Annotated in this window: 50 protein-coding genes (2 of these 50 running past the window's edge); 24 read left to right on the top strand and 26 right to left on the bottom strand. The window is 61.1% G+C overall.

Features of this window, described 5'->3' with window-relative positions; translation table 11 throughout:
* Positions 1 to 123 carry the end of a glycoside hydrolase family 2 protein gene (locus tag GGD46_RS13485; RefSeq protein ID WP_184704586.1) on the top strand. 2,346 nt of this gene lie to the left of the window's left edge, so the window shows 123 of its 2,469 coding nt (coding positions 2,347-2,469); the start codon falls outside the window, past its left edge; it ends in the stop codon at positions 121 to 123.
* Positions 124 to 394: 271 nt separating this feature from the next.
* On the opposite strand, the gene GGD46_RS13480 is transcribed toward GGD46_RS13485, so the two are convergent.
* The 6 genes from GGD46_RS13480 to GGD46_RS13455 form a co-directional block, all read right to left on the bottom strand.
* Entirely contained in the window at positions 395 to 1,474 is a 1,080-nt protein-coding gene (locus GGD46_RS13480; RefSeq protein ID WP_184705027.1) for an ABC transporter ATP-binding protein, read from the bottom strand.
* A 44-nt stretch (positions 1,475 to 1,518) separates the two neighbouring features.
* Complete coding sequence (locus tag GGD46_RS13475) at positions 1,519 to 2,589, bottom strand: Gfo/Idh/MocA family protein (protein WP_184704584.1); 1,071 nt, start codon at positions 2,587 to 2,589, stop codon at positions 1,519 to 1,521.
* Positions 2,590 to 2,596: 7 nt separating this feature from the next.
* Positions 2,597 to 3,622: a Gfo/Idh/MocA family protein gene (locus GGD46_RS13470; protein WP_184704583.1), complete on the bottom strand. Its 1,026-nt coding sequence runs from the start codon at positions 3,620 to 3,622 to the stop codon at positions 2,597 to 2,599.
* Positions 3,623 to 3,696: 74 nt separating this feature from the next.
* Complete coding sequence (locus tag GGD46_RS13465) at positions 3,697 to 4,545, bottom strand: carbohydrate ABC transporter permease (RefSeq protein ID WP_246806305.1); 849 nt, start codon at positions 4,543 to 4,545, stop codon at positions 3,697 to 3,699.
* A 28-nt stretch (positions 4,546 to 4,573) separates the two neighbouring features.
* Positions 4,574 to 5,509, bottom strand: coding sequence for a carbohydrate ABC transporter permease (locus GGD46_RS13460; protein ID WP_210325566.1), 936 nt, complete (start codon positions 5,507 to 5,509; stop codon positions 4,574 to 4,576).
* A gap of 37 nt (positions 5,510 to 5,546) precedes the next feature.
* Positions 5,547 to 6,833: an ABC transporter substrate-binding protein gene (locus tag GGD46_RS13455; RefSeq protein WP_184704577.1), complete on the bottom strand. Its 1,287-nt coding sequence runs from the start codon at positions 6,831 to 6,833 to the stop codon at positions 5,547 to 5,549.
* A gap of 192 nt (positions 6,834 to 7,025) precedes the next feature.
* Between GGD46_RS13455 and GGD46_RS13450 the strand changes: the two genes are divergently transcribed.
* The 3 genes from GGD46_RS13450 (at position 7,026) to GGD46_RS13440 (ending at position 11,015) form a co-directional block, all read left to right on the top strand.
* Entirely contained in the window at positions 7,026 to 7,721 is a 696-nt protein-coding gene (locus GGD46_RS13450) for a TetR/AcrR family transcriptional regulator (RefSeq protein WP_184704575.1), read from the top strand.
* 434 nt (positions 7,722 to 8,155) lie between these two features.
* Positions 8,156 to 9,577, top strand: coding sequence for a mandelate racemase (locus tag GGD46_RS13445; RefSeq protein WP_184704573.1), 1,422 nt, complete (start codon positions 8,156 to 8,158; stop codon positions 9,575 to 9,577).
* Positions 9,578 to 9,749: 172 nt separating this feature from the next.
* Positions 9,750 to 11,015, top strand: a complete 1,266-nt coding sequence (locus GGD46_RS13440) for a Gfo/Idh/MocA family protein (protein WP_184704571.1) — start codon at positions 9,750 to 9,752, stop codon at positions 11,013 to 11,015.
* 49 nt (positions 11,016 to 11,064) lie between these two features.
* On the opposite strand, the gene GGD46_RS13435 is transcribed toward GGD46_RS13440, so the two are convergent.
* From GGD46_RS13435 to GGD46_RS13420, 4 genes are all read right to left on the bottom strand, one after another.
* Positions 11,065 to 11,652 (bottom strand): transglycosylase SLT domain-containing protein, encoded by a 588-nt coding sequence (locus GGD46_RS13435; protein WP_184704569.1) that lies wholly within the window; start codon positions 11,650 to 11,652, stop codon positions 11,065 to 11,067.
* 114 nt (positions 11,653 to 11,766) lie between these two features.
* Complete coding sequence (locus GGD46_RS13430; RefSeq protein WP_184704567.1) at positions 11,767 to 12,792, bottom strand: hydroxyacid dehydrogenase; 1,026 nt, start codon at positions 12,790 to 12,792, stop codon at positions 11,767 to 11,769.
* Positions 12,789 to 14,645: a DUF2264 domain-containing protein gene (locus GGD46_RS13425; protein WP_184704565.1), complete on the bottom strand. Its 1,857-nt coding sequence runs from the start codon at positions 14,643 to 14,645 to the stop codon at positions 12,789 to 12,791. The genes GGD46_RS13430 and GGD46_RS13425 overlap by 4 nt, the downstream gene beginning before the upstream one ends.
* A 41-nt stretch (positions 14,646 to 14,686) precedes the next feature.
* Positions 14,687 to 15,709 (bottom strand): LacI family DNA-binding transcriptional regulator, encoded by a 1,023-nt coding sequence (locus tag GGD46_RS13420; protein ID WP_184704563.1) that lies wholly within the window; start codon positions 15,707 to 15,709, stop codon positions 14,687 to 14,689.
* A 149-nt stretch (positions 15,710 to 15,858) separates the two neighbouring features.
* Here GGD46_RS13420 and GGD46_RS13415 point away from each other — a divergent pair, with 149 nt between their 5' ends.
* Positions 15,859 to 17,157, top strand: coding sequence for an ABC transporter substrate-binding protein (locus tag GGD46_RS13415; RefSeq protein WP_184704561.1), 1,299 nt, complete (start codon positions 15,859 to 15,861; stop codon positions 17,155 to 17,157).
* Positions 17,158 to 17,235: 78 nt separating this feature from the next.
* On the opposite strand, the gene GGD46_RS13410 is transcribed toward GGD46_RS13415, so the two are convergent.
* The 3 genes from GGD46_RS13410 to GGD46_RS13400 all read right to left on the bottom strand — a co-directional run bounded on the left by GGD46_RS13410 (position 17,236) and on the right by GGD46_RS13400 (position 20,346).
* A complete protein-coding gene (locus GGD46_RS13410; RefSeq protein ID WP_184704559.1) occupies positions 17,236 to 17,877 on the bottom strand; it encodes a ThuA domain-containing protein in 642 nt (213 codons plus the stop codon).
* Positions 17,878 to 17,901: 24 nt separating this feature from the next.
* Positions 17,902 to 19,002, bottom strand: a complete 1,101-nt coding sequence (locus GGD46_RS13405; RefSeq protein ID WP_184704557.1) for a Gfo/Idh/MocA family protein — start codon at positions 19,000 to 19,002, stop codon at positions 17,902 to 17,904.
* Between the two features lie 141 nt (positions 19,003 to 19,143).
* Positions 19,144 to 20,346 carry an ROK family transcriptional regulator gene (locus GGD46_RS13400; RefSeq protein WP_184704555.1) on the bottom strand — a complete coding sequence of 401 codons (1,203 nt, stop codon included), beginning with the start codon at positions 20,344 to 20,346 and terminating at the stop codon, positions 19,144 to 19,146.
* 220 nt (positions 20,347 to 20,566) lie between these two features.
* Between GGD46_RS13400 and GGD46_RS13395 the strand changes: the two genes are divergently transcribed.
* From GGD46_RS13395 to GGD46_RS13380, 4 genes are all read left to right on the top strand, one after another.
* Complete coding sequence (locus GGD46_RS13395; RefSeq protein ID WP_184704553.1) at positions 20,567 to 21,868, top strand: ABC transporter substrate-binding protein; 1,302 nt, start codon at positions 20,567 to 20,569, stop codon at positions 21,866 to 21,868.
* A 72-nt stretch (positions 21,869 to 21,940) separates the two neighbouring features.
* A complete protein-coding gene (locus GGD46_RS13390) occupies positions 21,941 to 22,879 on the top strand; it encodes a carbohydrate ABC transporter permease (protein WP_184704551.1) in 939 nt (312 codons plus the stop codon).
* Positions 22,872 to 23,720 (top strand): carbohydrate ABC transporter permease, encoded by an 849-nt coding sequence (locus GGD46_RS13385; protein WP_112412959.1) that lies wholly within the window; start codon positions 22,872 to 22,874, stop codon positions 23,718 to 23,720. Before GGD46_RS13390 ends, GGD46_RS13385 begins: the two co-directional genes overlap by 8 nt.
* A gap of 22 nt (positions 23,721 to 23,742) precedes the next feature.
* Positions 23,743 to 24,813 carry an ABC transporter ATP-binding protein gene (locus GGD46_RS13380; RefSeq protein ID WP_184704549.1) on the top strand — a complete coding sequence of 357 codons (1,071 nt, stop codon included), beginning with the start codon at positions 23,743 to 23,745 and terminating at the stop codon, positions 24,811 to 24,813.
* Here GGD46_RS13380 and GGD46_RS13375 read toward each other — a convergent pair.
* The 5 genes from GGD46_RS13375 to GGD46_RS13355 all read right to left on the bottom strand — a co-directional run bounded on the left by GGD46_RS13375 (position 24,810) and on the right by GGD46_RS13355 (position 30,599).
* A complete protein-coding gene (locus GGD46_RS13375) occupies positions 24,810 to 25,187 on the bottom strand; it encodes a DUF427 domain-containing protein (protein ID WP_184704547.1) in 378 nt (125 codons plus the stop codon). The genes GGD46_RS13380 and GGD46_RS13375 overlap by 4 nt on opposite strands.
* Positions 25,188 to 25,297: 110 nt before the next feature.
* Complete coding sequence (locus GGD46_RS13370; RefSeq protein ID WP_246806294.1) at positions 25,298 to 25,921, bottom strand: TetR/AcrR family transcriptional regulator; 624 nt, start codon at positions 25,919 to 25,921, stop codon at positions 25,298 to 25,300.
* A gap of 174 nt (positions 25,922 to 26,095) precedes the next feature.
* A complete protein-coding gene (locus GGD46_RS13365) occupies positions 26,096 to 27,931 on the bottom strand; it encodes a M23 family metallopeptidase (RefSeq protein ID WP_184704545.1) in 1,836 nt (611 codons plus the stop codon).
* A 132-nt stretch (positions 27,932 to 28,063) separates the two neighbouring features.
* The gene (locus tag GGD46_RS13360; protein ID WP_409527682.1) at positions 28,064 to 29,413 is read right to left on the bottom strand and encodes an Nramp family divalent metal transporter; all 1,350 of its coding nucleotides are present in this window, start codon (positions 29,411 to 29,413) and stop codon (positions 28,064 to 28,066) included.
* A 436-nt stretch (positions 29,414 to 29,849) separates the two neighbouring features.
* A complete protein-coding gene (locus GGD46_RS13355; RefSeq protein ID WP_184704540.1) occupies positions 29,850 to 30,599 on the bottom strand; it encodes a tryptophan 2,3-dioxygenase family protein in 750 nt (249 codons plus the stop codon).
* Between the two features lie 148 nt (positions 30,600 to 30,747).
* Here GGD46_RS13355 and GGD46_RS13350 point away from each other — a divergent pair, with 148 nt between their 5' ends.
* Entirely contained in the window at positions 30,748 to 31,218 is a 471-nt protein-coding gene (locus tag GGD46_RS13350) for an Lrp/AsnC family transcriptional regulator (protein ID WP_184704538.1), read from the top strand.
* 8 nt (positions 31,219 to 31,226) lie between these two features.
* Here the strand turns inward: GGD46_RS13350 and GGD46_RS13345 are convergent, their stop codons facing one another.
* Positions 31,227 to 31,841 carry a TetR family transcriptional regulator gene (locus GGD46_RS13345; RefSeq protein ID WP_184704536.1) on the bottom strand — a complete coding sequence of 205 codons (615 nt, stop codon included), beginning with the start codon at positions 31,839 to 31,841 and terminating at the stop codon, positions 31,227 to 31,229.
* A gap of 197 nt (positions 31,842 to 32,038) precedes the next feature.
* On the opposite strand from GGD46_RS13345, the gene GGD46_RS13340 reads away from it, so the two are divergent.
* Together GGD46_RS13340 and GGD46_RS13335 are read left to right on the top strand one after the other, a co-directional pair.
* Complete coding sequence (locus GGD46_RS13340) at positions 32,039 to 33,208, top strand: efflux RND transporter periplasmic adaptor subunit (protein WP_184704534.1); 1,170 nt, start codon at positions 32,039 to 32,041, stop codon at positions 33,206 to 33,208.
* Positions 33,208 to 36,366 (top strand): efflux RND transporter permease subunit, encoded by a 3,159-nt coding sequence (locus GGD46_RS13335; RefSeq protein WP_184704532.1) that lies wholly within the window; start codon positions 33,208 to 33,210, stop codon positions 36,364 to 36,366. The genes GGD46_RS13340 and GGD46_RS13335 overlap by 1 nt, the downstream gene beginning before the upstream one ends.
* A gap of 111 nt (positions 36,367 to 36,477) precedes the next feature.
* Here GGD46_RS13335 and GGD46_RS13330 read toward each other — a convergent pair whose 3' ends face one another.
* A complete protein-coding gene (locus GGD46_RS13330; protein ID WP_184704530.1) occupies positions 36,478 to 37,095 on the bottom strand; it encodes a hypothetical protein in 618 nt (205 codons plus the stop codon).
* A 56-nt stretch (positions 37,096 to 37,151) separates the two neighbouring features.
* Between GGD46_RS13330 and GGD46_RS13325 the strand changes: the two genes are divergently transcribed.
* Together GGD46_RS13325 and GGD46_RS13320 are read left to right on the top strand one after the other, a co-directional pair.
* The gene (locus GGD46_RS13325; protein WP_184704528.1) at positions 37,152 to 37,346 is read left to right on the top strand and encodes a hypothetical protein; all 195 of its coding nucleotides are present in this window, start codon (positions 37,152 to 37,154) and stop codon (positions 37,344 to 37,346) included.
* Between the two features lie 67 nt (positions 37,347 to 37,413).
* A complete protein-coding gene (locus GGD46_RS13320) occupies positions 37,414 to 37,569 on the top strand; it encodes a hypothetical protein (RefSeq protein WP_184705049.1) in 156 nt (51 codons plus the stop codon).
* Between the two features lie 130 nt (positions 37,570 to 37,699).
* Here GGD46_RS13320 and hutC read toward each other — a convergent pair whose 3' ends face one another.
* Together hutC and GGD46_RS13310 are read right to left on the bottom strand one after the other, a co-directional pair.
* Positions 37,700 to 38,419 (bottom strand): histidine utilization repressor, encoded by a 720-nt coding sequence (hutC, locus tag GGD46_RS13315; RefSeq protein WP_184705023.1) that lies wholly within the window; start codon positions 38,417 to 38,419, stop codon positions 37,700 to 37,702.
* A gap of 79 nt (positions 38,420 to 38,498) precedes the next feature.
* A complete protein-coding gene (locus GGD46_RS13310) occupies positions 38,499 to 39,842 on the bottom strand; it encodes a formimidoylglutamate deiminase (RefSeq protein ID WP_184704526.1) in 1,344 nt (447 codons plus the stop codon).
* 101 nt (positions 39,843 to 39,943) lie between these two features.
* Here GGD46_RS13310 and hutI point away from each other — a divergent pair, with 101 nt between their 5' ends.
* The 7 genes from hutI (at position 39,944) to GGD46_RS13275 (ending at position 47,774) form a co-directional block, all read left to right on the top strand.
* Entirely contained in the window at positions 39,944 to 41,212 is a 1,269-nt protein-coding gene (gene hutI / locus GGD46_RS13305) for an imidazolonepropionase (protein WP_184704524.1), read from the top strand.
* Positions 41,209 to 42,744 carry a histidine ammonia-lyase gene (gene hutH, locus GGD46_RS13300; RefSeq protein ID WP_184704522.1) on the top strand — a complete coding sequence of 512 codons (1,536 nt, stop codon included), beginning with the start codon at positions 41,209 to 41,211 and terminating at the stop codon, positions 42,742 to 42,744. The genes hutI and hutH overlap by 4 nt, the downstream gene beginning before the upstream one ends.
* A gap of 1 nt (position 42,745) precedes the next feature.
* Positions 42,746 to 44,431, top strand: coding sequence for a urocanate hydratase (gene hutU / locus GGD46_RS13295; RefSeq protein ID WP_184704521.1), 1,686 nt, complete (start codon positions 42,746 to 42,748; stop codon positions 44,429 to 44,431).
* Position 44,432: 1 nt separating this feature from the next.
* Positions 44,433 to 44,996 carry a HutD family protein gene (locus GGD46_RS13290; RefSeq protein ID WP_184704519.1) on the top strand — a complete coding sequence of 188 codons (564 nt, stop codon included), beginning with the start codon at positions 44,433 to 44,435 and terminating at the stop codon, positions 44,994 to 44,996.
* 77 nt (positions 44,997 to 45,073) lie between these two features.
* Positions 45,074 to 45,736, top strand: coding sequence for a sulfite oxidase-like oxidoreductase (locus GGD46_RS13285; RefSeq protein ID WP_184704517.1), 663 nt, complete (start codon positions 45,074 to 45,076; stop codon positions 45,734 to 45,736).
* Between the two features lie 192 nt (positions 45,737 to 45,928).
* A complete protein-coding gene (locus GGD46_RS13280) occupies positions 45,929 to 47,380 on the top strand; it encodes an MFS transporter (RefSeq protein WP_184704514.1) in 1,452 nt (483 codons plus the stop codon).
* A gap of 91 nt (positions 47,381 to 47,471) precedes the next feature.
* Positions 47,472 to 47,774, top strand: a complete 303-nt coding sequence (locus GGD46_RS13275) for a hypothetical protein (protein ID WP_184704512.1) — start codon at positions 47,472 to 47,474, stop codon at positions 47,772 to 47,774.
* A gap of 22 nt (positions 47,775 to 47,796) precedes the next feature.
* Here the strand turns inward: GGD46_RS13275 and GGD46_RS13270 are convergent, their stop codons facing one another.
* The 4 genes from GGD46_RS13270 to GGD46_RS13255 form a co-directional block, all read right to left on the bottom strand.
* Positions 47,797 to 48,192 carry a type II toxin-antitoxin system VapC family toxin gene (locus GGD46_RS13270; protein ID WP_184704510.1) on the bottom strand — a complete coding sequence of 132 codons (396 nt, stop codon included), beginning with the start codon at positions 48,190 to 48,192 and terminating at the stop codon, positions 47,797 to 47,799.
* On the bottom strand, positions 48,192 to 48,419 hold the full coding sequence (locus GGD46_RS13265) for a type II toxin-antitoxin system VapB family antitoxin (protein WP_184704508.1): 228 nt from the start codon (positions 48,417 to 48,419) through the stop codon (positions 48,192 to 48,194). Before GGD46_RS13265 ends, GGD46_RS13270 begins: the two co-directional genes overlap by 1 nt.
* Before the next feature lie 172 nt (positions 48,420 to 48,591).
* Positions 48,592 to 48,978 (bottom strand): Cu(I)-responsive transcriptional regulator, encoded by a 387-nt coding sequence (cueR, locus tag GGD46_RS13260; RefSeq protein ID WP_184704507.1) that lies wholly within the window; start codon positions 48,976 to 48,978, stop codon positions 48,592 to 48,594.
* 106 nt (positions 48,979 to 49,084) lie between these two features.
* Positions 49,085 to 51,598: a heavy metal translocating P-type ATPase gene (locus GGD46_RS13255; protein WP_184704505.1), complete on the bottom strand. Its 2,514-nt coding sequence runs from the start codon at positions 51,596 to 51,598 to the stop codon at positions 49,085 to 49,087.
* A 174-nt stretch (positions 51,599 to 51,772) separates the two neighbouring features.
* On the opposite strand from GGD46_RS13255, the gene GGD46_RS13250 reads away from it, so the two are divergent.
* From GGD46_RS13250 to GGD46_RS13240, 3 genes are all read left to right on the top strand, one after another.
* Entirely contained in the window at positions 51,773 to 52,879 is a 1,107-nt protein-coding gene (locus tag GGD46_RS13250) for an RHE_PE00001 family protein (RefSeq protein WP_184704503.1), read from the top strand.
* A 216-nt stretch (positions 52,880 to 53,095) separates the two neighbouring features.
* A complete protein-coding gene (locus GGD46_RS13245) occupies positions 53,096 to 54,586 on the top strand; it encodes an efflux RND transporter periplasmic adaptor subunit (RefSeq protein WP_184704501.1) in 1,491 nt (496 codons plus the stop codon).
* Positions 54,583 to 57,195, top strand: the 5' portion of a protein-coding gene (locus GGD46_RS13240) for a multidrug efflux RND transporter permease subunit (protein WP_184704499.1). The gene runs 507 nt beyond the window's last position; only the first 2,613 of its 3,120 coding nucleotides appear in the window; it begins with the start codon at positions 54,583 to 54,585; its stop codon lies off the right edge, out of view. The genes GGD46_RS13245 and GGD46_RS13240 overlap by 4 nt, the downstream gene beginning before the upstream one ends.

Genomic DNA, 57,195 nt, shown 5'->3' with positions numbered 1-57,195 from the left:
TGGTTCCATCTTGCGCCCGGCAACAGACGGCTTCGCCTGTATCGGCGGGAAGGCGTTCCGGCCGATGTCAATCCATCCGGCCAGATCCGTTCCATCGGCAGCCGGCGGATCGTCGAGGTGTGAGAAGGTGTGGAGGTCTATCTCGCCCCTGGCGGGCGAGAAAGTAAAAACTTAGGATTTGGCGGGGCTTGTCCCTGGTCTAATTCTTAGTTTTACAAGAGCGGGGGTAGGCAGGGGCGCAAGAAAGCGCCCCCTCTCTTGCAATTTCAATGGCTTAGAAATTGCGCCAGACTTTTGAATGTGAAGCGAATCCGGTGACGCAATTCCTAAACCAGTGAAATTGCTTTCTCGCCCGCCAGGGGCGAGATAACCCCAAAATCACCGCCAACTCCGATTACAAAGTCACCCCATCCGGGCCAAACAGATGGCAGCGTTCGGGATCGATGTGGATGCTGACGGTTTCGCCGGCGCGGATGCTTTGCTGATCTTCCAGCGCGACCGTCAGTGCCTGGCCGCCATGTAGCGTGACATAGAGGATCGTCTGGCCGCCGAGGTGCTCGACGAGGTCGACGTTGGCATTGCCGAGCCCTACGCCACGGTCACCGACATTCAGATGTTCCGGGCGCGCACCGAGGGTGACGGGCTGCCCGGGCTGGAGACCGCCCAGCCGGCGCGGCAGGCGCACCGTCTGGCCGGCGAGATCGATGACGGCGGAACCGTCATCGGAAGCGACGATCTTTGCGTCGAGGAAGTTCATTTTCGGCGAGCCGATGAAGCCGGCGACGAACTTGTTCTTCGGCTTGTTGTAGAGGTCGAGGGGAGCGCCGACCTGCTCGATCTTGCCGCCATTCAGCACGACGATCTTGTCGGCCATGGTCATGGCCTCGGTCTGGTCGTGGGTGACGTAGATCATGGTATTGCCGAGTCGCTGGTGCAGGCGGGCGATCTCGACGCGCATCTGCACGCGCAGTTCTGCATCGAGGTTCGAGAGTGGCTCGTCGAACAGAAAGATGTTGGGCTCGCGCACGATGGCGCGGCCGATGGCGACGCGCTGGCGCTGGCCGCCGGAAAGCTGCTTCGGCTTGCGCTGCAGCAACTGCGTGATCTGCAGAACCTCGGCCGCCTTTTCGACACGCGGCTGGATCTCATGCTTCTTCATGCCGGCGGTTTCGAGTCCGAAGGCGAGGTTCTTGTAGACGGTCATATGCGGGTAGAGCGCATAGGACTGGAAGACCATGGCGATGCCGCGCTTGGAGGCAGGGACATCGTTCATACGGCTGCCGTCGAGATAGAGCCCGCCGCCGGAAATCGGCTCGAGACCTGCGATCATGCGTAGCAGCGTGGACTTGCCGCAGCCGGATGGGCCGACGAAAACGGTGAATTCTCCCGGCTCGATCTCAAGGTCGATCCCGTGAACCACCTGAAGCTCGCCATAGCGCTTGATAACCTTCTGCAGCGATACGCTTGTCGCCATGGGCGCTTCCTCCTTGTTGGTTCTAGTGGCTCGCGGGGCAACGCTCATGCCGGCCTCCAGCTCTTGTATTTCTTCGCTTCCGGCCCGACGGGGAAGCGGACTTCGGTGCGTGTTTCCGAGGATTCATAGAATGCGGTGACCAGTTCCAGCGCCTGGCGGGCATCGGCAGAAGTTACCGGTAACGGGCCACCGGAGACCAGCGCTTCGTGAAACAGCTTCATCTGCGTGTTGAAGCGGATCGGGATCGGCGTCCAGTCGGCGAGCAGCGCATCGATCTTGGCGGCAACCTCGTCATTGGCAGGAACGATCTTCCAGGGATCCTGGCCCGGGCTGTAGGGCTCGTGATTGCTCTCGATCAGGACGTTTTCGAAGCAGAGGCGCAGGCGGCTGATCTGCTCCTGCGAGCCGAGTGTGGCGCTGATGGTGGCGAGCGCGCCGTTTTCCATCAGTAGGCTGGCGCTGGCGCAATCCTCCACCTCTATATCGTTGACCCGGGTGGTGACGCGGCCGAAGAGCCCTGCGATCGGCCCCATCAGATAGGTCAGCATGTCGTGCAGGTGGATGGAGTGCGTCATGAGAACACCGCCGAGCTCGGTCTCCCACTTGCCGCGCCAGGGCACCGCGTAATAGTCGGCGCCGCGCACCCAATGCGTTTCCGACGTCGCGACATAGGGCTTGCCGGCGATGCCTGAAGCGATGATGCGCTTGGCCTTCTGGATGCCGTCGCCATAGCGATACTGGAAGATCGGCATCAGCCGGCCCTTGGCCGTCTTTTCGGCGGCGATGACGGCATCGACATCGGCGAGCGATCCCACAAGTGGCTTTTCGCAGACTACATGCTTGCCGGCCGCAAGCGCCTGCATGATGAGCTGGAAATGCGAACCGGGCGGCGTGCAGATATCGATGATGTCGATATCGGGCATGTTCAGGACTTCGGAGAAATCCTTAAGGCGCTTGCCGACACCGAATTCGTCGCCGACCGCGTTCAGGCGCTCCTCGTTTAGATCGCAGAGAGCGGCAACTTCGAAACGATCAGAGTGAGGCAGATAGCCTTCGACGATGTGGGAGCGGCCGATGCCGAGACCGATGATCGCGACTTTCTTGATGTCGGACATAACGCAATTACCTCTGCATGTTCTTGAGCGACGTTGCTTCGGCGAGAGCCTGCGCCTTCAGCGCCAGCTCCATGGCCTTGAAGCAATGTTCCTGGCCCATCGCCGTTTCGGTGCGGTCGCGGATGTCGGCGGCCAATTGCCGGCCATAGGGCAGGTCGAAGCCGGTGCAGTCGACATGCTGCATGCCCTTGCGGTCGGTGAGGAAGAGATGATCGGCGCCGGGCCGGCCGGCGACGTCGATGTATTTGCGCAGCTCGATCGTGCCTTCGGTGCCGACGATAAAGAGGCGGCCGTCGCCCCAGGTGGAAAGGCCATCCGGCGTGAACCAGTCGACACGGACATAGCCTGTCACGTCAGGCGTGCGCAGGTGAAAATCGCCATAGTCCTGCAGGCCGGGCGTATCGGGGTTGGCGCGGTTGGACACCGTCGCCGACAGCACCTCGGCTTCGAGCGAGCCGGCAAAGAACAGGAACTGCTCGCATTGATGCGAGGCGATGTCGGTGATGATACCGCCATAGCGCTTGCGGTCGAAGAACCAGTCCGGCCGGGTCGGCTTGCGCAGCCGGTGCGGGCCAAGGCCGGTCGTGTGGATGACCTTGCCGATGGCGCCGGCCTTGACCAGTTCGCCGGCCTTGACCGTCGAAGCCGTCTCGAAATGTTCGGAATAGAGAATGGAGACGATGCGCTTGGTCTCGGCCTGTACGTTTCGGACTTCGGCGAGCTGATCCAGCGTCACCATGCCAGGCTTGTCGAGCATCACGTCCTTGCCGTGGCGCATGGCCTCGATGGCAAGGCCTGACCGTTCGCTGGAAATCGCGGCGCTGACGATCAGCGCGATGGAGCTGTCCTCCAGGATTTCCCGCTTGTCGGCGACGCGTTTCGCTTGCGGAAAGCGCCCGGCGAAGATAGCGGCGAGGTCGTCCTCCACGGCATGGAAGGCGACGAGTTCGGCGCCGGCCCGCAGCATAACGTTGACCTGGCCGTAGATATGATCGTGATTGAGGCCGATGGCGGCAAAGCGCGGCGCGCTCATGCGACATTTCCTTTCAGTGAGTTTCCTTGATTGCAATCCCAAATCTCGGGTGTTCGGGACTGCAGAGTTTATAATCAGCGTTTGAGGCCGGCGGTCGCGATGCCGTCGATCAGCAACCTCTGGAAGAAGAGGAAGATCAGGAAGACCGGGATCAGCGACAGGCTCGACATGGCGAAGAGGCTGCTCCAGTCGGAGCTTCCGGTGGAGTCGACGAAGGAGCGCAAGCCGAGCTGCACCGTGTAGGTATTGATATCGGAGAGATAGATCAGCGGTCCGAAGAAGTCGTCCCAGGTCCAGATGAAGGAGAAGATGGCGGCGGTTGCCAAAACCGGCAGCGACAGGGGCAGCATGATGCGCCAGTAGATGCGCCATGCGCTGCAGCCGTCCATCATGGCCGCCTCGTCCAGCTCGCGCGGGATGCCGCGGAAGAACTGCACCATCAGGAAGATGAAGAAAGCGTCAACCGCAAGGAATTTCGGCACGACGAGCGGCAGCATCGTCTTCACCCAGCCGAGCTTCAGGAAGAGGATATATTGCGGGATCAGCGTGACGTGATAGGGCAGCATCAGCGTGCCGAGCATCAGCGCGAACCAGAAATTCTTGCCCCAGAAATTCAGCCGGGCGAAGGCATAGGCCGCCAGCGAGCAGGAAATCACGTTGCCGATGACCGAAAGCACGGCGATGACAGCGGAGTTCCAGACGAATTTGCCGAAGGTGACCTGGCCGCCGAACCAGCCGCGGGCATAGGCGCTGAAATCGAATTGCGACGGGATCAGCGATGCCGTGCCGAAGATTTCGTTCTGGTCCTTGATCGAACCGGAAAGCATCCACAACAGCGGATAGAGCATCACGATCGACGCTGCGATCAGAGCGACGTGGATGAGGACGGAGAGGAACCACGGGCGCTCGCGCGGCGGCTTCATGTCCTCGGCAAAATGGGTGAGCTTCGCGTCAGTCATCGTAGTGGACCCAATAACGAGCGGAGAGGAAGGAGAAGGTGGTGAAGATGGCGATGATGATCACCAAGACCCAGGCGAGTGCTGCGGCATAGCCCATGCGGAAATAGCCGAAGGCTTCCTGATAGAGATAGAGCGTATAGAACAGCGTCGAGTCGATCGGTCCGCCGGTGCCGGAGGAAATCACGTAAGCCGGCGTGAAGGCCTTGAAGGCGTCGATCGTCTGCACCACGGCGTTGAAGAAGATCACCGGCGTCAGAAGCGGCAGGGTGATCTTGAAGAAGATCCGCACTTTCGAGGCTCCGTCGAGGCTGGCTGCCTCATAGAGATCGGTCGGGATCTGGCGCAGGCCGGCGAGGAAGATGATCATCGGCGAGCCGAACTGCCAGATGGCGAGGATCACCAGTGTGTAGAGCGAATAATCCGGGTTGGAGATCCAGCTCGGTCCGTTGATGCCGAAGACATACCAGAGCAGGGTGTTGACGATGCCGTCGGCATCGAAGATCTGCCGCCACAGCACCGCGATCGCGACGCTGGAGCCGAGCAGAGACGGCAGGTAGAAAATGGCGCGGTAGACCGGCAGGCCCTTGATGCCACGATTGAGCAGCAGCGCCACCAGCAGCGCGAATGTGAGCTTCAGCGGTACGGAGCAGACGACGTAGAACAGCGTCACCTTCATCGACGACAGGAACTTGTCGTCCGCCGTCGCGATCCGCACATAGTTGTCGATGCCGACAAGGTTTGGCGACTGCAGCAGATTATAGTCGGTAAAGGAAAGATAGAGAGAGGCAATCGCCGGCCCCAGCGTCAAACCGAAGAAGCCGATAAACCAAGGCAGAAGGAAGAGATAGCCGGGTGCGTTGCGCGCGAAGGCGCCCGGCGCCTTGTAGGCGGTTTCCACGCGCAGCGGCGCGCGCGCGCCGACAGCCATGCCGCCGGCAACGCTCTTGCTGTTTGTACCCACGGTATCAGCCTCGCGTAATGTTTGCTGCTGCCTGTTCGGCGAACTTCGTTCCAGCGTCCTGCGCGCTGGTTTTGCCGAAAGCCACTTCCTCGGCGATCTTCTTCAGCAGGAATGAGTTCTCGCCGGCGCCGTTCGGCGGCGATGGCGGCAGTGGTCCGACATGCGGCGTCAGCCGGCCGATATAATCGACGACCTGCTTGCTGACAGCATCCAGACCCGGGGTCAGGAGATCGCGGATTTTCGGGGAGGCGGGGACGCCGCGCTCAAGACCAAGCGTCTTGGTGCCTTCCGGATCCTCCACCAGATAATTGACGAAGGCGACTGCGGCATCCTTGTTCGGCGAGGTTGCCGAAACAGACATCAGCATCGAAGGTTTCAGATACTGGCCGGGTTTGCTGTCCGGGCCTGCGACCGGATAGGAGACGATCTCGAGCTTTTCCTTGACCAGGCCCTGAATGGCAACGAACTGGTTTGAATGGGCGTAGCTGATCGCGGCTTTCTTGGTCACGAGCATGTCGGTCTCAAGGGTCAGCTGGTCGAGCGCCTGGACATCAGCCGGCACGCAGGCGCCGCTTTTGCGCATATGGCCCCACAAATCGAACCAGTCGGTTGCGTCCTTGGCTTCGAAGGCGAGCTTGCCGTCTGCGGTATAGAGTGCCTTGCCGCGCTGGCGCAGCCAGCATTCGAAAGCCGGTTCATTGCCGCTCGCATCGCCAGTGCCGTAGAATCCGCGCCGCTTCTTGGCTGCTGTTACCTTGGCGCAGGCGTCGCCGATCTGCTCCCACGTCATGGCATCATGCGGTGGCTCAACGCCGGCTTCGGTCCACGCGGCCGAGTTGACGACGACCATGAAGGAATTCACGCCGAGGCTGACACCGTAGATCTTGTTGTCGACCTTGCCGGAATCGATGTTGGCGGCGCCGAAATCCTCAATCGCCAGGCTCTTGCCGAGATAGGGCGTCATGTCGAGCAGCGCGCCGCGGCGGGCATATTCGAAGATGTAGCGATAATCCATCTGGATGAGATCGGGCGCATTGCCGCCGCCAGTCTGTGTGGCGAGGCGCGTCCAGTAGCTGTCCCACCCGAAGGATTCGCCGGCGATGGTGATGTCAGGGTTCTTGGCCTGATAGGCCTTCACCGCTGCAAAAGTCCGGTCGGCACGCTCCTTTGAACCCCACCAAAGAAGGCGCATCGCTGTTGCCGCATTGGCGCGGGAAAGTCCCAAACTGCTGAAGGCAAGCGTCGCTGCCATACTGGCAAGCAACTGCCGGCGGTCGATCGTCAACGTCATCCTGGTCTCCTCCCCAGCGAACCGATGATTTACGAACTGCTTTGCATGATATAACTATTTGGTTACAAGTTGGATAGAAACGCGACCGCTGTCAAGCGCCAATCGCATTGCAGTCAAAACGGGGCCGTAACGGGACCTGTCGAAACCGGCAGGGTTCATCGCTGAAGGCACCAGCCTGGAAGGAGATCGTCCATGGCGGCCAGGGCGAGACAACAGACTGAAAATAAAGCGCAAATGGATGCCGACAAGGGTGCAGAAAAGCGGCCGAAGAAGGTTTCTCGCAATCCGCAGCGCACGCATGCGACGATCCTCGATGCGGCCACGGAAGAGTTTGCAGCGCATGGCTTCGGCGGTGCTCGCGTGGATGCGATCGCAGCGCGCGCGCAGACCAACAAGCGCATGCTCTACCACTATTTCGGCGACAAGGAGGGGCTCTATCTCGCCGTGCTGGAGGCGACCTACGCGACGATCCGCAACGCCGAAAAACAGCTCGATCTTGCGCGTCGTCATCCGGAAGAAGGGATGCGCGAGCTTGCCCTGTTCACCTGGCGGCACTTTCTCGCGCATCCGGAGTTTCTGAGCCTGCTCGCCACCGAAAACCTGCATCAGGCGCACTATCTGCGGCGTTCCGAAAAAGTTTCGGTCATGCATTCCCATCTCATCGACGAACTTTCGGATGTGCTGCGCCGAGGCGAAGCGCTCGGCATTTTCCGGCCGGCCGTCGACCCGATTTCCGTCTATCTCACCATTGCAGCACTCGGCTTCTTCTATCTGTCGAACCGTCATACGCTGTCGACGATTTTTGCGCGCAAGCTGACTGCGCCGGACGCGCTCAATGCCTGGGGCGAGCACATCGTCGCGGTCACGCTGGCCTCGATCCGGGTGTAGTGCCCGGCAGTGTGGGCTTTTGGCAGTATCGAGAAATTTTTAAAAGGTGATTGACAAAGCTGGAGTTATCGCGCGATCTTGTAACTATATGGTTACATTTCTTAGGCGGGCAAGCATTTGCTTTTCCTGATTCCGGAGGGAAAAGGGAGCGGAGGAAATTGCGTGAAGCGTATTGGCTGCAATGCGAAGCGGCTGGAGATTTGAAGAACCACTTCTGCAACGAACGAATGGCCCCTCACCCTAACCCTCTCCCCGTTGGGACGGGGAGAGGGGACGACAGAGTAACCCAGCTCGCTGTCGCCGGTTTCGAACTGGTCATGGACTTGAAGACTCCCTCTCCTCGCTTGCGGGGAGAGGGCTGGGGTGAGGGGCCATGCACGCCAGTAGCCCAGGTACACAGACCTGCCTGACAATCACGGGAGCCACCTGCCATCATGACCGAACTATTGAACATCAGGCTTGTCGAGGCCGAGACATTTGAGCGCCCGGTCAAGCTGCGGCTGCCCTTCCGTTTCGGAGCGGCGACCTTGCGCGAGGCGCGGCAGATTTTTCTGCGCGTGCGCATCGAAGACGCGCGGGGACGCTCTGCCGAGGGGATGGCGGCCGAGCTGATGGTGCCGAAGTGGTTCGACAAATCGCCCGAGCTTTCCAATGCCGACAATGAAAACCAGCTGCGCCGTTCGTTGGCGCTGGCACTCGATGCGCTAAGCGGTGCGGGGACGGGAACGGCTTTCGGCCTGCACTCGGCCGTCGAAGTCTCGCATCATGCGCGGGCGGCGGCTGAGAAGCTGAACGGCCTGGTCGCCTCTTTCGGCCTGGCGCTTGCAAACCGGGCCATCCTCGATGCGCTCTGCCGGCTGGAAGGCTTGGCGGTTGCGCAGGCGATCAAGGCCAACCGCCCCGGCATCGATGCGTCCACGACACGTGACCTCGCAGGCTTCGACCTCTCTGGCTTTCTGGCGGGTTTGGAGCCGGCTGCGAGCCTTGCTGCCCGCCATACGGTTGGACTTGTCGATGCCATCGTGTCCGGCGATATTCCGGCAAGCGAGCGCCTGAATGACGGGTTGCCGGAGAGCTTCGAGGAGGCGATCGATGCCTATGGCCTGACGTTCTTCAAGGTCAAGGTTTCCGGCGTTGCCGATGCCGATATCGACCGCCTCTGCCGCGTCGCTGCCGTCATGGATGCCAAGGTTCCGGCCTACTCCGTGACGCTTGACGGCAATGAGCAGTTTTCATCCGCCGAGGCGGTTGCCGATCTGCTGGCCCGGGTGAAGGAGGAGCCGAGACTGGCACGCTTTGCCGGTTCTATCCTCTTCGTCGAGCAGCCGATTGCCCGCGCCCATGCCTTTGGGATGCCGGTCAAGGCGCTTGCCGGTTTCAAGCCGGTAGAAATCGACGAATCCGACGCCGATATCGATGCGTTCGTCACGGCGAGGGCGCTCGGCTATACCGGGATCTCCTCGAAATCGTGCAAAGGGTTCTATCGCTCGCTATTGAACCGGGCGCGCGTTGCCAAGTGGAGTGCTGAGGATGGCATTCCCTATTTCATGTCGGCGGAGGACCTGACCACGCAGGGTGGCCTTGCCGTGCAGCAGGATCTGGCGCTCGCCTCGCTAATCGGCATGACGCATATCGAGCGCAACGGGCATCACTATGTCGACGGCATGGCCGGCGCGCCTGAAGCCGAGCAGGAGGCTTTTGCTAAGGCTCATTCCGATCTCTATCGCGTCAGCAATGGCCGCACGCGGCTGCGGATCGAGGCCGGGCAGCTTGCCATCGGCTCTGTTATTCACGCCATTGGTCTTGGTTCTTCGGTTGCACCGGATTGGACCGCGATGGAGAGGTCATCGGCGTAGGATTTCGGTCACAGCCATAGGGGCTTTGACCAAATATCTGATCGTGCCCAGCCCCTCACCCCAACCCTCTCCCCCGCGAGCGGGGAGAGGGTTGGGGTGAGGGGCATGTCGCCGAGATAAATTCAGGCCGGGAGGCCTCATATTGCCATTTGCAGACTCTGGAGGAAGAGATATGCGGTCGTCATCGAAGAAACGTTATGCTCTGGTCGGCACGGGAAACCGTGGTGCGACCATGTGGGGCAAGGAGTTGGTCGAGGGCTGGAGTGATGAGGTCGAGCTTGTCGCCGTCTGCGATCTCAATGCCATGCGCGCGAAGCGGGCGCTGGAATATATCGGCGCATCGGTGCCTGTTTATACCGACTTCGACGCGCTGCTGCGGACGGAAAAGCCGGATCTCGTCATCGTCTGCACCCGCGATTCCACCCATGACGATCTGATCGTCAAGGCGATGGAGGCGGGGGCCAATGTCATCAGCGAAAAGCCGATGACGACGACCGTCGACAAGATCAAGCGCATCCTCGATGTCGAGGCGCGTACCGGCAAGCGGCTGGATATTTCCTTCAATTACCGTTTTGCGCCGACCTCGGCGAAGATCAAGGAGTTGATCAATTCCGGCGTCATCGGCGACGTCACGTCCGTCGATTTCCATTGGTATCTCGACACCAGCCATGGCGCCGACTATTTCCGCCGCTGGCATGCCTTCACGGAAAATTCAGGCAGCCTCTTCGTTCACAAGGCGACACACCATTTTGATCTTCTGAACTGGTATCTGGATTCCGACCCGGAAACGGTCGCCGCCTTTGCCGATCTCAAGCATTACGGCCGCAAGGGACCGTTCCGCGGCGAGCGCTGTCGTACCTGTCGGTATAAGGACGAGTGCAACTATTATCTCGACATCAGCGCCACGCCGCTGCTCGAAAGCCTCTACGAGGATCCGTCGACCGTCGACGGCTATGTGCGCGACGCCTGCGTCTTCCGCGAGGATATCGATATCCCCGATACGATGGTCGCCTCGATCCGCTATCGCAACGGCGTCAACGTCTCCTATTCCCTCAATACCTATATGCCGATCGAGGGACATCATATCGCCTTCAATGGCCATAAGGGGCGCATCGAGCTGCGCCAATACGAGAAGCAGAAGTGGACGACGCCACCTGCCGACGAGATCGTCGTCATGAAGAACTTCGGCGATGTCGAGCGCATCTGGGTGCCGCATTCGTCCGGCGGACATTATGGCGGCGACGACCGGCTGCGCGACATGCTGCTACGCTCGGGGCCGAACGATGAGCTCAAGCAGCGTGCGGGATCGCGCGCGGGGGCAATGTCGGTCTTGTGTGGCATCGCTGCCTTGCAGAGCAGCCGCACGGGCCAGCAAGTATCCGTCGCCGATATATGGGGCGCGGATGGTGGCCTCAATCTGCTGGAGCTGCGGCCTTAAGGTCGCGGCTCATCGATCTCAGGGGAGCTTTGTCCTGAAGGCGTCGGGATCAGCTGCAGCGGGGAAGCTGCTGCGCATAGATTCTCGTCATGCCGTTGAAGCGCTTGGCGCCGGCCAGCGCGGTCGAATTGCCGCGCCATGATCCCTGCAGATAGCCCTTCGCGCCTGAATAATAGGCGAGATACAGACTGTAGGAATCGTTCAGCGGAATACCGGTCTGCAGGTGCGTCTGGTAGTGATACCAGCCGACGAAATCGATGGCATCGGCGAAATCGGTGCGGCTTGCGCCCCAGTTGCCCGTTTCGCGCTTGTATTTGTCCCAGGTGCCGTCGAGCGCCTGCGAATAGCCATAGGCCGTCGTCGGGCGCTTCCAGGGAATGAAGCCGAGCAGGTAGCGCCTCGGCGGGCGGGCGCGCGGCCGGAAGCCGGATTCGGTGTAGATGGTTGCCATCAGGATGGGTACGGGCACGCCGTATTTGCGCTGCGTGCGGTCGGCGGCTCGCTGCCAGTTGTTGAACCAGCCGTCGCGCTGATCGAAGATCGCGCAGATGTTGCGGGTATGATGGGGTGCGGTCGCACAGCCCGCGAGCACGCCGAGCAGCATTACGGCCAGAATGGAAATGACGCGGGTACGCATTACTAGAACCTCTTTACTCAAGAGATTGCTAGCGCGGAATGATTAAAAACGGGTTGTTCGCCTGTGCCGAAATGGGGCGATTTCAGGGAGTTTTCGTGGATCTGCTGCGGCGCGTCATGCCATGCGCGCCATATCCTCGCGGCGGATTTCGTAGAGCAACGGTTTGCCTTCGATGAAGCGAATGGCTTCGTCGACCGCCATCTCGCCGAGGCGGGTCCGTTCCAACCCGACGGCGCCGGCAATATGCGGCGTCAGGAAGACATTCGGCAGGTCATAGAAGGCCGAAGCGGCCTCCGGAATTTCCGGATCGGTAACGTCGATGATCGCGTCGATACGGCCGGTCTTAAGTACAGCGATCAAAGCCGCTTCATCGACCAAGGCGCCGCGCGCCGTGTTGATGAAGGTCGCTCCTTCCTTCATTAGCGAAAGGCGGTGCGCGTCGATCATGTGTCGCGTTGCGGGCAAGGACGGCGCATGCAGCGAAACGATGTCGGCCGATGCCATCAAGCCGTCCAGTTCAGTCTTGTCGACACCCATTTGGGCGGCTTCTGCGTCGCTGACCATGGGGTCGTAAAGCAGGACGCGATAGTTGAAGGGCGACAGAAGCTCGATCACCCGGCGACCGATCCGCGAGGCGCCGATGATGCCCACCGTGCGGCGATAGTTGCCGATGGCGTCCGCCTGCATCGCCAATGTCCGCGCGCGATTGCGGTCGGCAACGTAAAAGTAACGGAATTGAAAGACTTTCTTGCCGGCGAAGATGATGGCGGCAAGCGTAAATTCGGCAACCGGCAGTGCATTGGCTTGCGCCGCGTGGCTGACCGATATGCCCCGATCGAACAGGCTTTTCCCGAGCAGACCCTTCACCGTGCCGGCGGCATGGACGACTAGCTTCAGATGCGGTGCGCGCGCCAGTGCGGCAACATCTATCGTCGGAGCGCCCCAGCCGGTGATCAGGATCTCGGTTTCTGCCAGAAGCTTCGCCGCGCGCTCGTCGTCGAAGCGTTGCATCGGCGCTGCATCGAGCACGCGACCCATAGTATCGAGGCGTTGAATAAGCGTATCCGGAAGGACGTGCTGCGTGCGCGATGGCTGCATGGCAAGGGTGATGGCCGGACGGCGGGAGGCAAGTTGCGTCATGGCAAGCGACCGGGCGCTTCGATGACGCTGACTGTGATGCCCTTATTCTGAACAAAGGCGCGCAGGGCATCGATGTCGGGTTTGGCCGGTGGTCTGGTCCAGGCGTGATCGACAGTTGCGGGATCCTTCTCCGCAAGCACTGCGGAGACGAGAATGGTCTCTCCTGCCGGAATAGTGCCGCGCAGCTGCGGCACAAGCGTCTTGGAAGCGATGAGATTGGTGTTCGGCGGCGCCTTCTGCGCCAAGCCCTCGCGCCTGATCGTCGAGCCGAGGTCGATAATGCCGGTGAAGTCCTTTTCGCCGATGGCGTAAGCAGAGCCGGTTACGCATGAGAGCGTATCGGCTTCGAGATCGCGTCGCGCAATGGCAAAGCCACCTTCCGCCGTCTGCAGCGGTCGCGGCGTGCCGATTCGATGCAGGCGGATATGCCACGGAGCGGCAGGGACGAGCCATGTCTCCACGGTCACATCCGGATAGGGCGACCACTTGGCGTAGAGCGTATCGCCTGCAAGCTTGGCTTCCTCGTTGGTTTCGCGCACACGGTAATGCAGGCCGTCATCGCTGAAGGCGAGGATGCTGTCGAAGGCGCCGCCGGCAAAGATGCGTTCATCGCTTTCGACACTGAAGCCGTAGCGGGCGGAATAGGCGAATTTCGAGTACTTCTCGGCGCCGAAGCGCATCTGCTGGTTTTCCTGGCCGGAAGAGAGCGCTACGACATCGGCCTTGCTGCGCATCAGCACCATGCCGGGGTGCTTTTGCGGGATGATAGCTGGCTCATTCTCCAGCGGTTTTTCTTGTACCGTCCAGAATGGATGCGTTTCGGGGATCGCCAGGGGCAGGAACGCCTTGAAGGCCCAATAGGGCGAGCCGGCGGAATTGTAGTTCTCCGACATCAGCAGATTCGGATAGGCAAAGCCGATCGGCAGCGTGCCGTCGCGATGGGCTATCGGCTTGTCTGCCCACCAGCGTAGGTGCCGGAGGCAAAGGCCCTTGACCTCGCCCCAAGGCAGCGCCTCGACATCGGCAAAGGCGAGCGCCGACCAGAAGCCGGCGCAGGCGAAGCGGTAGGTCAGGCTGCGGCCGAAGGGGATCGTCGCGCCATCGGGCGCGAACCAATGGCGGAAATCCCTTGCGAACAACATTGCACGCTCGCGGTATCGCTCCGAGCGATCGTCGTTGACGAGCTTGGAGTAGATCAGCCCGTAAAAATGCATGGCAAAGGGAATGTAGTGATCGATGCGCCGGACATCGCCGTCGCGATACCAGCCGTCGGCGATGTAGAAGCCGTCGAGTTCGTTCAGGTATCTTTCCGTCAGGCCGCGGTCGAAGGAGGCGCCGAGCCGGTCGAGCGCGATATCGACGAAGATGCGGAAGAATTTCCAATTATTGTCGGCGTAATCGAAAGTGCGGGCGTGCTTGAGATAGGTGATGAGATTGTCGCGCGCGCGCTGATCGAGCGGCTCCCAGATCTTTTCCGGTACGAGGGCGAGCGCGAAGCCGAGGGCTGCGAGTTCGACCATGCGCTGGTCGCGGCCGTTCACCGTTCCCCAATATTCCGGATGTTTGGGGTCGACGCCATTGGCGAGGCCTTCGGCATAGCGGTTCCAATGCCGGAAGTCGCCGCCGCCGGCTCCGAGCGGCGCAAGGCCCCATAGCGGGCGGGCGAAGCCTTCGAGGTCGGCCGCCGCCCGATCGAAATGCGCCCCGGCGCCATCGATGCGGACGCGGGCATTGCCTTCGGAAAAATAGGGCAGCAGCGGATCGAAAAGGTCGGTCAGCGCGCGGCGCATGTCAGCGCGGTTGGCAAGCGGGTTGCCGGCGAGCGGATTGGAGCTGGCGGGGTCGTAGATCATCGGTTCGGCTTTCTCGATCGTTTCCGCGGCGGGATTGGGCTTCAGGTTTCGGGTGGCAGCGTGCCGCCGGCGATGGGTGGAACGCCGTGGCAGACCTGGCGGGCCGGCGCCTCACGATCGCGGAAGCGGGCGATCATCAGGCCGATGGCTTCGCGGCCGAGGGCGGCGCGATCGACGCGCATCGTCGCCAGCCGGGGATTGGTCATCAGGGCACAGGGCAGGTCGTCGAAGCCGACGATGGCGAAATCTTCGGGCACATGCAGGCCCGCCTCGATCGCCGCGTCAAGCACGCCGACGGCGATGAAATCGTTCATGCAGAAGGCAGCGCTATAGCCTTCGCCGGCGGCCAGGATCGCCGCGGTCGTGTCATGGGCTTCCTGGCTGGAGCTGCCGCGGAAATTCATCGGCACGATGCGGCCTTCTGCGCCGTCGACCGAAGCGATCGCTGCCTCGAAACCGCGGATGCGTTCGCGGATCGTCTGGCGATGTGAGCCGGTCAAATGCAGGATACGGCGGTGGCCGGCATCGAGCAGGCGTCGGGTCGCGTTATAAGCGCCGAAGAAATTCGAGGGCGAAACACCATCGAAACGTAGCTTCGGGTCTGTGCCGTTGACGAGCACGGTTGGTGTGCCGCTTGCATCGAGCCACCGGCATAAGTCTTCAGAAGGGTCTATGCCTACGAGAAAGAGGCCTTCGGCGCCGGCGGTTTGCAGATATTCCTTCACCAGCTGCGGCTCCGTCCTCGCCTCACGGACGAGGCGGATATCGAAGCGCATGCCGCGCTCGGTTGCTCCGGCCCGCAAGCCTTCCAGAATGCCCTCGTAGAAGACGCTCAAGCCGCCGGTGACGCTGTCGCTGGCGATCAGCGCCAGGCTGCCGGTTGTTGTCTCCGCCGCCGTTTTCAACGGGTAGCCGAGGTCGCTCGCCACCTTGAAGATATGCTGGCGGATCGTCTCGCTGATGCCGGGCTCATTGGTGAGAACCCGCGACACTGTCGAAACGGAGACGCCGGCCGCGGTGGCAATATCGGCCTGTCTGATGCGTTTGGTGCGAAAATCACTCATATGCAAATGTTATGCAAAATAACGCAAATTTGCAATAGAAAGATTCTTTATTGCACAATGCAATGAAGTTGCATATCTTTGCTGCACTTCATCCGCAGAGGCGTCGAGGAGATCGCCGTGGATGACAACGCAAGAGAAGGAGGAATCTCATGCGCATGAATCGCCGTTCATTCATGATTGGAGCTGCGGGAGCCGCGGCTGGCCTCGCCTTCGGGGGAGGAGCGATGCCGGCTTTCGCCGATGCTACGCAGCTGCGCGCGATGTGGTGGGGCTCGCCCGATCGCGGCAAGCGCACTGTCGCGGTTGCCGAACTGTTTCACAGCAAGAATCCCGATCTTTCCGTTGTCGGCGAAAGTCTCGGCGGCGACGGCTATTGGGCCAAGCTCGCGACAAGCATGGCAAGCCAGAACATTGCCGATATCTTCCAGCTCGAGCCGAGCACCATTTCGGACTATTCGCAGCGTGGCGCCTGCCTTCCGCTCGATCAGTTCGTGCCCTCGACGCTGAAGGTCGATACATTCGGCAAGGACATGCTGAAGCTGACGACTGTCAACGACAAGCTCTATGGCGTCGGCCTCGGCCTCAACTCATTCACGCTTCTCTATGACGAGGAGATCTTCAAGAAAACGGGGCTGACGCCACCCGGTCCGACAACGACCTGGGCTGAATATGCCGATCTCGCCGTCGAGATGACCAAGGCTGCCGGCAAGCGGGCCTATTGGGGCGGTCCCTACGGCGCGCGTTATAACTATGTGCTCGACGCGTGGATGCGCCAGCGTGGCAAAAGCCTCTTCACCAAGGAAGGTGAGCTCGGCTTCAGCGTTGATGACGCCAAGGAATGGTATTCCTACTGGGAAGAGCTGCGCAAGCGCGGTGGCACGGTGCCGCCGGATGTGCAGACGCTCGATCAGAATGTAATCGAAAGCAACTGCCTGGCGCTGGGCAAGTCCGCCATGGGCATGGCCTATTCCAACCAGCTCGTTGGCTATCAGCTCGTGGTCAAGAGCAAGCTGGCGATCACCATGTTGCCGCGTGAAAAGAAGGATGGCCCTTCCGGTCACTATTATCGCCCGGCGTTGATCTGGAGCGTCGGCGCCACGAGCAAGAATGGCGAAGCGTCGGCGAAGTTCATCGATTTCTTCGTCAATGATATCGAGGCCGGCAAGATTCTCGGCGTCGAGCGTGGAGTGCCGATGTCTCCGAGCGTGCGCGCAGCAATCCTGCCGCAGCTCAATCCCACGGAGCAATTGACAGTGAAATATGTCGAGCTGCTGAAAGACCAGGTGGGCGATTATCCACCGCCTGCCCCGATGGGGTCTCAGGAATTCGACGGCAATGTGATGCGCCCCGTTGCCGATCAGCTTGCCTTCGGCAAGATCACAGTCGCGGAAGCCGCGCAGAAGCTGGTGGATGAAGGTAAGGCGAAGCTGAAGCTCAAGAAGAGCTAAGCGGGGTCGATCTAGGTTCTTTGATTTGAGGGGGCGTTAGCGCCCCCTTTTTGAATTCCACCGTCAACTTCTCAATCTTTACCGCGCAGCCCAGTTGGCGCCGCGGCGGAAGATGGTCTTCATCTGCGGCACGGCGAATTCCTTGGCCTGGTGGCCGAGCGATGAATAGAAGACGCGGCCCTTGCCGTATTTGCGCTTCCAGGCAACCGGCATGACGACGCCGTCGATCCAGTAGGCATGGTCGCCGGTGAAGGTCGTGGTGGCCAGCACCTCGTTCGACGGGTCGACATGCATGTAATATTGCTCCGACGTGTAGGGGAAATCGGTGATCCCCTCCATGATCGGGTCGTCCGGCCGCGTGATATTGACCGTGTAGTCGATGATATTGCCGGGATGGGCGACCCATTGGCCGCCGATGATGAACTGATATTCGACGCTTTCGCGGAACGAGTCGCCCGCGCCGCCGTGATAGCCGGCGATGCCGACGCCGCTTTCGATCGCATCGGCAAGGTTCTTCACCTCTTCCTTCTCGATCTTCGACATGGTGACGATCGGCACGATCAGGCTGAGGTCGTGGATCGAAGGATCGGCGAAGGCCTCGGTGCTGTTTTCGAGGTAGACCTTGAAGCCGTCCTCCTCCAGCATGTCCCGGATGATATGGGCGCATTCCTGCGGCTCGTGGCCGCTCCAGCCGCCCCAGACGATAAGTGCTTCACGCATGATGATCCTCCTGAAATTACTTTGTTAGCGGCCGATCTGCCCATCCACCAGGGATTCGGACAGAGGGGCGGGACGCTCGGTTTGCGTCGTGATGGTGACCGTGCGCCCGCTGTCGGAGGCCGTCTGGAAGGCTTCCATGACTTCGAGCACATGCAGCGCGAGGCTGCCATTGGCGCGGTGCGGACGGTTCGAACGGATGGCATGCGCCATGTCTGCGACGCCGAGCGAGCGGTAATTGCCATCGGCATAGGGGGCGGTGATCTCACGCTCGGCAAATTCGCCACCCTTCTTGAGGAACTCCACCGGGCCGCCGAACCGGTTGGGGTCGGGCACGATCAGCGTGCCTTCAGTGCCGTAGACTTCGAGCGGCACATGCTTGTGGCCGGCGACGTCGAAGCTCATGCCGATCTGGACGACCGCGCCACTCACAAAGGCCATGACGCCGGCAACATGCGTCGGTACATGCACGGGGATGCGCTCGCCATTACGGGGTTCGCTGGTGATGATGCGTTCCTTGCGCGGCGTCACCGCAAAGCCGGCGACCTGCGAAACGGGGCCGAGCAAGTTGACGAGATCGGTGATGTAGTAGGGACCCATATCGAGCATCGGGCCGCCGCCGACTTCATAATAGAAAGCCGGATTCGGATGCCAGCGCTCGTGGCCGGGGCACATAAAGGTAGCTGTGCCGCCGACCGGGATGCCAATCGCGCCTTCGTCGATGAGGGCGCGGGCTGTCTGGTGGCCGCCGCCGAGGAAGGTATCGGGTGCTGCGCCGATGCGCAGGCCCTTGGCGGCTGCCGCATCGGCAAGCTTCTTGCCTTCGGCGAAATTGATGCCGAGCGGCTTTTCCGAATAGGTGTGTTTGCCGGCGTCCAGTGCCTGAAGACCGACGGCGACGTGCGCCTTCGGAATGGTGAGGTTGACGATGATCTCGATCGAGGGATCGGCCAACAGGGAGACTATATCAACCGCTTCCAGGCCGAATTCGGCGGCTTTCGCCTCAGCGAGTTCGCGATTGAGGTCGGCGACACCTTTGATGTCGAGAATGGGAAAGGATTTCATGGCGGTGAGATAGGCGCCGGAAATGTTTCCGCAGCCGATAATGCCGATGCCGACCTTGTTCATAGATTTCCTCCGAATGCATTGTCTTTGCTGTACCGGAGCGGTTCAGTGCCTCACGGAAACGCTGAGCTGCTCCATCCTGTTGTTTCGACGCAATTCCGAACGGAAAACCGCTGCGCAGTTTTCCTGGCATTGCTCCGGGGATCAAAGGGCCGGCGCCGGCCCCGTCGTTCCCCAGGGCGATTCATAGAGTTCGCGCAGCGCGACGACTGCGGCGCCCTGCGCCCAGGTCTCGTCGGTCGACTGGTCGAACACCAGCTCCGTCACGCCCTTGATCGATGGCGGGATGGCCAGCGAATAGGCCTCGCGCAAGCTGTCGAGGAAGGGCTGGCCAAGCGCCAGGCTCGATCCCACCAGAATGACGCGCGGCGGAGCAAACAGCGTGACGATATTGGCGAGTGCCATGCCGCAGGCTTCGCCGGCGCGAATGGCCGCGCCGATGAGCGCATTATCCTCGGCGTCGATCAGCGTCTTGGCGTGAGCCATTCCCCGACCGAGGCGAATGGCTTCGGCAAATCGGCCGCTTGGCTGATCGCCGAGAATGGCGCTTTCGCCGGCAAGGCTTGCCAGTCTGATCGTGCCCTGCGGCCCGATGCCGAGTACGAGATCGCCGAGATTGTGGCTGAGGCCGCCGGCGCCGCGAAAGAGTTGACCGCCATGCAGCACGCCCAATCCTAGTGTCTGTTCCAGCGAGACCAGCACCATGTCATCCAGGTCTCTCGCCTTGCCGAACCAGTGATGCGCGAGCGTGATGGCGTGCGCATCGCTTTCGACGATGGTGGTGACGCCCAGCCGCCCGGACATTTCCTTGGCGAAATCGACGCCTGTCTCGCGGAAGATAGGGCTGGTGCGGACATGACCGGTGCGATGTTCGATGACGCCGGGCAGGCCGAGGCAGACGGAATCGATCTCGTCCAGCGCCAGATTGGCGTCTACGACGCAGCGACGCACGCCATCCTCGATGAGATCGGCAATAACGCCGATCGGCTGCCGGTCGACGCGCAGTGCAAGAGTCAGCGTCGAGAGAACCTCGCCGCAGAAGTCCGACACGACGAAGACCATGCGGTTGGCGGCGATTTTTGCGCCGACAACGCGTGCGGCATCGGGGTTAAGCTCCAGCATGACACGGGGCCGACCGCGTGTGGCTGCCTCGCGCAGGTCGCCTTCGGTGCGGGCCAGGATCAGTCCGTCATCCAGCAGCGAGGCGGTGATTGCCGAGACCGTCGTGGTCGAAAGCTGGGTGCGGTCACTGATTTCGATACGTGCGATGGAGCCCGCCCGCCGGATGGTATCCAGCACATTGAAGCGGTTTATCGCCCGCATAAGCTCGGGATCTGCTGTTTTCATGAGATTGGTGCCGAATGATGAACCCGCACGGCTGCGGCCTGGTATTTTTAACGGAATGCGAATTAAATAACCTATGGTGACTGCCCAATGTCAAGCCGCTTCGCCGTCGATCTGCCGAAAATTTAGCGATGACGGTTGACATTTCAGCAAAGCTCCGTTGAATTATTCCGCATAAGGGAAAAAATATTGAGGTTCTTGGTTCCCTTGGGAGGAGAAAATCATGATCCATCTACGTGGGGCGAAAGCTCTTCGCATTGCCGCTATTGCCGCGACGAGCGGGCTGGCTCTTCTGGCCGGCGTCACGAGCGCTGCCGCCGAGACCACCGTGAAGTGGCTGCATCTTGAGGCCAATCCGGCCTATGTCGCCATCTGGCGCAAGATCGCCGACGAGTATCAAGCCAAGCATCCCGGCACGAAGATCGAGATGCAGTTCCTGGCAAACGAAGCCTTCAAGGCCAAGCTGCCGACCCTTTTGCAGTCGAAGGACGCCCCGGACCTGTTTTATAGCTGGGGCGGCGGGGTGCTGAAGCAGCAGCAGCAGACCGGCACGCTGCTCGACCTGACTTCGGCAATGGATGCGAAGGACGGCGTCTGGAAGAAGAGCTATAATCAGGCCGCCATCAAGGGCCTGACCTTCGACGGCAAGATCAGTGCCGTTCCCTATCAGATGGGCACCGTTTCCTTCTTCTATAACAAGGCCCTCTTCGCCAAGGCCGGTGTCGATGCCGACGCCATCAAGACCTGGGACGACTATCTGGCCGCGGTCAAAAAGATCAAGGCAGCCGGCATCGTGCCGATCGCGGGCGGCGGCGGTGAGAAGTGGCCGATCCACTTCTACTGGAGCTATCTCGTCATGCGTGACGGCGGCCAGCAGGTGTTCAACGATGCCAAGAACGGCAAGGGCAAAGGCTTCAACGATCCGGCCATCATTAAGGCCGGCGAGCAACTTGCCGAACTCGGCAAACTCGATCCGTTCCAGCCCGGCTATCTCGGCGCCACATGGCCGCAGACGCTTGGTGTCTTCGGCGATGGCAAGGCGGCAATGATCCTCAGCTTCGAGACGACGGTCGCCACGCAGCGCGTCAATTCCGGCGACAGCAAGGGCCTCTCGGACGACAATATCGGCCGCTTCGCCTTCCCGGCCGTGACCGGCGGCGCCGGCGCTCCCACAGATACGCTCGGCGGTCTGAACGGTTGGGCCGTTACCAAGAAGGCCCCGCCTGAGACCCTCGATTTCCTTGCCTATCTGACGAATTCCGAGAATGAGCGCACCATTGCACAGGCCGGTTTGATCATTCCTGTCGCTGATGGAGCGCAGGATGGCATCAAGTCGCCGCTGATGCGCGGAGCTGCCGATCAGCTGGCGCATTCGACCTGGCATCAGAACTTCTTCGACCAGGATCTCGGTCCGTCGGTTGGCCGTGTCGTCAACGACATTTCCGTCGGCATCGCCTCAGGCCAGATCACGCCGAAGGATGGCGCACAGCAGGTCCAGGACGCCTTCGAACAGGACCAGCTCTAGCGGCATCCGGCGCCGGCCGCTCCCTTGTGCCGGCGCCGGTTTTTCTTTGAACTGCAATCGTCGAGACCGCCCATGACCGATGTCAGCGCCACGACCACTATCCCCTCCGTCGCAAGAGCAAGGCCTGCTGCCAAGCGAAAGTCGCCGGCCGCGCGCGGCCGTATGCCGGTTATCCTGCTGTTCCTGCCTCCGGCCGTTCTGCTTTTCACCATCTTCGTCATCCTGCCGATGGGGGAAGCCGCCTGGTACAGCCTTTATCGCTGGAACGGCTACGGCCTGCCGACGGAGTTTGTAGGCCTGCGCAATTTCCAGGTTCTCTTCAAGAACGATGCCTTCCTGACGTCGCTAAAGAACAATGCGCTGATCATTCTGGTATCGATCGCCATCCAGGTGCCGCTTGCCATCTGGCTGGCGACCATGCTGGCAAACCGTATTCGCGGCGTCGTGCTTTTCCGGCTGATATTCTTCCTGCCCTACGTGCTGGCCGAAGTGGCCGCCGGCCTCATCTGGCGCTTCGTCTATGACGGCGATTACGGCCTGTTTGCTGCGCTCGCGCATTTCCTCGACACCGCGACCCCTTACGTACTCGCCGACAAGGATCTGGCGATGTACGCCGTCCTTGGCGTGATCGTCTGGAAATATTTCGGTTTTCACATGATGCTGTTCATCGCCGGCATGCAATCCCTAGACAAGAGCGTGTTGGAGGCGGCCGAGATCGATGGTGCCACCGGCTGGCAGAAGTTCCGCTACGTGACGTTGCCGCTGCTCGGCTCGACGCTGCGTCTCTCCGTCTTCTTTGCAGTTGTCGGATCGCTGCAGCTCTTCGACATGATCATGCCGCTCACCGGCGGCGGCCCGTTCAACTCGACCCAGACGATGGTGACCTTCCTTTACAATTTCGGCGTCACCCGCATGCAGGTCGGCCTCGGCAGCGCCGTCGGCGTCGTGCTGTTCGTGATCTGCGTCACCCTCGCCTTCGGCTACAAACGGATATTTATGCGCAATGACTGATCTGGCTTCATCCGTTCGACTGACCACCGGCACGAAGATCTATCTCTATGTGTCGCTGACCATCATTGCCGCCATCGTGCTGATCCCACTTTTGACGACCGCGCTCGGCGGCTTCAAGACGCTCGGCGATCTCCGCACCAATCCCTTCGGCCTGCCAGCCGAATGGCATTTCGAGAATTACACCAGCATTCTCTTCGGCGACCGCTATTGGCGGCAGATGATGAATTCCTTGATCATCGCCGTGCTCACCGTGTTCCTGACGCTGTCGGTCTCGGCCATGGCAGCCTTCGCCTTTGCGCATGTGAAATTCTTCGGCTCGAACTTCCTGCTGAACTACTTCCTGATCGGTCTGATGTTTCCGGCGGCCACCGCCATCCTGCCGCTCTTCATCCGCATCCGCGATCTCGGCCTGCTCAATACCTATTGGGGCGTGGTGCTGCCGCAGGTGGCTTTCGGTCTCGGTATGAGCATCCTGCTCTTCCGAAACTATTTTCGAAACCTTCCGGAAGAATTGTTCCAGGCCGCCTTTGTCGATGGCTGCGGCTATATCCGCTTCTTCTGGCATATCTCGTTGCCGCTTTCGCGGCCGATCATCGCGACCGTCAGCATCATCTCCTTCGTCGGCAGCTGGAACAGCTACATTCTGCCGCTGATCATGCTGAACTCGGACTCGATCTACCCCTGGCCGCTCGGCATGATGGTCTATAGCGGCGAATTCGGCACCGAATGGGAGCTGGTGCTCGCTTTTATCACGCTCACCATCCTGCCCACCATCATCGTCTTCTTCCTGGCACAGAAGCACATCATCGCCGGCCTCACCGCCGGCGCCGTGAAATCCTGAGCCTTATTGGAGCACAAACAACATGGCATCCGTCGAACTGCACAACATCCATAAGGCCTATGGGGCGCTCACCGTCATCCACGATATCTCGCTGTCGATCGAGGACGGCGAGTTCATCGCGCTCGTCGGCCCTTCGGGCTGCGGAAAATCGACGTTGTTGCGGATGATTGCCGGCCTCGAGGAAATCACCGATGGCGACGTGTCGATCGGCGGGCAGGTGGTCAACGCCATGACGCCGCGTGAGCGCAACATCGCCATGGTCTTTCAGTCCTACGCGCTCTATCCGCACATGACGGTCGCGGAGAATATGGGCTTCAACCTGAAGCTCTCCGGCGAGACGAAGCAGGCAATCGAGCAGCGGGTCAATGAAGCCGCACGCATGCTCGATCTCACCAAGCTGCTCGACCGCAAGCCGGCGCAGCTTTCCGGCGGTCAGCGCCAGCGCGTCGCCATGGGCCGCGCCATCGTGCGCAATCCCGCCGTCTTCCTGTTCGACGAGCCGCTCTCCAATCTCGATGCGAAGCTGCGCGTGCAGATGCGCTCCGAAATCAAGGCGCTGCATCAGAAGGTGCAGACCACTTCGATCTATGTGACCCACGACCAGATCGAGGCGATGACGCTTGCCGACCGTATTGTCGTGCTAAACCAGGGCCGGATCGAGCAGGAGGGCACGCCGATCGAGCTCTACCGCAAGCCGGCCAATCTCTTCGTCGCCGGCTTTATCGGCTCACCGGCCATGAATTTCCTCGATGGCGTGGTGGAAGGCGTCGAAGGCGCGCCTGCCGTGCGGCTGAAGGACAGTACGCCGGTGCGGATTGCCGACGAACGCAAGGTGAAGGCGGGCCAGAGCGTGAAGATCGGTCTGAGGCCCGAGCATCTGAGCCTTGCCAATGACGGTTCACCGCTCAGCGGCCAGACCCTGCTGGTGGAGCCGACCGGCGCACAGACGCATGTGTTGTTCGACCTTGCCGGCGAGCAGGTGACGGCCGTTGTCGATGGCGAAGCGCCGGTGCGCTATGGCCAACCGTTGAATGTTTCCGTCAGCCCCGAGCAGGTTTACGTCTTCGACGCCTCAAGCGGCCTGGCGCTTTAGGTAACGATGTCGATGGAATCGACGCGATCGGGATAGAAGGCCATGTATTCCTTGATCCGGCTGACCGAAGGATAGGGATTCTCGTAGGTCCAGATGGCGTTCACCGAGCGCTCGCCGCCGGCGGGGATGCTGTAGTAGGAGCATTCGCCCTTATAGGGGCAATAGGTTTCGTGACTGGTCTTCTGCAGCGATGCCAGGTCGACATCCCCCCGGGGAATGTAGATCACGGCGGGATAGGACGCTTCCTTGAGCGACAATGCGTTGCGCGTATCGGCGATCACCTTGCCGGCGACGGAAACGGTGACATGCGCATGCTTCCGCTCGATGGTGATGGGATGATCCGGACCGGGAATCTTGACTGGCTTTTCCGACATCATGAGCCTCTTGGGTGAAGGGTCAGATAAATGCAGTTGTCGCCGCATCGGTGCCTGACAATCTGCGTTTGAAAAAGGATATAGGAAGCCTGCCTGCGATTATCAGGGCTCTAGTGCGAATCCGTCTTCGGTGCTCCCCAGCGCAGCCCGTCCATCAGCAGGCCCACGAGCCGGCGGGCGCGATCGTGCCATTCCGGCGAATTGGGCATGGAATAGGTGCCCGAGAGTGCGTGCAGCACATCGGTGCTGTCGACATCGGTGCGGATCGAGCCTGCATCCACGGCCCGCTCAATCAGGCCGGAAAGGGCCACCGGCACCTTGCCGTAGCTATCGGCAAAGAGCTTGGAATTGCTGTTGAGGAGGATGCGAAGGCTGTCGGCCATGCCGCGTTTCGTGGCGATATACCCGACGAAGCGATGCATCCATTCCTCGAGCGCCTGATCCGGCGCGAGCCGGGACGCTAGCTCTTCTGCGGCATCGCAGAGCGCTTCGACTTCGTGGCGATAGACGGCTTCGACCAGATGTTCCCGGCTGGGGAAATGGCGGTAGAGCGTCCCGATCCCGACATCGGCTTGCCGGGCGATATCCTCAAGGGAGGCGGCAGTGCCGTGGCTGGCAAAGGCCTGGGCGGCAACCTCGATCAACCGGTCATGGTTGCGGCGCGCATCGGCACGGGGGCGCCGGCTGTGGTTCGGTGCCGTATCCTTGTGTTCCGGCAATGGCTTGCGCGCCAATCTCTGCTCCTTGCGGGCTCCCGCATGAATATATCCGGCAACCCGCCACATGGCAGGCGACGGCACCTTCTCTCTGTCCCTACCGGAGGAGTGTTACCGCATTCGGCATCGAGGCGCCATTGCCGCCTGTGCGGGTGAGGGATGCGCATATATGGACAGAGGTTCTAAGCAGCCTTACGGCGACGAGGCGCCGAAGTGGTTCGGTCCGAAACTCGGGCCTAGGCTTGACCCTTGTCCGAAGCTAGCAAAGGGCTGCGACGGAGCGCTACGCGCCGCGGGAACATCGAGATAGCTCATGATATTTTCGACGTGGCTGACCTGCGAGCGCAGGCTGTCGAGCGACTTGCCGGTCAGATTGGTGCCGGCCGGCAGTTGCGCCGTCAGCGGGTTTTCATACCGGCCGTTGACGCGCAGTTCGTAGTAGAGGTGCGGACCTGTCGAATAGCCGGTTGAGCCAACATAGGCGATGACCTGGCCCTGGGTGACGCGCTGACCGACGCGCAGATCCGACGGCGTTGCCGAAATATGGGCATAGGTGGTCTCGTAGCCGCCATCGTGGCGAATGCGGACATATTTGCCGTAGCCGGTTTCCCAGGAGATCTTTTCGACGATGCCGTCGCCGGCGGCCTGGATCGGGCTGCCCATCGGCGCGCGGAAGTCCACGCCGTTGTGGAATTTCTTCACGCCGAGAATGGGGTGGACGCGCCAGGCAAAGCCATCGCCAAGCGTACCGTTCGGCACGGGGCGATGTACCAACGATTTGGCGATCGAATGGCCGCCTTCGTCATAAAATTCCGAGGGGCCTTCGCCACCATTCTTATGCAGATAGAAGCGGTGCGTGTCGCCATCGGCATGGAATTCGATGAACATCAATTCGCTCTTGCCATCCTCCGCCTTGCGGAAGAGCAGGTCGACGCTGTCGGGTGCGTCTTCGATGCTGGTAAGGGAAATGCCCTTGGCTTTGGCGAGCTTGACGAGCTGCGAAGCGCATTCCTTGGTCAGCCCCGCTCTCTCAAGCTTGGCGGTGACCGTTGCTTCATCGCTATCGTCGATATTCTTGAGGTCGACGGCGGCGATTTCCGAAGATGCCGGCGTGTCGGCCTGGCTTTCGCTATAGAGCGTCGAAAACAGCCGGTCATTGGCCATCGGAACGAAGCTGTCCGCGTCGTCGCGGGCAACGACCCGTTCCGGCGTTTTGTCGCCGCTCAGGCGAGCCATGACCAGCTTGGGTCGAGCGCCGGGGCTCTTCTTCTCCAGTAGCAGTTCCAGGCTGTCGCCGGGGGAAATAGCATCGGTTTCGAGCGCGCGCTGCAGCTCGTCACCGGCATCGCTGCCCAAACCGGCAGATGCGAGAATATCCTGAAGGTCCTGCTTGTCCTTCGGCATGGAGACCAGTCGGCGGAATTCGCGGCCTGGCTCTCCGGTCGTTGCCCGAGAAACGCTGACGTTCAGCGGCACGCCGCGAACCGGGAAGCGTGAGCGGCGCACCGCGTCGTAATGCGTGGCTTGCGGATAGATGCCGTGGCGCATATCCGACAGCGACGTCGGAGCGAAGGCGATCTCCCGAGGGCGCTCCTGGTCGTAGGACGCATTGATGGGGCCGGCGCTGGCGCGCGCGTTTGTGGAGTCGTCGGACTTAAACACCAGGGTCGTGCGGTGATAGGTGAAGATGCGGGTTTCGCCGCTCGAGACCTTCTCCGCGACCTGCGCGAAGCGCGCACCATCGAAACGCTGCTTGGCGGCGAGCCGGGTGCTTTTGTGCATTGCGGGTTGAGACTGCACCAGCTGGGCCGCGCGCACGGGCACCGCCTGTTCGATCCCATGACGCGCCAAGAGCGGATAGAGCACGGTGGCAAGCAGGCCGCAGGATGCGGTGCCCGCCAAACCGATGGCAATCAGATGGCGCAGATGCGCGGAACGAGGCAGAAAAGGGATATGAAAATCGTGATGAGGCCGCGCCTGAATCGCAGCTTCTGCAGGAAATTGAACGCGCAATGGACTTTCGGCCATGAAGTGAGGAACCCTGCAGATTGCGGTGGGCCCAAACTAGGGCAAATGATGGCAAAATCTAGGCAAATATTACGAGTCTGTTAATTGCCGTGATCGTCCACAGGTCCAGATTCGCGCGTTCCTAGTGATTCGTCAACTGAAGATGGTGTCGTAGAGCAGCTTGAAGTTCAGCGCAAGGATGATTGCCGCAACCAGCCAGGAGAGGACTGCAACGCCCCTGGAGACGACGAAACTGCCCATTTTGTCGCGATTCGTCACGAACTGGACGAGCGGAATGACTGCGAAGGGCAGTTGCATGGACAAGATCACCTGGCTGAGAACGAGTAGATTCGCCGTGCCCTTTTCACCGTAAATTGCAGTCACAAATACAACCGGAATAATTGCAAGACCGCGCGTTAAAAGTCGTCTTGCCCAGTGCGGAATGCGCAGGCGGAGGAAGCCTTCCATCACAATCTGGCCCGCGAGCGTCGCAGTTACGGTCGAATTGAGGCCGGATGCGAGTAGCGCGATCGCAAAGAGGGTGGAGGCGATGCCGAGGCCGAGCAGCGGCGAAAGCAGCTCGTAGGCCTGGTCGATTTCGGCGACATCGGAGTGGCCGCTATTGTGGAAGGCTGCGGCCGCAACGATCAGGATCGCGGCGTTGACGAAGAGCGCCAGCATCAGCGCCACAGTGCTGTCGATCGTCGCCCATTTGATGGCGTCGCGGCGGCCTTCGTCGTTGCGCTTGTAGGCGCGGGTCTGCACGATCGAGGAATGCAGGTAGAGGTTATGCGGCATGACGGTCGCGCCGATGATGCCCATGGCGATGTAGAGCATCGCGGGATTGGCGACGATCTCAGGAGAAGGGATGAAGCCGTCGAGAATGGCGGCGACCGGCGGCGCGGCAGCGGCGATCTGCACGGCAAAGCAGGTGGCGATGACGATCAGCAGCGCAATCACGAAGGCTTCGAGATAGCGAAAGCCCTTGTTCATCAAAAGCAGCAGCAGGAAGGTGTCGAGCGCGGTGATGAGCGCGCCGGCTATCAGCGGAATTCCGAAGAGCAGTTGCAGGGCGATCGCCGTGCCGATGACCTCGGCAAGGTCACAGGCGATGATCGCGAGTTCGCAGACAAACCAGAGAGCCAGATTGACCGGCCGCGGATAATGATCGCGGCAAGCCTGGGCGAGATCGCGGCCGGTGACGATGCCGAGCCTTGCCGACAGCGCCTGCAACAGGATCGCCATCAGGTTGGAGAGCATGATGACGGCAAGAAGCGTGTAGCCGAACTGCGCGCCGCCCGCGAGGTCCGTCGCCCAATTGCCGGGATCCATATAGCCGACGGAGATCATGTAGCCCGGTCCGATGAAGGCGAGCAGACGCCGTATCCAGCTGCCGCCATGCGGCACTCTAATCGTGGCGTTGACCTCAGGAAGGCTGGGGCGAACGCTGTCCCCGGCATCGGCGAATTTCCATGCGCGTTCCTGCGCGGCGGCTTCCTGCATTGGTGTCATGACGTCTCCGGGAGAATCGATGTGTGAACTGGCTAAAGAGTTACGCATGATAATAGATTTATGCAATATGCTATATTATTTGGTTCTTGCTTTTTAAATGAAAAATCACCGGGCTGGCCGCATTTCCTGGCGATGAGAATGACGGCGTTCCGTGGATCTCCGCATTCGATTGCGTCGGGTGATACCGGAGGTGAACGGGAACACGTGAACGTCCCGATGCGCGGCTGCGATCAAGGGAGAATGCTGCTGGAATGGGCAGGGGGAGTGGTGGCCTGAGAGCGGCGATGAGCTCGGCTGGCAGGAGTTGGTACCGCCTGAGGACGTCATCGCGCCTATCGCGCGGACGCCGGTGGCGGGGTTGCCGCCATATAACAGAAGCTTTCCGTTACCTCGAACGAGGCAACGGAAAGCTGTACCCGGTCAGTGCCTATTCGGCGGCGTCGTGCTTCGAAATGGAATCGCGCACCACGCCATATTGGCCGCCCCAACTGTCGGTCATTTCGTGGCGAATATCCCAGAGTTCGGGGAAGAAGCGGTGGCGGGCGCCTGCCTGCAGCAGCTCGACCGGGCGTCCCTTCAGGGATTTCGAGCCGAGCCCGATGGAACGCTGGATCAGATACATGTGGTTGGCGCGGAATTTTTGAAACAGCTCGTCATATTCCACCAGCGCTTCGGCGACGACATAGCTGTCGCCATGATCGTATTTGCCATCATAGATATCTGTTATCGTCAGGCCGGGCGCATCGAGGTAATTCGCCTTGAAGGCGTGCCAGAGATCGGGCGGCATGCGCAGCAGGAACTTGAAGCCCGGCGATTCCTGGCCGCTGCCGTTGCCGAGCTGCAGGCGGATCTGCTGATATTCCTTCGGCGACATGGTTTCCAGAAGATCGAGCTGGGTCGTCATCATGCGCATGATCTTGTGCACGCGGCCCATCAGGGTCACGACGCGGTGGGTGTTGCGCTCTTCCATGAAGCCGATGACATCGACCAGCGAATAGGCCATCAGCTTCATCCAGAGTTCTTCCACCTGATGAACGATCTGGAATTGCAGTTCGTCGCCGTTGACCATGCCGTTCAACGGCTTCTGACAGGCGAGGAGTTTGTCGCATTGCAGATAGACGCCGTAGTCGAGCATGTCAGGCGCCTCGATGCGGGCGTAATAGTCTTGCTTCTGCATCTTCGTTCCCTTTGTTCCAGCCTTTGGCCGACAAGCATGTTTGCCTTTACCAAGGATAAGCAATTTGCCTTGAACATTGTTCCTATTTGTCATTCATAATTGCAGAACGGGAGCACGATCGTCTCTTGTAGGGAAAATGGAGAGAACGATGGAGTTGGATGCGCTCGATCACAAGATCATTGCCGCGCTGGAGGCCGATGCCCGCATCTCGTTTGCGGCGCTTGCCGATCTCGTGGGGCTCAGCAAGACGCCGTGCTGGAAACGGGTGAAGGCGCTAGAGGAGGCAGGCGTGATCAGAGGGTACAGGGCGCTTCTAGATCCGCCGCGGCTCGGCTTCGGCCTCGAGGCATTCGTGCAGGTGTCGATCGACGTCGAGCGCTTCGATGCCTTTGAGGCCGCCGTACGTCGTCATCCGCTCATCTGGCGCTGTCATGCGACGACGGGCGAGGCGGATTATCTCCTGCATATTCTGGCGACCGACATGGCGGCGCTCGACCGGCTATTGCGGCAAGAACTCAATAGACTTCCCGGCGTGCGGCACACCGTGACGTCGATGTCGACGCGGGAGATCAAGTCGGACATCTCGCTGGCCGAGGCCATGCGGCACGCGGGCGGCTAGCCGCTGGATCACCTTAGCCGCATGGAGCCGACCAGGCTGCGGATCAGTCGCTCGCCTATATCGACCAGAGGGAAAGACTTGCTTGAGCGGAGCCATTCGGCAAGCAGACCGTTCATGGAACACTGAATAGCGCGGGCAGCAGCATCGGGCGTCCATAGCGGCGCTAGCGTCTTTTTTTGGTCGGCCATCTCGATCAATCGCTCCAGCTTGCCGAACATTTGCTGATTGGCGGTGACGATTCTCTGAGCGGCGTCGGAGCGATGTTTGGTGAACTCGCAGCCGAGAATCATGATGGCGAAGACCTGCTGCAGATGTTCGTCCTTGGCGAGATTCTCCAGAACCTGGACCGTGCCCTGCTCGATCAACCCGAGCGGATCGTCGTGACCATGCTCGATTGCATAGTCAACGATGGTTTCCTGCGGCAGGCGGATTTCGCTGTGCAGCGCCGTCAGGACCTCGGCCTTGTCCTTGAAATGCCAATAGATCGCACCGCGCGTTACGCCGGCGCGTTGCGCGATCTTTTCGAGGCTGGAGCCGCTGACACCGTTTTCATAGAAAATGTCGGCGGCGGCCGCCAGGACCTCCTCTCGGGTCTTGGCAGCATCTTCTTTTGTTCTTCGCATGCTCCTCCTCGAAGTTTCTGTGAGACGGTGGGGCATATCGTCTCGCTCATATGTCTGATTTTACATCTCAATATCCGAAACCACGGGGGGTCCGGATATGAGCCATAAAAGCCGCGTCGATTTGATATTTACAATCATTCATGAATGTTTGTATATTGCGCTGCAATAAAAATGTCGAATCTCACGGTGATTTTTCCATGACGACGTATAAATCCTCCCTTCTGCGCAACGGTCTCGTTGCCGCCGGACTGCTCTTTTTCGGCGCAACTTCCTCCCTGGCGCAGCAAGCCGGTCAGATGCCGCCGCCACAGGTGACGGCTATCGAGGTCAAGCCCCAGGCCGTGGCGCTCTCCTATGAATATGCTGCCCGCATCTCTGCCTTTAGGCAAGTCGATGTGCGCGCTCGTGTCGGCGGTATCCTGTTGAAGAGGAACTTTGTCGAAGGCGCCGAGGTGAAGGCCGGCGACGTGCTCTTCCTGATCGATCCGGCGTCCTACCAGGCCACGCTTGCCCAGGCAAAGGCACAGCTCCAGCAGGCACAGGCTCAGCTTGAGCAGGCGCAGCGCGAAGAAAAGCGCAATATCAATCTCTTCGGGCAGAACGCCGCGACGCAGAAGGCTCGCGACGACGCGATTTCGACGCGTCAGCTGGCGGAAGCCGCAGTTGCGGCAGCGCAGGCGCAGGTTCAGACGGCGCAGCTCAATCTCGACTATACCAAGGTCACGGCGCCCGTTGGCGGCATTACCAGCCTGGAGCAGGTTTCCGAAGGCAGCTTGATCGGCACGACCGGCGATAGCGGCCTGCTCACCAGCATCACGCAACTCGATCCCGTCTACGTCAACTTCTCCTTCTCGGATTCAGAGGCTGCGGAAGTGCGCCGCCTGATCGACATGAAGAAGGCCAAGGGAGAGGCGCCCAACCTGGGCGTCAAGATCTCCTTCGGTGACGGCACGACTTACGATCATGACGGCGCCGTCGACTTCACTTCCTCCACCATCGACGTGTCGACGGGGACGTTGCAGGCGCGCGCCGTGGTCGACAATTCCAGCCGCCGGCTGTTGCCCGGCCAGTTCGTTCGTGCGCGGGTGACCGGCGTTTCACTCGACAACGCCATCACCATCCCGGAAGTGGCGCTGATGCAGAGCCCTCAAGGCCAGTTCGTCTATACGATCGACCAGGAGGGCAAAGCTCACATCAACCCGGTAACGCTCGGTCAGAAGATCGGCAACAGCTGGCTGGTGCTGTCAGGCCTCAAGGCTGGCGACAAGCTGATCATCGAAGGCATCATTAAGGTACGCCCCGGCGCACCGGTGCAGGCGACGGCGGACGCTACGCCCAAGGACGCGAAAAAGGTGGTGCAGAACTGATGCTAGGTAACCGATTCTTTATCGACCGCCCGGTTTTCGCGGCGGTGATCTCGATCGTCATCCTGCTGGCGGGCGCTGTCTGCCTGCGCATCCTGCCGATCGCGCAATATCCCGAGCTGACGCCGCCGCAGGTGGTGGTCACCGCCACCTATCCCGGCGCCAGCGCCGAGACGGTCGCGCAGACCGTTGCCGCTCCGCTGGAGCAGCAGATCAACGGCGTCGAAAACATGCTCTACATGCAGTCGACGAACTCCAACAGCGGCGCGATGCAGATCACCGTGACCTTCGCGCTGGGCACGGATCCGGACCAGGCGGCGATCAACGTCAACAACCGCGTTCAGCGTGCGGTCTCGACGCTGCCGCAGGACGTGACGCGATTGGGCGTCGTGGTCACCAAGCGCTCGACGTCGATCCTCGGCTTCGTGGCGATGTATTCCACCGATAGCCGCTACGACCGCACCTATGTCGGCAATTATGCGCTTCTGAACGTCATCGACGATCTCAAGCGCATTCCCGGCATTGGCGACGTCAATCTTCTCGGCGATGTCGACTACTCGATGCGTGTCTGGCTGCGACCGGACAAGCTGGCGCAGTACAATCTGACGCCGAGCGACGTCGCGACCGCAATCCGGGAGCAGAACTCCCAGTTTGCGGCCGGCCGCTTCGGCGATCAGCCAAGCAACAATCCGCAGGCCTTCACCTATACGGTGACGACGCAAGGGCGCCTGCCCGATGTCGACGCCTTCGGTGAAATCATCCTGCGTTCGACGGCCAATGCGGCAACGCTCAGGCTGAAGGACGTGGCGCGCATCGAACTCGGCACCAAGAGCTATTCGGTACAGAGCAGCCTCAACGGCACGCCGGCAGTGCCGATCGCTGTCTACCTGCAGCCGGGCGCCAATGCCTTGAATACGATGGCGGCACTCAAGTCGCGCCTCGACGAGTTGCAAAAGTCGTTCCCGCACGGCGTTGCCTACGAGGTTCCCTACGACACGACGAAGTTCATCCAGGTGTCGATCGAGGAAGTGGTGCACACCCTCATCGAGGCGATCCTTCTCGTCGTCATCGTCGTCTTCGTCTTCCTGCAGAACTGGCGGGCGACGCTGATCCCGATCATCGCCGTTCCGATCTCCATCGTCGGCACATTTGCCGGCATGTATCTGCTCGGCTTCTCGATCAACCTTCTGACGTTGTTCGGATTGGTGCTGGCAATCGGTATCGTGGTGGATGACGCCATCGTCGTGCTCGAAAACGTCGAGCGACTGATGGCGACGGAGAAGCTGTCGCCGAAAAAGGCTGCCATCAAGGCGATGGGCGAGGTGACTGGTCCGGTCATCGCCATCGTGCTGGTGCTCTGCGCCGTGTTCATCCCGGTCTCCTTCATGGGCGGCCTGGCGGGCCAGATGTACAAGCAGTTCGCCGTCACCATCGCGATCTCGGTCACCCTGTCCGGTATCGTGGCGCTGACGCTGACGCCGGCACTCTGCGCGCTGATCCTGAAGCCCGGCCATCATGAGCCGATCCTGCCGTTCCGCATCTTCAACCGCGCCTTCGACCGGTTGACTGCAGGCTATGCGGCCGGTGTCGCCTTCTTCCTGAAGCGCGTCATTATCGGCTGCGTGCTGGTTGCCGGCCTGCTCGGCGTCACCGGCTATCTCTTTTACACGCTTCCGGGATCGCTGGTGCCGGATGAAGACCAGGGCGCATTGTTCCAGATCGCCATCCTGCCGCCCGCTGCTTCGCTGACGCGCACGCAGGCCGTCATGGACGAGGCTCTGGTCAACACCAAGAAGCTGCCGGGCGTCGAAAACGTTTTTGCGGTTTCCGGCTTCGACCTTCTGTCGGGTGGCCTGAAGAGCAGCGCCGGCGTCGCCTTCGTGACGCTGAAGGACTGGAGCGAGCGCAAGACGCCGAAACTCGATGCCCGCAATCTCGCAGGCCCGATCATCGGCGCCAATATGGGCATCAAGGATGCCATGGTGCTCGCCTTCAATCCGCCGCCGATCATGGGTCTTTCGACCACGGGCGGCTTCGAAGTCTATCTTCAGGATCGCAGCGGCAAGGGCGTTGCGGGTCTTTCGGATCAGGCGCAGAAGCTGGTGGCGGCAGCCTCCAAGCGGCCGGAGCTTGCAGGTGTGCGCACGACGCTCGACACCAACGTTCCGCAGTTCCGTGCCGATCTCGACCGCGAGAAGGCCAAGGCGCTCGGCGTGCCGATCAACTCGGTCTTCGACGCCATGCAGGCGACCTTCGGCAGTCTCTACGTGAACGACTTCACGCTCTACGGCCGTAACTACCAGGTGAACCTGCAGTCGGAGGCACCCTTCCGCGAATCGCCGGAGGATCTGCGTCAGGTCTTCGTGCGCTCCGACAGCGGCAAGATGATCCCGCTCGACACGCTGATCAAGGTGTCGCGCGTCATCGGGCCGGACCAGCTTGAACGCTACAACGCCTTCAATGCCGCCAAGATCACCGGCAATCCGGCGCCAGGCTATACGTCCGGCGATGCGATCAAGGCCATGCAGCAGGTGGCGGCCGAAAGCTTGCCGGAAGGATTCCAGATCGCCTGGACGGGCTCGGCCTACCAGGAACTGGAGACCAGCGGTGCGGGTACGCAGGCGATGGTCTTCGGCATCATCATGGTGTTCCTGATCCTGGCTGCCCAGTATGAAAAGTGGAGCCTGCCGCTCGCCGTCATCACCGCGATCCCCTTCGCGCTGTTCGGTGCGTTGCTTGCCACCTATCTGCGCGGGCTGACCAACGACGTCTACTTCCAGATCGGTATGGTGACGCTGATCGGCCTGGCGGCAAAGAACGCCATCCTGATCGTCGAGTTCGCGGTGCTGAAACGCAAGGAAGGCATGGGTGCGGCCGAGGCTGCGCTCGAGGCGGCGCGGCTGCGCTTCCGCCCGATCGTGATGACCTCGCTCGCCTTCATTCTCGGCGTCGTGCCTCTTGCCATCAGCAGCGGCGCGGGTTCGGCGAGCCGTCATGCCATCGGCACCGGCGTCATCGGCGGGATGCTTGCGGCGACCTTCATCGCCACCTTCTTCATCCCGATGTTCTACCGCTTGATCGCCTGGAAACAGCCGAAGCCGGATGAGGATGACGAGGACGAAGTCGTCGATCATCGCCAGCATGCGCAGGCGGCGGAGTGATGGCGTTCTGAACATTCGCCAGCCATGAAGAAAAAAGCAGGCGGATCGCAGCATTGCGGTCCGCCTGTTTTCATTTGAATGCCGATCAGGCTGTCGAACCGGCGAGCCCGATCACATCGGCGGCACGGTGCCGTTGAGGCCGACGGCGACGCGTTCGGCGGAGACTTTGGAATCGTCGGCTCGCTCCCCGGTGATGAAGACGCCGGCGCCGGGTTTCAGGTCAGCTTTGGTCGCCGATGTCAGCGTCACGACGGGTGTGCCCGTGGGAATGTTGATCTTCCGCTCGCCGCCCTTGTAGGTGAGCGTCAATGTCGGGCCGTTGACTGAGGTGACGGCATTGGCAACGGTAGCGTTGGTCATGGAACTGTTGGGCTTCGAATCCCAGGGACGGTCGCCTTCACCGGTTCCCTTCATCGCGGCCGGAAAGATCACGACTTCGATGGCGCCATTGATGCCGCTATCGGTCGGCTGCGAGGCGATGCCGACGAAGTCACCGGGCTTGATGTCGCTGACGGCGGCCTGAACGATACCGCCGACGCTCCACCCTGCCTCCAGCGCGACGGTAACGTCCTTGCCGTCGCGGGATTTGACCTTCAGCGTGTCGCCGTCGAGGCTTTCGACTGTGCCGCGCACTTTTACACGCTCGGTTGCGGCAACGGCGCCTTGCAGGGCGGCAAGTGTTGCGATGGTGAGCGTCAGCGCGCCCGTAATCAGACGTTTGCGATGCATAGGCATTGCCTCTCTTGAATTGTCGGTCAAGCTATGGTTCGGGTGTGGCGGTCGCGATGATCGAGCTTGCCGGCGGGATTTCCGGTCTAAGCCTCGCGATTGGTGTCGCCAGCGGCCTAAACCTATTCGTCCCCATCGCGACGCGCCATTCAAACAAGCGTGAGGCGGCTATCCTGTTCTCGGAACTCAAAACATTCGGACTGGGCAGAAAAGTTCAACAACATAAAACACTCGTTAATGTTTCGTGTTAGTATGTGCGGATTGTCTCGAATTCCCTTATCGCGCCATGGTGCAGGGCTGGGGAGATTGGAGAACGAAATGATCGCAATTCGTCCGCTGTTGATTGGGATTATTCTGATTCTGGCACTGGTGTTGATTGCGCTCAGCATTCTGCTGGTCGATCCGGCGCAGCCTCTTCGTCAATCCGAGAGCCTCATCCCGATCCACACGGAGCCGGGACAGCAGCGGCCCTAAAGCGTGCCGCAATTTTTCGGATTTGCTCCTCCGCTTCAAGTCTCTGATCTCACGCTTGTCGTTGTCGCAAAACCGCCGCGCACTTTTGCGCGGCATGCGTTAGGCGATGTCGCTGCCAGTTTGAAAGCAATCAGCTCGAAGGCGTAAAGCGGGCTACCAGGCTGTGGCGATCACCGGGATAGGTAAGGCGAACATGGGTGATCGGGCCGGCTGAACTCCAGGTGCGTCGTTCGACCACCAGACAGGCCGTACCCTTGGCGACATCGAGACTTGCTGCCGCGTCGCCCTCGGCGGAGATGGCGCGGATCTGGTGTTCGGCCGTGCTCCAGGGCACCTGATTGAGCAGCCATGGGCCGGGCGGCAGGGTTGCAAAGTCGGCTTTGGCGGCGTCGGGCACGGCATCGAGATTGATGACGCGGTCTTCCAGGCAGAAGGGTCGCGCGCCGGCATAGTGAATGCAGCTGATTTCCAGCACGTTGACCGGGCCGGCAAATTGCAGCCGGCGGGCATCCTCCGCGCGGCCGCGCCGCTCGGCGAGCTTCATCAATCGATGCGAATAGGGCAGGTTGAGCGACTGGATTTCCGACTTGATATCGTGAATCTCCAGCACGGCCGATTGCGCGTGCGGATGCGTAACGAAGCTGCCCGAGCGCTTGCGCCGCTCGATCAGCCCCGCGCGGGCGAGCTGGGTCAGGACTTTGTTCACCGTCATCCGCGAGCAATCATACTGCTCGGCCAGCGCCATTTCGAACGGAATGCGATGACCCGGCGGCCAAGCGCCAGAGACGATCTGGCCCTCGATATCGCTCAGGATGCGCTGATGCAGGGTCGCCTCTTTGCTTGTGGCCATGCCGCTCATGTTTTCCGTGTAAGACATCGGGTTTCCGCGAGTTATTTAAGGACCAATCGGCGGCAGGAAAAGCAGTTTCTTAACCGATCAGCTCGGCCATTGCCTGATGGAAGCGCGCGGAAATTGCCTCTCTCTTGATATGCCGACCGCCTTCGACCTGCTTCTTGCCCAAAGCCCATACGCCATCGACCTTGAAGCCGCCGGCAAAAGTCCAATGATCGAGAACGCGGTCTTCGGAAAGATAGGGCACGGCGCTGGCGTCGAGGGAGACGATGTCAGCGCAATTGCCGACGGCAAGGCCGGCCGGTGCTTTCAGTGCGGCACCGCCGCCGACCACAGCACTGTCGAACAGCTTGCGGGCTGTCGAACCACCTGTCGTGGCGATGACGTTGCGGGCACGCAACGCCAGGCGCTGCGAATATTCCAACTGCCGCAGTTCTTCCGGGACGGAGATCAGGATATTGGAATCGGACCCGATGCCGTAACGGCCGCCTTCCTCGATGAAGAGAGGCGCAGCGAAGACGCCATCGCCGAGATTGGCCTCGGTGATCGGGCAGAGACCGGCGATTGCGCCGCTCTTTGCCATGCGCCGGGTCTCATCCTCGGTCATGTGCGTGGCATGGATCAGGCACCAGCGCTCGTTCATCGGGGTGTTATCGAGCAGCCATTGCACCGGCCGCGCGCCCGACCAGGCGATGCAGTCTTCCACTTCCTTCACTTGCTCGGCCACGTGGATATGGATCGGTCCATCGCCTGCTATGGGAATAAGCTTTGCCAGTTCCTCGGGCGTGACTGCCCGCAGACTATGCGGCGCAATGCCGAGTTCGGCTCCAGGCAGACGGCTCGTCACCGTCTTGCAACCGGCCATCAGTGCTTCGAAGCTTTCGAGCGAGTTGATGAAGCGACGCTGGCCTTCGATGGGCGCTGCACCTCCGAAGCCGGAATGGGCGTAGAAGACGGGCAGCAACGTCAACGCAATGCCGGTTTCGGCGCTGGCGGCGCCGATGCGCTCGGCCAGTTCGGCGATATTGGCATAGTGGCTGCCGTCCTTGTCATGATGCAGGTAGTGGAACTCGCCGACGCGGGAGAAACCGGCTTCGAGCATTTCCATATAGAGCTGTGCCGCGACGGCCTCGACGTGATCGGGCGTCATCGACAGTGCGAATTTATACATGACGGTGCGCCAGCTCCAGAAGCTGTCATTCGTCGGACCGCGCACTTCGGCAAGGCCGGCCATGGCGCGCTGGAAGGCGTGGCTATGCAGGTTCGGCATCGCCGGCACGAGAATATCCTGCCTGTCGTCACCGGCCTTGGGCTCGACGCTCTTGGCGATGTCGGTGATGCGACCGCCTTCGAGGGTAATCCGCACATTTTCGTGCCATCCGTCGCCAAGCAGTGCCGAGCGTGCATGAAGTATCGCCATGGTCTCACCCTTTCCTTTCGGACACAGAGTCCAAAATCCCTCTTGTCAGCCTTTTTAATATGTATATACATTATGAGCCAACGAGGAAAGGCGTAAAGCTTATGGGTGGGAACAATTTTTCCGAAGATGGCGCCAACGATGGCAGGGAAAACGGCGCGGCAAGCCGCGTGTGGCGCAATGCCCGCCTTGCGACCTTGAAAGAGGGCGAGGCCCGGCTCGGCACGATCGAGAAGGGTGCTATCCTGACCAGAGACGGCCGCATCCTCTTTGCCGGTCCGGAAGCGGATCTGCCTGACGTTGCCGGTGCCGAAAGCATCGATCTTGAAGGCCGCTGGGTGACCCCCGGCCTCGTCGATTGCCACACGCACATCGTCTATGGCGGCAATCGCGCCCGCGAATTCGAAATGCGGCTGGAAGGGGCGAGCTACGAAGAAGTCGCTCGCGCCGGCGGCGGTATCGTTTCTTCGGTCAATGCGACGCGCGCGTTGTCGGTTGACGAGCTTGTCGCCGTTGCGCTGCCGCGCCTCGATACGCTGCTTTCCGAAGGCGTCACCACCATCGAGGTGAAGTCGGGCTACGGCCTGAATATTCCATCCGAATTGAAGATGCTGCGGGCGGCGCGCAAGCTGGAGACGGTCCGTCCCGTCCGTGTCGTCACGTCCTATCTCGGTGCCCATGCCACGCCGGCCGAATACAAGGGTCGAAACGGCGACTATATAAGTGATGTCGTACTGCCCGGCCTGAGCCAGGCGCACGCGGAAGGCCTGGTCGATGCCGTCGACGGCTTCTGCGAAGGGATTGCCTTCTCGACGACCGAAATCGCCCGCGTCTTCGATCTTGCCAAGTCGCTCGGCATTCCCGTGAAACTGCATGCGGAACAGCTTTCCAATCTCGGCGGCGCCAAGCTTGCGGCCTCTTATGGCGCGCTGTCAGCCGATCATATCGAATATCTCGACGAGGATGGCGTCAACGCCATGGCTGCGGCCGGGACCGTTGCGGTGCTGCTGCCGGGCGCTTTCTATGCTATCAACGAAAAGCAGAAGCCGCCGGTCAACGCGCTCCGCGAGGCGGGTGTTTCGATCGCCATCGCCACGGATTGCAATCCTGGCACCTCGCCGCTGACATCGATGCTGCTGACCATGAATATGGCTGCCACCCTTTTCCGTCTGACGGTCGAGGAATGCATCGCCGGTGCAACGCGCGAAGGCGCACGCGCCCTCGGGCTGCTCTCCGAAACCGGTACGCTGGAAGCCGGAAAGTCGGCCGATTTCGCCATCTGGAATGTCGAAAGCCTGGCGGAGCTTGTCTACCGCATCGGCTTCAATCCTCTCCATGCCCATGTTTTCAAGGGAAAAAGGTTCAACCGATGACTATCGTTCTCCATCCCGGTTCCGTGTCGCTGCAGCAGTTGGCGACGATCTACTGGACCGGCGAGCCGGCCAGGCTCGATGCATCTTTCGATGCAGGCATTGCCAAGGCGGCTGCCCGCATCGCGGAAATTGCCGCAGGCAATGCGCCCGTCTATGGCATTAACACCGGCTTCGGCAAACTGGCGTCGATCAAGATCGACAGCGCTGACGTCGCCACGCTTCAGCGCAATCTCATTCTCTCGCATTGCTGTGGCATCGGCCAGCCGCTGCCGGAGAACGTCGTTCGCCTGATCATGGCGCTGAAGCTGGTTTCGCTCGGCCGCGGCGCCTCCGGCGTGCGGTTGGAGCTGGTGCGGTTGATCGAAGGCATGCTTGAAAAGGGTGTCGTACCCCTCATTCCGGAAAAGGGTTCGGTCGGCGCCTCGGGCGATCTTGCGCCGCTCGCCCATATGACCGCCGTCATGATGGGTCATGGCGAAGCCTTTTATGCCGGCGAACAGCTTTCCGGCGCAGCGGCGCTCGAAAAGGCCGGCCTGAAGCCGGTCGTATTGGCCGCCAAGGAAGGGCTTGCGCTGATCAATGGCACGCAGGTGTCGACCGGTCTCGCGCTCGCCGGCCTCTTCCGCGCGCATCGTGCGGCGCAGGCTGCCCTCATCACCGGTGCCATGTCGACCGATGCTGCCATGGGCTCCTCCGCCCCGTTCCATCCCGACATTCATACACTGCGCGGCCACAAGGGCCAGATCGATACCGCTGCGGCCCTTCGCGGTCTGCTTGCCGGTTCCGTGATCCGTGAGAGCCATATCGAAGGCGATGAGCGCGTGCAGGATCCCTATTGCATCCGCTGCCAGCCGCAGGTGGATGGCGCCTGCCTCGATCTGCTGCGCTCTGTCGGCCGCACGCTCGAAATCGAAGCCAACGCCGTCACCGACAACCCGCTGGTGCTTTCGGACAATTCCGTCGTTTCCGGCGGTAACTTCCATGCCGAGCCGGTTGCCTTTGCCGCCGACCAGATCGCGATTGCCGTTTGCGAAATCGGCGCGATCGCACAGCGCCGCATCGCGTTGCTGGTCGACCCGGCGCTCAGCTACGGCCTGCCGGCATTCCTGGCGAAGAAGCCCGGCCTGAACTCCGGCCTGATGATTGCCGAAGTGACCTCGGCGGCGCTGATGTCCGAGAACAAGCAGATGTCGCATCCGGCCTCCGTCGACTCGACACCGACCTCGGCCAACCAGGAAGACCATGTCTCCATGGCCTGCCATGGTGCGCGCCGCCTGCTGCAGATGACCGAAAATCTCTTCGGCATCATCGGCATCGAGGCGCTGACGGCTGCCCAGGGTGTGGAATTGCGCGCGCCGCTCGTCACCAGCCCGGAACTCAAGCTTGCCATATCAGCCATCCGCGCCGCCGTCCCTTCGCTGGAGGTGGACCGCTACATGGCAAACGACCTCAAGGCCGCCAGCGAGCTTATCGGCTCCGGCGCCCTCAATGCCTCGATTTCAACCGACATCCTGCCTTCCTTGGAGATGTGATATGACCAATCCACGCCATAATATCCGCGAAATCCGCGCTCCTCGCGGCCCGGAACTCAATGCCAAGAGCTGGCTGACCGAAGCGCCGTTGCGCATGCTGATGAACAACCTCGACCCGGACGTTGCGGAAAACCCGAACGAACTGGTCGTGTACGGCGGCATCGGCCGCGCTGCCCGCACCTGGGATGACTTCGACCGCATCGCCGCGACGCTGAAGACACTCAACGAAGACGAGACGCTGCTCGTACAGTCCGGCAAGCCGGTCGCCGTGTTCCGCACCCACAAGGATGCGCCGCGCGTGCTCATCGCCAACTCCAACCTCGTGCCGCATTGGGCAACCTGGGACCACTTCAACGAGCTGGATAAGAAGGGTCTTGCCATGTACGGCCAGATGACGGCCGGCTCGTGGATCTATATCGGCACGCAGGGCATCGTGCAGGGCACCTATGAGACCTTCGTCGAAGCCGGACGCCAGCATTACAATGGCGATCTCAAGGGCAAGTGGATCCTGACCGGCGGTCTCGGCGGCATGGGCGGCGCACAGCCGCTGGCGGCTGTCATGGCCGGCGCCTGCTGCCTCGCCGTCGAGAGCGACGAAACCCGCATCGATTTCCGCCTGCGCACCCGCTATGTCGACGAGAAGGCATCGAGCCTCGACGAAGCGCTCGCTTTGATCGACAAGTGGACGAAGGCCGGCGAAGCCAAGTCCGTGGGCCTGCTCGGCAATGCCGCCGAAATCTTCCCCGAACTGGTAAGGCGCATGAAGGCTGGCGGTCCGCGCCCGGATATCGTCACCGACCAGACGTCTGCCCACGACCCGCTGAACGGCTATCTGCCGGCCGGTTGGACGGTGGCCGAGCACAGGGCCAAGCGCGAAAGCGATCCGAAGGCCGTCGAAGCTGCCGCCCGCGCTTCGATGAAGGTTCACGTCGAAGCGATGGTCGACTTCTGGAATGCCGGCGTGCCGACGCTCGACTACGGCAACAACATCCGCCAGGTCGCCAAGGATGAAGGTTTCGAAAACGCCTTCGCTTTCCCGGGCTTCGTGCCGGCCTATATCCGTCCGCTGTTCTGCCGCGGCATCGGTCCGTTCCGCTGGGCCGCTCTCTCGGGCGATCCGGAAGATATCTACAAGACCGACGCCAAGGTAAAGGAACTCACCCCCGGCAATACCCACCTGCACAACTGGCTGGACATGGCGCGCGAGCGCATCGCCTTCCAGGGCCTGCCGGCACGCATTTGCTGGGTCGGTCTCGGTGATCGTCACCGTCTCGGTCTCGCCTTCAACGAAATGGTCAGGAATGGCGAGCTGAAGGCTCCTGTCGTCATCGGCCGCGACCATCTCGACTCCGGCTCGGTCGCTTCGCCGAACCGCGAAACGGAAGCCATGAAGGACGGCTCGGATGCCGTTTCCGATTGGCCGCTGCTCAACGCACTGCTCAACACCGCCTCCGGCGCGACTTGGGTATCGCTGCATCACGGCGGCGGCGTCGGTATGGGCTTCAGCCAGCACTCCGGCATGGTCATCTGCGCCGACGGCACGGATGATGCGGCCCGCCGTCTGGAGCGCGTTCTCTGGAACGACCCGGCAACCGGCGTCATGCGCCACGCCGATGCAGGCTACGACATCGCGCTCGATTGGGCCAAGCAGCAGGGCCTGCGCCTGCCGGCTATCCTGGGGAACTAAGATGAAGCTGCTACGCGCCAGCGATCACAAGCGCATGCCCTGGAAAAACGGCGGTGGGGAAACGGTGGAAATCGCCGTTTCGCCCGACGGCGCCGGGCTTGCCGACTTCGACTGGCGCGTCAGCATGGCGACCGTTGCTTCGGACGGACCGTTCTCGGTCTTTCCGGGCATCGATCGCACGCTATCCATTCTCGAGGGAGAGGGAATGACCCTCTTCATTGAAGGTCGCAAGCCGGAGCGTCTGACGCAGGCAAGCGACCCGCTGCCCTTTGCGGCGGATGCGCCGACTTCCGCGACCTTGATCGATGGCACGATCACCGATCTCAATGTCATGACGCGGCGCGGCCGTCTCACGCATTCGGTGCTGCGCATTTCGGTCGATGGGCTCGGCGAATTCGCTTTCGGAGAAGAGACCACCCTTGTTCTTTGCCATCGCGGTAGTGCTGAAATTGATGGCATGGTGCTTGATGCGGGCGATTGCCTGCTCGTCTCGAACACCGACGCCGCGCGGCGCACGATTTCGGGCAAGGCGCAGCTGTTCCAAATCACCATCGCGGCAATATAGTCGGCTATCAACTTCCTTCGACTTGACACGGACACGCACGGATTATCCTATCTTTGTACAGCAAAGAGGATAGCCGCATGAGCGACGACCAGATCCCCGCCGACAGCAAGCTCACCACTTCCAAGCGCCGCTGGGCGGCGGAGGGCAAGTTTCTGACCGGGCGTATCAGCCGGGCTGAGACTGAGCGGCTGCCGCCAGGGCAGCATCTCGTCAAGAACTGGCCGGTGCTCGATCTTGGCGAGCAGCCGCAGATTTCCCTCTCCAGCTGGCGGCTCGATGTGTTTGGTTTCGTGGAAAAGCGGCTCAGTCTCGACTGGTCGGCTTTCCAGGCGATCGAGCAAAGCACTTATGTCAGCGACATTCATTGCGTGACGACCTGGTCGCGCTACGACAATCGCTGGGAAGGAGTTTCGACGCGCGATTTCCTCGACCTCGCCATGCCGACGGCCGAGGCGCAGCATGTGCTGCTTACGAGTTATGACGGTTATACCACCAACCTGCCGCTTGCGGATTTTGCGGCTGAAGATGCCATTCTCGCCACCGCTTGGGAGGGCCAGCCGCTAACGCGCGAGCATGGCGGACCGATGCGCCTCGTCGTGCCGCATCTTTATTTCTGGAAGAGCGCGAAATGGCTGAGCCGCATCGAACTCATCGGCGCCGACCGCGCCGGCTTTTGGGAGAAGAACGGCTATCATATGTATGGCGACCCATGGCGCGAGCAGCGCTACTCGGACGATTGACATCCACGGGATGCGACGGACAGAGGCAAGCTTGCCGGAAATCGCGGCTCTTGTGTCACCGTGTCAATCTTTGACGATGCCGGCGTGGGTTTGCGGCTTTGCAAGCCCGTGCGATGGGCGTATTCAATGATCCTATGATTGTTGCCGGTCGAACCGGCGCCCTTTGAACGCTATTTTCCGAAATTTCATGTCATGACCGTTGCCCGGACCACAGAAGAGCCCTCCGAAGCAAGTTTCGGCCGGCAGTCTCGCATCATCGCTTTCGTGGTTGCCGTTTCCTTCTTCATGCAGATCCTGGACGGCACCATCGTCACCACATCGCTGCCGCAGATGGCGAAAACCTTCGGCGTCGAGCCGGTATCGATGAGCATCGGTATCACCGTCTATCTGCTGACCATGGCCGCCTTCGTGCCGCTGGCGGGTTGGGCGGGCGATCGCTACGGCGCGCGGCGCGTGTTTCTGGCGTCGATCACCATCTTCACCGTGGCCTCGCTGTTCTGCGGCCTTTCGGGCAGTCTCGCCGAATTCATCCTCGCTCGCGCCGTTCAAGGCGTCGGCAGCGCGCTGATGACGCCTGTCGGCCGTATCATCGTACTGAAAAGCGCGCGCAAATCCGATCTCGTCCATGCGATGTCGATGATCACCTGGCCGGCGTTGACGGCGCCAGTCATTGGCCCGGTGCTCGGCAGCTTCATCACCACCTATCTCAGCTGGCACTGGAACTTCCTGATCAATATCCCGATCGGTATCATCGGCCTCGGTCTGGTGCTGCGCTTCGTGCCGGATCAGCGGGAGGAAAAGGTCGCGCGGCTTGACCTCCTCGGCTTCGTGCAATCGGCTGCGGGGCTGACCTTCCTGCTCGCCGGTCTGGAATTCGTGGTTCAGGGGACGACGGGATTGGCACCGAGCATCGGCCTCATTGCCGCCGGTGTGGTCTTTTCCGTCATTGCCACCCGGCACTTCATGAGGGTCGATGCGCCCTTGCTCGATCTCTCCGCCTTCAAGGTGCAGACCTTCGCCATGTCGACGCTTTCGGCCGGCACGGCGAGCCGCGTCGCGATCAACGCGACTCCCTTCCTGATCCCGCTGCTCTTTCAGGTCGGCTTCGGCCGCACGGCGATCGATGCCGGTACCTATCTGCTGTTCTATTTCGCCGGCAATCTCGGCATGAAGGCGATCACGACGCAGATGTTGAGGATTTTCGGCTTCCGGAACGTGCTCGTCGTTAACGGCCTGATTTCGTCAGCGAGCATCGGTGCTTGTGGATTCCTGTCGCCGTCGACACCGGATCTGCTGATATATTGCCTGCTATTTATTGCCGGCCTGTCGCGGTCGATGAATTTCACGGCGCTGAACACGCTCGGCTTTGCCGATATTCATGCCGCGCAACGCAGTTCTGCCTCCACCCTCTCAAGCATGTTGCAACAGGTATCGTTGCTGCTTGGCGTTGCGGTTGCTGCAACCATGCTCAATCTCTCGCGCACGATTCATGGTGGGGAAACGCTTTCGCTGGCCGATTTCCGCTGGGCTTTCCTCGTGATTGGCCTTATCGGTGCCATCTCCGCGTTGCGCTTTGTCAGCCTACCCCACGATGCTGGCGCCGAGGTGTCGCGGCACAAGATGAAAGCGTCATCAAAACCTTAAAAGTCTTAACGATATTGACAGGCAAGCCGCTGTAAATTCACTTGTCAGTTCCCATATGTGTGGGGCCTCAACTCCTACAGGAGCCAGTCTTATGCTGCTCAAAACTCTCGCTATCTCTGCTCTCGTCATCGGCATGTCCAGCGCTGCCATGGCCGAGCAGGTGCACAAGCATCGTCACAAGAACCTCAAGGTTGAGACAATTCAGACCGATGTCGGCAATGTCGACCATTCGAAGGATGCGATCCTTCCGGACGGCCGCATCAATACCGATCCGTCGGTGACCGGCCCGATCCGCGCCGGCGACTCCATGTCCCGTCTGCAATGCGCTGCTGCTCCGAACGCAGTCGGCGTGCGCTCGACATATGCGGCAGGCCCATCGTCCCTTTGCCCGTAACGGTTTGCCGGATCGAGCGGTTTCAAGCCAGCTCGATATCGGTCTGATCGAACCGGCCGCTTTTCGACAATAGCGGCTGGCGATAGTAACGAGCGCAGGCGTAAGTCATGCAATCGTCGAGGCTGAGGCGGGCCGGGTGGTCGCCTTGGCCGTAACGCTCATATGTCTCCGCCGCTATAAAGGCCGCGCGGGGCGGTACGGCAAGCAGCTGAATATTCATGAGTTGCAGGAAGGTGCGTACGGCTTCTCCCGCCTCCGCGGGTGAAAGTGCAAGCGTTGCCGAGATCTCAATTGCCGCATGCATTGCTTCTGCCGGCGATGTCATTCTCGCCGTTGCCAATTGCATGCGATTGGCAAAGCCGCGCGCATCCTCCTCATTCGTCATCATGGCCGACAGGACCGAGGCGTCGATAAACATCAGGCGCTCCCTTCTGCACTGTCGTTTCCGCTTTTCGCATCGGCCTTCCGTCGGAGATTGCGGCAGAAGGCGACGGCGACCTCGGCGAGGGCGGGCTTGGTCAGCTCTTCATCCAGGGCCTTCTGCAAGGCAAGCCTCACGGCTTCAGTCTTGGTCGGGCTTTTCGTCAATGCCTGGTAGCGTCGCGCCAGGCGGTCGATGGCATCATCTTTGATGTAGAGGGGCATGGGATATCCGTTTTCAATCTTGCGATATCCTTAGGCCATGTTGTCCGCAACAGCAATCTGTGGCGGCGGTCTACTCCGGAGCTTTTCATAAGGGCTTCTCGTCCTAGTACTCTCCCGGCTGGCGCGGGCGGCTGGGATGTCGGGCATAGCGGAGCAGCTCTACAGCTCAACTTCACCCCTCCGACAATTCCTCCAGGATCGGACAGTCGGGCCGTTCGTTGCCGTGGCAGGCGTGAACGAGGTGCTCCAGTGTGCGGCGCAGCTCCGTTAGTTCGCGGATCTTGCGGTCGATCTCGACAAGCTTGGTGCTTGCCATATCCTTGACGTCGGCGCTGGCACGGCTCTTGTCCTCATAGAGCGCCAGCAGCTGCCGGCATTCCTCCACCGAGAAGCCGAGGCTGCGCGAGCGATGCAGGAAGCGCAGCTTGTGCACGTCGTCGGCGCCATAATCGCGATAGCCGTTGTCGCTGCGATCGGGGCGGATGAGGCCGATATCTTCATAGTAGCGGATCGTCTTGGCCGGCAGGCCCGAACGGCCGGATGCTTCACCGATATTCATCTGCTTCTCCCTTCAAGCGGTCGGGCGTTTCAAGGAATCGCCCAGCCCTGTGCTTGTTTCCATGTATTCCCGGGAGAACCGCGCTGCGATCCTCCCGGGACTGTTCTTATTTGGCCAACCGTAGTCTCAGCGCATTGGCGATGACCGAGACCGAGGACAGGCTCATCGCGGCGGCTGCGATCATCGGCGACAGAAGGAGGCCGAAGACCGGGTAGAGCACGCCGGCCGCCAAGGGCACGCCGAGGGCATTGTAGCCGAAGGCGAAGGCGAGGTTCTGCCTGATGTTGCGGATGGTCGCTTCCGACAGGCGGCGTGCCCGGACGATGCCGTTGAGGTCGCCCTTCACCAGCGTGATACCGGCGCTTTCCATGGCGACGTCGGCGCCCGTGCCCATGGCTATGCCAACATCGGCGGAGGCGAGTGCGGGAGCGTCGTTGACGCCGTCGCCGGCCATGGCAACGATGTGACCCTTGGCCCGCAATTCGTCGATCAGCGCCTTCTTGCCTTCCGGCAACATGTCTGCCCGCACCTCGTCAATGCCGAGCTGCTTGGCGACGGCGGCGGCAGTCTTGCCGTTGTCGCCGGTCGCCATGACGATCTTCAGGCCGCTCTCGTGCAGTTCCTTGATCGCGGCTGCCGTGGTCGGCTTGATCCGATCCGCAACGGCGACAAGACCGGCGAGCCTGTTGTCGATGGCAACGAACATCACGGTCTTGCCTTCGCCGCGCAGACGTTCGGTCTCAACCTTCAACGCCTCCGTGGAAATGCCAAGATCGGCCATCATCGCGGCATTGCTGAGTGCGATCGGCGTGTTGCCGGCGCTGCCTTTCACGCCCTTGCCCGTTATCGCCGAAAAGCCGGAGATGTCGACAAGACCTGTCCCGCGCTCCTCGGCACCGGCAACGATGGCCTCCGCGAGCGGATGTTCCGAACCCCGTTCGAGGCTGGCGGCGAGCGACAGCAGTCGCCCTTGCTCGATACCGTTGACAGCGACGATATCGGTCAGGTTGGGCTTGCCTTCGGTGAGCGTGCCCGTCTTGTCGACGATCAGCGTGTCGACCTTGGCGAAGCGCTCCAGCGCCTCGGCATCGCGTACCAGCACGCCTTCCTGCGCGCCACGGCCAGTGGCGATCATGATGGACATGGGGGTCGCCAGCCCAAGCGCACATGGGCAGGCAATGATCAACACCGCGACGGCGGCGAGCAGCGCATGTGCAAGCCGCGGCTCCGGCCCGACGAAGGCCCAGACGGCGAAGGCGACGATCGCGGCCGCGACGACGGCAGGCACGAAAACGGCGGAGACGCGATCGACCATGGTCTGGATCGGCGCACGAGAGCGCTGTGCCTTGGCGACGAGTTCGACGATGCGCGACAGCGTCGTTTCGGCGCCGACCTTCTCCGCCTGCATGATGAGTGCGCCGTTCTTGTTGATCGTGCCGCCGGTCACGGCATCGCCCTTTACCTTTTCGACCGGCAGGGGTTCGCCCGTGATCATCGATTCATCAATGGTGGACTGCCCCTCGATGACGGAACCGTCCACCGGAACACGCTCGCCGGGACGCACACGCAGTCGGTCTCCAGCCTGGATTTCGTCAACGGGCACGTCGTTTTCGCTACCATCATCGCCGATGCGGCGTGCCGTCTTCGGCGCCAGATCGAGGAGGGCGCGAATGGCGGAACCCGTGCGTTCCCGGGCCTTCAACTCCAGCACCTGTCCGACGAAAACAAGCGCAATGATGACCGAAGCCGCCTCGAAATACACAGGCACGCTTTCGCCGTGCCCGCGGAAGCTCATCGGGAACAGGCCCGGCGCCAAAGTGGCGACGATGCTATAGAGATAGGCGGTGCCAACGCCGAGGCCGATCAGCGTCCACATGTTGGGGCTGCGATTGACGATCGAGTTCCAGGCGCGGCGGAAGAAGGGCAGGGCAGCCCACAGCACAACCGGGGTCGCCAGAACGAGTTCGATCCAGGTGGCGATCGGTTCACCGATCCAGTCGCGCACGGGGAGACCGACCATCGGACCCATGCTAATGACAAGCAAGGGCAGCGACAAGGCAGCACTGATCCAGAGCCGGCGCGTGAAGTCGACCAGTTCCGGATTCGGCCCTTCGTCGGCGGCGGGCACGCCCATGGGCTCCAGCGCCATCCCGCATTTCGGACAATCGCCCGGATGGTCGCTGACGACCTCGGGATGCATCGGGCAGGTATAGAGCGTGCCCTTCGGCACGGGTTTCGGTGCAGGCCTGTTGCCGTTGAGATAGGCCGTCGGGTCAGCCTCGAATTTGGTCTTGCAGCCGGCCGAGCAGAAGTAGAATTTCTCGCCTTCGTACTTTGCAAGATGGCGTGCGGTGGCGCGATCGACCGTCATGCCGCAGGTCGGGTCCTTGGCGGTCAGATAATTCTCAGGCGCCGCCTCGAACTTCGTGCGGCAACCGTTGCAGCAGAAGTGAAATGTGCGGCCCTGGTAATCCAGCGACGGTTTGCCGGCATTCGGATCGACTGTCATGCCGCAAACGGGATCGCGCGTTACAGTCTCCTGCGGCTGGCCGCCGTGGTCGTGATGGTGGTGGTGACCGTGGCCGTGATGGCTATGATCGTGTTCGTCATGCAATGCCATATCAAACTCCATTGCCCCGAAAGGGAGCGTTGGATGAGGTTATGAACCTTCCTGTTGCTGGAAGGTCAAGGCCTAAAATAGGAATTGTCGTCCACAGTTCACAGATGCCTCTTTCTATCTTGCAGCGTGCGGCGATGATAGGTTCCGTAAGGCCGATTCAATGATGCGATTCCAATGCGATACGATCTGACCACGCTTCCGTTGCCAACGCTTCTGCCTGCTATCGTCAAGGCGGAAGATATGCTGGCGCGATTGGATGAGCGCGTGTTGCGGCATGTTGTCGGGGAAGGTTTTCGCGAGCGCGGGCATTTCTTCGATGCGGCCGGGGCGCTTTGGGTCGGTGGCGAGCTGGTGCATGTGGAAGATCTTGTGCTGCATGATGCACGCATGGATGCGCGTGCGCCGACGCATGAATTGACGATCGCCCATGCGGTGCTGCGGGTCAGGCGCCGCCTTTGGAATGCCGACCCCGCCTGGGGGCTGGATGCTGCCGGCCTTGCCGTTCTGCGCGGCGATGTCGGAGACGTCGAGGATGTTGTCACGCGGCGTTCGGTATTGTCGGAGACCACCGCGGAGGAAGTGCAGGAAGAGGGCGAAGAGGAGGATTTCGGCGTTGATTTTGCCGAGATCGACGCCATCCTTGCCCGATCGGAAAAGATTTTGAGCGGCGGCATACCCGAGGTCAGGCCGGAGACGATCGATGACCCGCTCGCTCTCGTGCATGACGAAGATTGGGACGAGGACGAGCGGCTGGAAAGCTGGCGCGCGGTCATTCGCGATGCCGATCTCCTGCCGCCCGTTCTCGGCGCGGCGGTGCTTTTCGACGCCTGGGAGCGGATCGAGCCGCTGCGGCGGCAACATTGGCTCGGCGGTTTGCTGGTCAGCGCCTATTTGCGCAGCCGCGGCAAGGTGACCTCGCATCTTTTCTGCCTAAATGTCGGCCTGAAGGCCGTCCGGCATGATCGTCGACGCGCGTCGGATCGTATCACGCGCCTGACTGCGTTTCTTGAGGCCATGGTTCACTCGGCGGATTCCGGCCTCAAGGAGCTGGACCGCCTTTCGCTCGCCAAGCTGCAGATGGAGCTGCGCCTCAGGGACCGGCGATCGAACAGCAGCCTGCCCGAGGTGATCGATATCGTGCTGTCGCGGCCGATTGTTTCGGCAAAGATGATCGCCCGGCATGTGGGCGTGACACCCAGAGGAGCACTCAATCTGGTCAACGAGCTTGGCCTGCGCGAGATGACGGGTCGCGGACGTTATCGCGGCTGGGGGGTGCTCTGACGCCCAACGGCAACAGCAACTTGCATCGGCAGCCAGCGTTTGCGACTACAACCCTGGTTTTATGTAATGTGACAATTTATTTCGCTAAGTCGCCGCAAAAATGGACAAAATTTAATGGCAATACCAAATTCCTAAGCGGCACGATGCAAGCTAGAGTCGCGCCATAGAATAGCGGCGGATCGCTGGTCGCCGAACGCTTTGAAGGAAGGTGGACTAATGCCTCGTGCATTTCGGGTCGTAATGTCGTTGGCGGTGATTGGCGCGGTGGGATACGGCGCCTATGCGACCCGTGATCTCTGGCTTGCCAACGTAGAACGGATGCTTGGCTATCAGAACGCACCCGCTCAGCAGGCGCAGGGCGAACGCCGCAGCGGTCAGGGACAAGGCGGCGGCAGACGGCGCGGCGCGGGACAATTCAGCGGCCCGGCTCCGGTACTGGCCTCCAATGCCACGACAGCCGACGTTCCCGTATATATCAATGGCGTCGGCTCGGTGAAGGCCTTGAATACGGTAACGGTGCGTGCGCAGGTCAGCGGCAGACTCGTCGAAATCGATTTTGGCGAAGGCCAGGATATCAAGAAGGGCGATGTCATCGCTCGTATCGACGATTCCGTCTATAAGGCGCAGCTCGACCAGGCGCTTGCCAAGAAGGCGCAGGATGAGGCTCTGCTTGCGGGAGCCCAGCGCGACCTGAACCGCTATCAGCTCATGGTGAAGACCGCCTCGGGCACGCAGCAGCAGGTCGACACGCAGACCTCGCTGGTGGCGCAATACACGGCGCAGGTAAAGGCTGATGCGGCGGCCATTGAAAGTGCGCAGGCGACGCTCGACTATACGACGATCAAGGCGCCGATCGACGGGCGCACCGGTATCCGCAATGTCGATGTCGGTAACCTCGTCAGCTCGTCGGATTCGACAGGGATCGTGACGCTGTCGCAGATCAGGCCGATTTCCGTGCTGTTTTCCATTCCGCAGCAGCAGCTTGCCCGCGTCAACGCGGCAAGTGCGGCCGGTACGCTCGCCGTCCAGGCCATGGGCAATGACGGAACGACGATAATCGATAACGGCACGCTGGCGGTCGTCGACAACCAGGTCGACCCCACGACAGGCACGGTCAAACTGAAGGCGAATTTTCCGAATGAGAAGCTGGCACTGTGGCCCGGCGCCTTCGTCAATGCCCGCCTGCTGGTGGAGACACTGAAGGGCGTTACCGTCATTCCAAGCGGTGCCGTTCAGCGTGGTCCGAACGGCACCTTCGTCTATATCGTCAAGGACGGTCAGACCGTGGCCATGAAGTCGGTCAAGGTGCGGCAGCAGGATGACACGCTCGCCGTTATCGCCGATGGCGTATCTGCGGGCGACAAGGTGGTGACGACCGGTTTCGCGCGGCTTCAGGACGGAGCTAAAGTCCAGATCTCGGCAAGCGAGGATCAGACGGCGCCGAATGCGCCGGCAGCGGGCGACCAGGGTCAGCCTGTCGCCGAGAACGATGCGCAGGGCAGTCAGGGCAATGGCGGCGAGCAGCAACAGCATCATCGCCACAACGGCCAGGGCGGGAAGAACGGTCATAGCGGTAAGGGCGGCAATGCCAGCCGCGATGGTCAGGATGGGAATGCTCAGCCTGCGGCCGGCGGCAACCAGGCAACGGATGCCAGCGCCAGCTCAGCGCCGGGCAATTCGTCCGCATCTTCGACACAGCAACAATGAACGTCTCGTCGCTCTTCATCTCACGGCCCATCGCCACCTCGCTTCTCGGGGTCGCGGTTCTCCTGGGCGGCATTCTCGGCTTCCTCTTCCTGCCGGTGGCGCCGCTGCCGCAGGTGGATTTTCCGACGATCCAGGTGACGACGCAGCTTCCGGGAGCTGATCCCGATACGATGGCGGCCCTGGTGACGGCGCCTCTCGAGCGTCCGCTCGGCCAGATTCCGTCACTGGCCTCCATGACGTCGTCGAGCGCTTTCGGGATCAGCCAGATCACGCTGCAATTTGATCTCGGGCGCGATATTGACGGAGCCGCGCAGGACGTGCAGGCGGCCATCAATGCTGCCGGCTCGACGCTGCCGCGCACGCTTCCCTATCCGCCAACTTATTCGAAGGTGAACCCGGCCGACACGCCGATCGTGACGCTGGCCTTGCATTCGGACAGCTATTCGATCCGCGAACTCAGCGACTTTGCCGATACGATGATGGCGCAGCGCCTGAGTGAGGTTTCCGGCGTCGGCAATGTCAGCATCCAGGGCGGCGTCAAGCCCGCCATCCGCATTCAAGTCGATCTGCCGCGCCTGGCCTCCTATGGCCTGGCGCTGGAGGATATTCGCTCGGCTATCACCAATGCCAGCGTTGCCGGCGCCAAGGGTGCGCTCGACGGCACGCAGCAGAGTTTCACGCTTGCGGCCAACGACCAGATCGTCGACCCGAACGTCTACAAGTCTGTCATCATTTCCTATCGCAATGGCGCCCCAGTGCAGCTGAAGGATGTCGCGACCGTGGTGGAAGGGCTCGAGAATAACCGTGTTGGCGCCTGGTATCAGGGAAAGCCCGCCGTCATTCTCGACATCATGCGCCAGCCGGGCGCCAACGTCATCCAGACCGTCGAGAATGTCCTGAAGCAGATTCCGAAGCTGAAGCAGGCCATGCCGGCCGGCGTTTCCCTCGATATAGTCAACGACCGCACCGAGACTATCCGGGCCTCGATCCATGACGTGCAATGGACGCTGGTGATCAGTATCGGCCTCGTCATCCTCGTGGTGCTGCTCTTCCTGCGGACGATGACCGCGACGTTTATAGCCGGCGTCGCCCTACCACTGTCGCTGATCGCGACCTTCGGCGTCATGTGGTTCGCTGGTTTCAGCCTCGACAATCTCTCGCTGATGGCGCTGACCATCGGCACGGGTTTCGTCGTCGACGACGCCATCGTCATGATCGAGAATATCGCCCGCCATATCGAAGAAGGCGAAAAACCGATGCAGGCGGCATTGAAGGGTGCCGGCGAGATCGGGTTTACGATCATTTCGCTGACCGTCTCGCTGGTCGCGGTGTTCATTCCGTTGTTGTTCATGACCGGCATCGTCGGCCGCATGTTCCGCGAATTCGCGCTGACTTTGACCATTGCTGTGGTCGTGTCGGCCGTCGTGTCGCTGACGCTGACGCCGATGATGTGCGCCCGCATCCTGCGCAAGCCCAAGGAGCGGCAGGGCGGCTTTCTGGCCGGCGCAGACCGCTTCACGGACTGGATGATCGAAGGCTATCGGCGCAGTCTCGTCTGGGCCGTGGATCGCAGCGCCCTCATGCTGCTGATAACGGTTGTGACCCTGGCTGCGACGATCGCGCTCTACGTGGCCATTCCGAAGGGCTTCCTGCCCGCGCAAGACACCGGCCTGATCACCGCCGTGATCGAGGCGGAGCCGACAACCTCCTTCGAGACCATGAAGCAGATCCAGGCATCGGTGACGGACCGGCTGCGCAAGGATCCGGATGTCACCGGCGTGGTTGCCGTCATCGGCGCCAGCGCGAGCAACCTGACGCTCAACACGGGCAATCTCAGCTTGGTGCTGAAGCCCCGCGACCAGCGCAACGTCTCCGCCGATCAGATCATCGAGCGGATGCGCGACGAGGTCGCCGGCATGCCCGGCATTCATGTCACCTTCCAGAGCGTGCGCGATATCTCGATCAGCACCAGGGCCAGCCGCGCGCCCTACCAATATACGCTGACGGGTACCGACACGAACACGGTGGTCGACTGGTCGCAGAAGCTTGCCCAGCGGCTGCAGGAGAGCCCCAAGTTCATGGATGTCGCCTCCGAGGTCGAGATGGGCGGCGGACGCATTTTCGTCGATGTCGATCGCGAGACGGCTTCCCGGCTCGGCGTATCGATGCAGGCCGTCAACGACACGCTGAACGACGCTTTCGGCCAGCGCCAGATAGCGACGATTTACGGACAGGCCAATCAGTATCGCGTCATTCTGGAAGCCGCGCCGCAATATCAATCGGATCCGAAATCGCTCGACAAGCTCTACGTGGCTGGCGCCAACGACACGCAGATCCCGCTCAATGCCTTCACGACCGCGACGTTTACGACCGCGCCGCTGGTCATCAGCCATGACGAACAGTTTCCGGCCGTGACGATCAGCTTCGATATCGCCAAGGGCGCGTCGCTGAGCGACGCCGTGGCGGAAATCAAGGCGGCCGAACAGGACATCGGCATGCCTGACAATATCCAGCGTAAATATTCGGGCGATGCGGAAGAATTTGCCTCCTCGCTTGCCGGAGAGCCCTGGCTGATCCTGGCGGCTGTCGTTACGATCTATATCGTGCTC

Origin of the sequence: Martinezella lusitana (assembly GCF_014207095.1) — a bacterium.
GTDB classification, from domain to species: Bacteria; Pseudomonadota; Alphaproteobacteria; order Rhizobiales; family Rhizobiaceae; genus Rhizobium; species Rhizobium lusitanum_B.
The sequence above is the reverse complement of the archived record's forward strand: the minus strand, read 5'-3'. Positions and strand labels throughout refer to the sequence as shown.

Coding starts and splice junctions, on each gene's coding strand:
- GGD46_RS13480 (WP_184705027.1), bottom strand. CDS start 1,474: ATGGCGACAAGCGTATCGCTGCAGAAGGTTATCAAGCGCTATGGCGAG.
- GGD46_RS13475 (WP_184704584.1), bottom strand. CDS start 2,589: ATGTCCGACATCAAGAAAGTCGCGATCATCGGTCTCGGCATCGGCCGC.
- GGD46_RS13470 (WP_184704583.1), bottom strand. CDS start 3,622: ATGAGCGCGCCGCGCTTTGCCGCCATCGGCCTCAATCACGATCATATC.
- GGD46_RS13465 (WP_246806305.1), bottom strand. CDS start 4,545: ATGAAGCCGCCGCGCGAGCGCCCGTGGTTCCTCTCCGTCCTCATCCAC.
- GGD46_RS13460 (WP_210325566.1), bottom strand. CDS start 5,509: ATGGCTGTCGGCGCGCGCGCGCCGCTGCGCGTGGAAACCGCCTACAAG.
- GGD46_RS13455 (WP_184704577.1), bottom strand. CDS start 6,833: ATGACGTTGACGATCGACCGCCGGCAGTTGCTTGCCAGTATGGCAGCG.
- GGD46_RS13450 (WP_184704575.1), top strand. CDS start 7,026: ATGGCGGCCAGGGCGAGACAACAGACTGAAAATAAAGCGCAAATGGAT.
- GGD46_RS13445 (WP_184704573.1), top strand. CDS start 8,156: ATGACCGAACTATTGAACATCAGGCTTGTCGAGGCCGAGACATTTGAG.
- GGD46_RS13440 (WP_184704571.1), top strand. CDS start 9,750: ATGCGGTCGTCATCGAAGAAACGTTATGCTCTGGTCGGCACGGGAAAC.
- GGD46_RS13435 (WP_184704569.1), bottom strand. CDS start 11,652: ATGCGTACCCGCGTCATTTCCATTCTGGCCGTAATGCTGCTCGGCGTG.
- GGD46_RS13430 (WP_184704567.1), bottom strand. CDS start 12,792: ATGACGCAACTTGCCTCCCGCCGTCCGGCCATCACCCTTGCCATGCAG.
- GGD46_RS13425 (WP_184704565.1), bottom strand. CDS start 14,645: ATGATCTACGACCCCGCCAGCTCCAATCCGCTCGCCGGCAACCCGCTT.
- GGD46_RS13420 (WP_184704563.1), bottom strand. CDS start 15,709: ATGAGTGATTTTCGCACCAAACGCATCAGACAGGCCGATATTGCCACC.
- GGD46_RS13415 (WP_184704561.1), top strand. CDS start 15,859: ATGCGCATGAATCGCCGTTCATTCATGATTGGAGCTGCGGGAGCCGCG.
- GGD46_RS13410 (WP_184704559.1), bottom strand. CDS start 17,877: ATGCGTGAAGCACTTATCGTCTGGGGCGGCTGGAGCGGCCACGAGCCG.
- GGD46_RS13405 (WP_184704557.1), bottom strand. CDS start 19,002: ATGAACAAGGTCGGCATCGGCATTATCGGCTGCGGAAACATTTCCGGC.
- GGD46_RS13400 (WP_184704555.1), bottom strand. CDS start 20,346: ATGAAAACAGCAGATCCCGAGCTTATGCGGGCGATAAACCGCTTCAAT.
- GGD46_RS13395 (WP_184704553.1), top strand. CDS start 20,567: ATGATCCATCTACGTGGGGCGAAAGCTCTTCGCATTGCCGCTATTGCC.
- GGD46_RS13390 (WP_184704551.1), top strand. CDS start 21,941: ATGACCGATGTCAGCGCCACGACCACTATCCCCTCCGTCGCAAGAGCA.
- GGD46_RS13385 (WP_112412959.1), top strand. CDS start 22,872: ATGACTGATCTGGCTTCATCCGTTCGACTGACCACCGGCACGAAGATC.
- GGD46_RS13380 (WP_184704549.1), top strand. CDS start 23,743: ATGGCATCCGTCGAACTGCACAACATCCATAAGGCCTATGGGGCGCTC.
- GGD46_RS13375 (WP_184704547.1), bottom strand. CDS start 25,187: ATGTCGGAAAAGCCAGTCAAGATTCCCGGTCCGGATCATCCCATCACC.
- GGD46_RS13365 (WP_184704545.1), bottom strand. CDS start 27,931: ATGGCCGAAAGTCCATTGCGCGTTCAATTTCCTGCAGAAGCTGCGATT.
- GGD46_RS13360 (WP_409527682.1), bottom strand. CDS start 29,413: ATGCAGGAAGCCGCCGCGCAGGAACGCGCATGGAAATTCGCCGATGCC.
- GGD46_RS13355 (WP_184704540.1), bottom strand. CDS start 30,599: ATGCAGAAGCAAGACTATTACGCCCGCATCGAGGCGCCTGACATGCTC.
- GGD46_RS13350 (WP_184704538.1), top strand. CDS start 30,748: ATGGAGTTGGATGCGCTCGATCACAAGATCATTGCCGCGCTGGAGGCC.
- GGD46_RS13345 (WP_184704536.1), bottom strand. CDS start 31,841: ATGCGAAGAACAAAAGAAGATGCTGCCAAGACCCGAGAGGAGGTCCTG.
- GGD46_RS13340 (WP_184704534.1), top strand. CDS start 32,039: ATGACGACGTATAAATCCTCCCTTCTGCGCAACGGTCTCGTTGCCGCC.
- GGD46_RS13335 (WP_184704532.1), top strand. CDS start 33,208: ATGCTAGGTAACCGATTCTTTATCGACCGCCCGGTTTTCGCGGCGGTG.
- GGD46_RS13330 (WP_184704530.1), bottom strand. CDS start 37,095: ATGCATCGCAAACGTCTGATTACGGGCGCGCTGACGCTCACCATCGCA.
- GGD46_RS13325 (WP_184704528.1), top strand. CDS start 37,152: ATGATCGAGCTTGCCGGCGGGATTTCCGGTCTAAGCCTCGCGATTGGT.
- GGD46_RS13320 (WP_184705049.1), top strand. CDS start 37,414: ATGATCGCAATTCGTCCGCTGTTGATTGGGATTATTCTGATTCTGGCA.
- hutC (WP_184705023.1), bottom strand. CDS start 38,419: ATGGCCACAAGCAAAGAGGCGACCCTGCATCAGCGCATCCTGAGCGAT.
- GGD46_RS13310 (WP_184704526.1), bottom strand. CDS start 39,842: ATGGCGATACTTCATGCACGCTCGGCACTGCTTGGCGACGGATGGCAC.
- hutI (WP_184704524.1), top strand. CDS start 39,944: ATGGGTGGGAACAATTTTTCCGAAGATGGCGCCAACGATGGCAGGGAA.
- hutH (WP_184704522.1), top strand. CDS start 41,209: ATGACTATCGTTCTCCATCCCGGTTCCGTGTCGCTGCAGCAGTTGGCG.
- hutU (WP_184704521.1), top strand. CDS start 42,746: ATGACCAATCCACGCCATAATATCCGCGAAATCCGCGCTCCTCGCGGC.
- GGD46_RS13290 (WP_184704519.1), top strand. CDS start 44,433: ATGAAGCTGCTACGCGCCAGCGATCACAAGCGCATGCCCTGGAAAAAC.
- GGD46_RS13285 (WP_184704517.1), top strand. CDS start 45,074: ATGAGCGACGACCAGATCCCCGCCGACAGCAAGCTCACCACTTCCAAG.
- GGD46_RS13280 (WP_184704514.1), top strand. CDS start 45,929: ATGACCGTTGCCCGGACCACAGAAGAGCCCTCCGAAGCAAGTTTCGGC.
- GGD46_RS13275 (WP_184704512.1), top strand. CDS start 47,472: ATGCTGCTCAAAACTCTCGCTATCTCTGCTCTCGTCATCGGCATGTCC.
- GGD46_RS13270 (WP_184704510.1), bottom strand. CDS start 48,192: ATGTTTATCGACGCCTCGGTCCTGTCGGCCATGATGACGAATGAGGAG.
- GGD46_RS13265 (WP_184704508.1), bottom strand. CDS start 48,419: ATGCCCCTCTACATCAAAGATGATGCCATCGACCGCCTGGCGCGACGC.
- cueR (WP_184704507.1), bottom strand. CDS start 48,978: ATGAATATCGGTGAAGCATCCGGCCGTTCGGGCCTGCCGGCCAAGACG.
- GGD46_RS13255 (WP_184704505.1), bottom strand. CDS start 51,598: ATGGCATTGCATGACGAACACGATCATAGCCATCACGGCCACGGTCAC.
- GGD46_RS13250 (WP_184704503.1), top strand. CDS start 51,773: ATGCGATACGATCTGACCACGCTTCCGTTGCCAACGCTTCTGCCTGCT.
- GGD46_RS13245 (WP_184704501.1), top strand. CDS start 53,096: ATGCCTCGTGCATTTCGGGTCGTAATGTCGTTGGCGGTGATTGGCGCG.